Here is a 56,735-nt window from a genome sequence, read left to right on the forward strand (position 1 = left end):
GAATCGTTGCGCGTCTCCAGCGCATTGGTGCCGAGCAGCACGCTGCCGAAGCCGTCCGGGCCTTCGCCGAACGGCGCGCCATAGACGGTGCCGGGGGCGAAGAACGAACCGTCGGCGCGGCGGTTGCCGAGCATGAACGCGAAGCCGTCATGGCTGGCGATGTGCGACAACGTGACCTCGGTGTTCCACTGATTGCCCCACAGATCCACCGCATTGCGCATGCCCAGGCTGAACTGGTCCGAGTACGGGGTCTTGATGTCGTTGTCGATCAGGTAGATCTCGCGGCCGCTGCCGGCGCCACCGCCGGCCACCAGGGCCTGCAACGCGGCCGGATCCAGGTACGCCGGATCCCAGCCCAGGCATGGCTGGCCGCGGCATGGATTGGCTGCCGACTGAAAGTAGTAAGTATAGGAACGGAAGCTGCCGTTGAGCTGCTCCAGCGACAGGTAGTCGAAAATGTTGCGGTCGTAGGCACGGCCAGCGCCGCCGAAGATCACGTGGCGCTGGTCGCCCGCCAGATCGTAGGAAAAGCCCAGCCGCGGCTGCCAGGCATCCTTGAACGCCTTGCGGTTGTTGCCGGTGCTGATGTAGTTGCGGATGTTGTAGTCGGCGTTGTCCAGGTTGCTCCAGTTCAACAGCGCCGAGCTGACGTCGCCCGGGGTCTGGAAGTTCAGGAACGACGGGGTCTTCTCGTAGTCCCAGCGCACGCCCAGATTCAGGGTCAGGTGTTCGTCGACCTCCCAATCGTCCTGCAGGTAGATGCCGTACTGCTTGTTCTTGGAGATGGCGTTGCCGCCGCTGGTGCCGGCGACCGCATCTCCGAACTGCACCTGGTAGGGAACCTCGGTGCTGGTCAGGATGTTGTAGTAGAACTGCGGGTTGTACGGGATCTGCTGCAGCGTGTTGAGTTCCACGTCCTTGTACTTCACGCCCATCTTCAGCGTGTGCGTGCCGTGCCACTGCAGGTCCTGGAGGGTCAGGTCGTCCTGCAGGCCCACGCCCTTCTGGCCCTTGCGCTGGTAGTTGGAGCCGGCGCCGACACTGAGGATGGCGTCCGGATTGCCGTCGGCCGGGTAGTACATCAGGTTGTAGCCGAGTCCGCCGTTGACCGCCTGCGGATTGACGAAGGAATTCTCATAGGTCACGTGCGCATCGTTGATGATGCGACCGTAAGTGAACTGATAGCGCAGATCTGCGCGCTTGTCTTCCTGGTAGGTATCGGTCGCATACGACGCAGCGTCGGTGCCGTCGATGCCGTCGATCGAGCTTTCCTTGCGGTACTTGCCGCTGAGCTCGAAGTAGTGGTTCTCGCCGATGGTCCAGTCGAGCTTGCCGAAGTACAGGTCTTCCTTGAAGGGCTGCGGATAGGTGCCGATTTGCGACCGCAGGTTGGCCGGCAGTTCCTCGACACGGTCGCGATAGATCGAACCGGCCTGGACCACGCCCGGGGTCACGTATTCCTTGGCCTCGTAGGCAACGAAGAAGTGCGCCACGTCCTTGAGGATCGGGCCGCTGAAGGTGGCGCCGTACTGCTCTTCCTTGAACTCGTCGCGCTTGCCGTCGCGTTCTTCCAGCGGGCTGGGCTTGCGCCACTTGTCGTTGGTGTAGTCCCAGAAGAAGCTGCCTTCGAAGGCGTTGCCGCCCGAGCGCGTGGCCGCGACCACCGCGGCGCTGCTGAGCTGGTCGAACTCGGCCTTGTAGTTGGAGGTGATGACCTTGTACTCGCCGATCGCCGACTGCGGGAACGGGTTGCCGCGGCTGGAGTCCTGGCCACTGACGCCGCCGGTCAGCACATAGTTCTTCTGGCTGACTCCGTCGATGAACACGTTGGTGCCGTTGGCCGAGGTGGCGCCGGAGCGCATCGTCGTGTTGCCCTGGCCGTCGCGGCTGAACTGTACGCCCGGCACGGTATCGGCCAGTTCCAGGAAGTTGCGGGTCGCGCGCGGCAGCGACTCGATCAGCTTGTTGGAAATATAGGTGGCATTCTCCGAGGTACGGGTTTCCACCAGCGCCGGCGCGGTGACGTTGACCGCGCCGAGCGTGGTGGCGTCGCCGGCAGTCGCGGTGGCCGCCTCGCCGCCCACCCCCAGGTTCAACGTCGCCACCTGGCCAACCTGCACGGTGACATTCTGCGAGGTGGTCTGGCCATTGGCGGCGACGTCGATACGGTAGGAACCCGGTGGCAAGCCGCCAACGGCGTACACCCCGTTGCTGACCTGCACGCTGCGGGTCAGGCCGGTGGCCAGGTTGGTGGCGGTGACCTGCGCCGCGGTGGCCGGCACGGAATCGACCATGACCTGGCCACGGATGGTCCCACCGGTGCTCTGCGCGAGCGCCGGTGCGGCGCCAAGCAACAGACAACTGGCCAGAGCGCAACTCAACAGCTTGGGCGCGGGCCGCGCGGAACGTCGGGGGTGCTTCATGTGGTGCTTCCCTCCAGGGATGGCATTGTTCGTTATGGGTGATGAGTGGTGCTGGAATACGGACAAAGCGAAACAAGACGGCTGGGAAGCGGACAGCGGCGCCGCTACGAACGGGCCATGCTGGAATCGCGCACGACCAGTTCCGGAACCAGGGTCTGGCGCTGCATGTCGTCGGTGCCGGGGTGGTCGATCAACTGCAGCAGGCGGCGCAGCGCCTGCTCGCCAAGCCCGGCGATGCTGACCCGCATGGTGGTGAGAGAGGGGTGAACGAAGCGCGCCAGCGGGATGTCGTCGAAACCGGCCAGGGCGACGTCGTCGGGCACGCGCACGCCGGCCTGGGCGAAGGCGTACAGGCAGCCGAGCGCGGTCATGTCGTTGGCGGCGAACACCGCGTCGGGCAGCGGGCCGGCCTGCAGCAGCGCCTGCCCCGCGCGATGGCCGGAGGCTTCGTCGAACTGGCCGGGAAATTCCTGGACCTGCGCCTGGCCAGGATGCGCGGCGATCGCGTCGCGGAACCCGCGCAGGCGTTCGCGCGCATCGAAGTTCAGTTCCGGACCGCCGACGAAAGCGATGCGGCGGTGGCCCATCGCAAGCAGGTGCTCAGTCATCGCCACCGCGCCGGCATGGTCATCGATGCTCAGCACCGGATACTCGGCGCCGGGCAAATGGGTATTGATCAGCACCGTCGGCAGCGCCTGCGGCAGGTTGTCGGTGAGGAAGCCGGGGCGTTCGGCATACGGCGACAGCACCAGCAGGCCGTCCACGCGCCCGCGCATCGCGCGCAGCGCACGGCCCTGCTCTTCCGGATCGCCGTGGTAGCTGGACACCAGCAGGTGCTGGCGGCGCGCGCGCGCGGCACCGTCGATGCCGCGGATCAATTCGGAGAAGAACTCGCCGTACAGGTCCGGCAGCACCACGCCCAGGGTCTGGGTGCGGCGGCTGCTGAGGCTGCGCGCGGCCGCGTGCGGGCTGTAGCGCAGGCGCTCGGCCACTTCCAGCACCAGCTTGCGCACCGGCTCGGCGACGTTGTCGTGTCCGTTGAGCGCACGCGACACCGTGGCCACGGATACCTGGGCCTCGCGTGCGACATCTTTGATGGTGATCGCGCTCTTCGCCATCATGCCGCCCTCCGCGGCTGAGACATTGAGAAACTGGCGCGGACTGTAATCGTTTTCAGCACGAGGCAGAAGTGTTTTGTTAGTTTTTCAATAGAAACCTTTCAATTCAAAAACTTGATCGAGCGCAAAATCGCCGGAATCATGACGCGTCGCAGCATAATGACGCTATGGATTCCGCTTTTCCTGGCTGCCGCGGCATTCGCGCGGCACCCCGGGCGGTCGGCCACGCGCGGCCTGCGCGACGAATCAGGCAACCTCGCACGGCGTCTCGGCACGGATCGACAGCGCATGGATGTCGGTCTGCATCATCGCGCCGAGTGCGGCATAGACCGCGCGGTGCCGGGCCAGCGGCGCCATGCCGGCGAACGCCGCGCTGACGATGCGCACATTGAAATGGCCGCGCCCGTCGCGCGCGCCGGCATGGCCGGCATGGCGGTGGCTGTCGTCCTGGACCTCCAGCGCCTGCGGCGCGAATGCGGCCTGCAGCGCGGCACGGATGCGCTCGACCCGGCGCGCGGCGGTCTCGCTCGCGGCAGGCCCGCTCACGGCAAGGTCTTCCGGAACGGCCGCACCTCGACCCGCGCGTAGACACCCGCGGCCACGTACGGATCGGCCTCGGCCCAGGCCCGGGCCTGCGCCAGAGAGTCGAATGCCGCCACCACCAGGCTGCCGCTGTAGCCGGCCGGACCCGGGTCCTCGGCGTCGATCGCCGGGCAAGGACCGGCCAGCAGCAGGCGTCCGGCCTGCTGCAATGCCTCCAGCCGGGCCAGGTGCGCCGGCCGCGCCGCCGCCCGCCGCGGCAGCGCATCGGCGCCGTCGTATCCCTCGATCACATACCACATACCGCCACCGCCCTTCGTTTCGCAGATGAACTCCGCACAATTCTAGCGCCATGGCGCTGGACACCGACCCGGCTGGCGCATTACCCTTGGCTCCATTGCACGCGGCCGGATGCAGCGGCCCGTCGGTGATTGGCTCCCCCAGCACCTTCCGACGACCGATTCGCTGCCCGACACCGCCCGCGCAGACGTCCTCCTCAAGCTGTTCCATCGCCGCGACTCGTGCGGCGTATGCCTTGTGCCCTGTTGAAGTGTGTGTGGCTCGCGTTGCGGGGATGACGCGACATGCAACCGTAGTCCTGCAGGCAAGGCGCCGCGCCGGATCGCCCCTGCCCGGCCCTTCGCTACCGCAATACCTGATGTCCCTGATCTCCAACTGATGACCTCCGAACTCGCGCTCGACGCGAACCCGCCAATCCAGCCGACCGCGCCACAGCAGCAGGAAATGCCGCTGGCGGTGGTGCATGGGCAACCGGTCCTGCAGATCCCGCAGGACCTGTACATCCCGCCGGACGCGCTGGAAGTGATCCTGGATGCGTTCGAAGGCCCGCTCGACCTGCTGCTGTACCTGATCCGCCGGCAGAACCTGGACATTCTGGACATCCCCGTCGCCGAGATCACCCGGCAGTACGTGGACTACATCAACGTGATGCAGGAGCTGCGCTTCGAGCTGGCCGCAGAATACCTGGTGATGGCCGCGATCCTGGCCGAGATCAAGTCGCGGATGCTGCTGCCGCGGCCGCCGGCGCAGGAAGGCGAGGAAGCCGATCCGCGCGCCGAACTGGTCCGCCGCTTGCAGGAGTACGAACGCTTCAAGCAGGCCGCCGAGGACATCGACGCGCTGCCGCGGCAGGACCGCGACACCACGCCGGTGCAGGCGCACGTGCCGGACCGCGCCGCGGTGAAGCTGCCGCCGCCGGTGGAGCTGAAGGAAATGCTGCTGGCGCTGTACGACGTGCTCAAGCGTGCCGAACTGTTCAGCGGCCACGCGATCAAGCGCGAAGCGCTGAGCGTACGGCAGCGGATGGGCGATGTGCTGAGCCGCCTGGACGACGGCCGGTTCTACCGTTTCGAATCGCTGTTCAGCGCCGAGGAAGGCAAGCTGGGCGTGCTGGTCACCTTCCTGGCCTTGCTGGAACTGGCCAAGGAACAGCTGCTGGACATCGTCCAGGAGCCGATGGAGCAGGCCGTTCGCAATGGCGAACGGCTGCCGCTGGCGCCGATCTACGTCAAGTCGCTGGCGCTGGGCAACACCAACGAACCGCTGCAGTTCAACAGCGAGTTCGACGATACCGACGCCGCCAACGACCCTACCTGAGTTTTCGAAGACCCCCTTCCGCATGGATCAAGCGCTGATCAACCGCATCGTCGAGGCTGCCCTGCTCGCCGCCAACCAACCGCTGCCGCTGGCGCAGCTGCACGGCCTGTTCCCCGAGGACGAGCCGGCGCCGCCGGGCAGCATCGAGCGTGCGCTGGAGCAATTGCGCGAGGCCTGCGCCGGGCGCGGCGTGGAACTGGTGGAAGTGGCCTCGGGCTTCCGCTACCAGGTCAACAGCGAGGTGCACCCGTGGGTGGCGCGGCTGTGGACCGAGCGCAAGACCCGCTACACCCGCGCCACGCTGGAAACCCTGGCGCTGATTGCCTACCGGCAGCCGATCACCCGCGGCGAGATCGAACAGGTGCGCGGCGTGGCGGTCAGCAGCAACATCATCCAGGCGCTGGAAGAGCGCGAGTGGATCCGCGTGGTCGGCCACCGCGACGTGCCCGGCAAGCCGGCGCTGTTCGGCACCACCAAGGGCTTCCTGGATTATTTCGGGCTCAAGCGCCTGGACGAACTGCCGCCGCTGTCGGAACTGAAGGACATCGGCGAACTGGAACCGCAACTGCAGCTGGACCGCGCCACCCTGCCGGTCAGCGACAAGGCCCAGGCCCCGGCCGGCCCGGCCGATGCCGATGCCGGCGCGGCCAAGTCGGCAGCGGATGCCGACGCAGCCGACGTGCCGCCCGCCGAAGCGAGCGACGAAGACAACGACACCGCATCAGATCCGGAGACTGCACCCGATCCGGACGCACAGGCCGAAGCCGACAGCGCAGCCGATTCCCACGCTGCGGACGACACCGCCGCCGCGCACCGCGATACCGACACCGAACGCGACACCGATGTAGACGCCGCCACGGCGACTGCCTCGTCTCCCGACACCGCCCCGACGGGCGAACCCGAAGCCGCGCCGGGAGAGCGCGCGGCGGATGCGAACGAAGCCGAAGACAACGCCGTCGCGACGACGACCGTGGCTGTTGACGATGCCGATTCCGAACCACAGGCCGACGCAGCCCGCGCCGGCCGGAGCCAAGTAAATGAGTGACACCTCCCGCAAGCTGTCGTTGAACAAGCTCTCGCTCAAGCGCGATGCCGCCGGCGAGCAGCCAAAACTGGAAGAACGCCTGCACAAGGTCCTGGCCCAGGCCGGGCTGGGATCGCGCCGCGCGCTGGAGCAGCGTATCGCCGACGGCCTGGTCAAGGTCAACGGCGAAGTCGCGCAGACCGGCATGTCGGTCAAGAGCGGCGACCGGATCGAGCTGGACGGCCGCAGCTTCGTCGCCAGCGCGCTGACCGAGCCGGCGCGCGTGCTGCTCTACAACAAGCCCGAAGGCGAAGTGACCACGCGCGAAGACCCGGAAGGCCGCCCGACCATCTTCGAGGCGCTGCCGGCACTGAAGGGCGCGCGCTGGATCGCGATCGGCCGCCTGGACATCAACACCACCGGCCTGCTGCTGCTGACCACCGATGGCGAGATGGCCAACGCGATGATGCATCCGTCCTACGAGATCGAGCGCGAGTACGTGGTGCGCGTGCGCGCCCCGGAAGGCGAGGACAAGGTACCCGACAGCATGGTCGAGCGCCTCTCGCGCGGCGTGCTGCTGGAAGACGGCGGCGCCAAGTTCGACGAGATCGAACGCATCGGCGGCACCGACTCGCACGATTGGTTCCGCGTGGTGGTCAAGGAAGGCCGCAACCGCGAAGTGCGCCGCCTGTGGGAATCGCAGGGCTGCCAGGTCAGCCGCCTCAAGCGCACCCGCTACGGCAAGGTCGGCCTTCCGCGCGAACTGCTGCGCGGGCAGTCGCTGGAACTGGCGCAGGACAAGGTCGAGGCGCTGCGCGCCGAACTGAAGCTGGAAGAAGGCACGCCGTCGGCGCTGACCCTGCAGCCGGTGATCGGCCAGCGCAAGGCGGCTAAGGCCACCGTGCAGGTCGGCCGCGGCGGCAACGCCTATGTCAACGGCCACAACGTCGCCGACGAAGGCCGCGAGCTGCGCCGCTTCGACAACTTCCGCGAGGACCGCGGCCGCGGCCGCGGTGGCAAGAAGCCGCACGGCGGGCTGACCGTCAGTGGCGAAATGGCCGCCCAGCAGGCGCAGAAGCCGTTCAAGCAGCGCAACCCGAAGGGTCCCAAGCCGCTGCCGGACGGCAACCCCGCCGCGTTCCGCACCTGGTACGTGCCAGACGGCGTCAGCACCGGCCCGACCGGCCACCGCAATGCCGGTCCCGCCACCGCCCATGGCTCGGGTCAGGGACAAGGCCAGGGTCGTCCCTACGGCAAGCCGCGCCCCGCCGGCGCAGGCCCAGGCGCAGGCCAGGGCCGTAGCGGCCAGGGTCAGGGACAAGGCCAGCGCAAGGCGCAGCCGTACGGGCATCCGGGCAATGCGCCCAGCTTCCCGTCCGACCATGCCAACCCCGGCTTCAGCCCGTACGGCGCCGCACCGCGCTCGGCGCGGCCTGCCGGCCCGCGTGCCGACGGGCAGAAGCGCGGCCCGGGTGGCCCCGGTGGTCGTCCGGGCGGCAACCGCCCCGGCGGCGGTCGTCCGGGTGGTGGCGGTCGCCCCGGCGGCGGTGGCAACCGCGGCCCGCGCGGCGGCGGCTGAGCCCACACGGCCGGCGCGCAACGTTGGCCAGACTCGAACAGACGGAGGGCGCCGTGGATGCGGCGCCTTTTTCTATTGGGCTGGTGCGTCGGGCGTTGCAGGATTTCGCCAGGCCCATCCCGCAGGGCCGCCGTTGCGCGTGCAGGCGATGGGTCAGCGGGCAGGCATGCACGCGCAGCAGCGGCGCGTGCGGCTCGAGGAGGAGACCCCCCCTAAGGCGAGCCAGGCCGGCATTCCTGGCTGTAAGCCACGGCGTAGGATTTTTCCATGCACCGCGCCAGCCCTTCGACGACGTCCGCATTCGGCGGCCAGCGCATCTTGATCACTTGCCCATCCTGCATCGGCAGTTCGATCACTCCGTCTTTCAACGGCGGCAAGTCCGGGGAAGGCGGCAGCGCGTCCAGCGCCTGCTTCGCCGCTGCCAGGCTCTGCTTGTCATAGGCAAGGTGAACCTGTCCCACTGAAACGGACGCCAGGAAGCGATACTTTCACCGCAACCTGGAGGTTTCCATGCAACGCATTACCCGTCGTCGCTACACGGACGATTTCAAGGCCCAGGCGACCGCCTTGGCAGAGTCGGTTGGTCGCGCCAAGGCGGCCCGTCAGTTGGACATGTCGGTCAAGACGTTGGGCAATTGGGTGGATGCTGCGCGTGCCGGCCGCCCGTGCAGTTCTCCCAGCCGCAAGCCGGTGAGTGAGATGGAGAGCGAGCTGGCTCAGCTACGGGCCGAGAACGCCACGCTCAAAATGGAGCGCGAAATCCTAAAAAAAGCGACGGCGTTCTTCGCCAGGGAGTCCAAGTGAGGTACGCCTTCGTCGCGCGTGAACGGACTCACTATCCGATCCGGATGTTGTGCCGCGTGCTGGCGGTGTCGGTCTCCGGCTTCCATGGGTACCTGCACCGCCGCGATCGCCCGGACCCGGAGGCGGCCCTGCGCGCCGACCTGCGCACGCTCCACGCCGGCAGCCGTGGCACCTACGGACGCCCGCGCATGGTCCGTGCGCTGCGCGCATGCGCGCACGCCGTGGGCCACAAGCGCGTGGCCCGGCTGATGCGGGAGGAGGGGCTGCGTGGCAAGACCAAGGGCCGCTTCACGCCGCGCACGACGGACAGTCGGCATGGCCGGCCGGTGGCCGAGAACCGTCTGGATCGTCAGTTCGCTGTGGATAGCACGGTGCCGGCCTGGGCCGGTGACATCACCTACGTCCCGACCCGCGAGGGCTGGTTGTATCTGGCCACCGTGCTCGATCTGCGGACTCGGCAGGTGCTCGGCTACAGCCTGTCCGAGCGGATGCCCGACGATCTGGTACGGCAAGCGTTCCTCAATGCCTGGTCGGCCTCGCCGGTCGGTGCCGGCGTGCTGTTCCACTCCGACCGCGGCAGCCAGTACGCAAGCGGCGACTTCGGCAAGACGCTGGCCGCGCACGGCTTCGTGCCGAGCATGAGCCGCAAGGGCAACTGCTGGGACAACGCCGTCGCCGAGAGCTTCTTCGCCACGCTCAAGAACGAAGAGGCCACCGGCGTCTACGAGACCCGGGCCGCTGCCCACGCCGCCATCGCCAGCTACATCCATGGCTTCTACAATCCCACGCGCTTGCACTCGGCGCTTGGATACCTGTCCCCCAACGACTATGCCAAGACACTGAAGCAAGCCGCTTAACCCCCTGCTTCTTGGCGTCCGTTCTCAGGGGGCAGGTTCAAGGAAGGCCATCGTCGCATCGACGTAGGGATTCCATCCGGCAGGATCCTGCGGCGCCGGCTTCTTGGACGCCAGCATCAACGCCATCGCGGCGGGATAGTCGCCGGCAAACGCGCGCAGCTGTCCCTCATGCCAATAGAGAAGACTGGGGTCGTCGGGATGCGTCTTTCTGTAGTCGCGGATCAGATCGGCGGCGGCGGTTTCGCAGCCGGGACGCGCCGCAACGGCGCGCCAACCGCCGCCGGCACCGCGCACGTCCTGATCGAACTGTTGTTGATCCAGAGCCAGCAGCCTGGGCCTGTCGATCTCGCAGGCTTGCTTGCCCTGCCCGGCTGCAGACGCCTCGCGCGCCGACAGCAGCGTCATGAACACGATAGCCAGCACGATCCTGCTCATCGATTGCCCCTCCTGCCTGCAGCATGCGCATACGCCGGATGTCCGTGGCGATCTTGCCACGGCAAGCGACCGCCTGCGAACACGCGTGCGACCGGTCTTCGTCCGCGCAGGCCGGCCATGACGCGCATGACGCGAAAGTCCAATGCAGCATCCGCATATGGGCTCAGTGCCGAGGCGCCGATGCACAAAGGCACCGAAGCCGATATCCTGGGTCTGCTGAGCGGCCCATTTCCGCGGCAGCGCCTCTACCGATCGGGAGATTCCATGTCACGGAAGATACTGTTGCCGCTGTTGATCGCTGCCGTGCTGAGCCTGGGCGCGTGCAAGAAGGTGCAGGAAGAAGTGGCCGCCGCGCAGAACCCCTACCCCAAGCGTTCGCCGCTGCACGAACCGTTCGACCGCATGCTGCGCAAGCTGGTCAACGACCCGCGTTATGTGGCGCTGCTCAAGCAGGGCGACAAGGCGCAGGCGCAGCGCGCCGGCTTCGAACTGGCGCAGAAGGGCATCAGCCGGCTGGACCATGCGACGCTGGAACAGCGGCTGGAGATCGTTGCCGCAGTCAGCGAAAAAGTGGACATGCCAAAGTGCGCGCTGCTGGCCCGCGGCGGCAATCCGAACGATGCGCGGGCGATGAGCGCGACGATGCTGCAGGGGCTGGAAACGCTGCCGCCGGCGCAGATCGATCAGTGGTTCGAGATTTCGCTCAAGGCGACCGATGCGCAGTTGAGCAACACCCCGCCGCAGACCGTGGCGCCGGCCGATGTGCAGGCGGCGATGACCAGCCTGATCAACGCTTTGCCCTCCGACCAGCAGCAGCGCCTGGTGAAGGTGCTGCCGCAAATGGCGCAGGCTAGCGACGCCGACGCCTGCTGGGCCGCGCGCACGCTGTACACGCAGGCCCTGGCGGCCAAGGAACCGGTGCGCGGCCAGCTGGCCTGGGTGTTCGCTCAGCAGTGAGCGGACCTGCGAGCGATGCGGCCTCCTTCGGGAAGCGGCATCGCTCTGGCGCCGCTGCGATCGCAGACGGCGCGCGCGGCTCAGCGCCGCTCGATGGTGAAGCCGCCGACCGCCACGCCCAGGTCCCAGCCCTTGCCGGTGCCGGCCAGGGCCAGCGAGATATCGCCCTTGGTCATCACCTGCGCATCGGAGGACTTGACCGCGCCGGCATGCGCCTCGGCCACCGCATAGGTGCCGAACAGGTCGTTGAGGGTGTAAGCGCCGGTGAAGCGGCCGCGGCCGTCGACGATCTTCGACTTGCCCACGCTCAGGCCGCCGCCCTTGGCGCTGATCTTGACCGGAATCGTGGAACCGTTGTCGCAAGTGATGGTGCCGGTGCCGCTGGCGGTCTTGTAGAACACCGACCAGCCGGACAGGTTGAAGCGCAATTGGCAATCGATGTTGCCGGCGGCATGCGCCTGCGGCATGAAGGCGATGCCGGCGAGCAGCGCGGCGGTGGTCAACAGTTTGTTGTACATGGCAACGCTCCAGTGGATGGGGAAACTGGCCCGAGCCTAGCAGCGCACCGCACAAGGCGGCGTGGTGAAAATCGCGTCCGGCACGGCGCCGTTCAGCGATCGGCGTTAGGCGCCCCGAGGCTGAAGGCGTCGGCGTCGAGCATCGCCGGGAAGCGCGCGCGGTGCGCGGCCAGCGCCGCCGCCGAGATCGTGGTGGTGGCGACCTGCTCGCGCTCGCGGATCTCCAGCTGCGGCTGGCCGAGGAAATCGATCACCGCGCTGTCGCCGGCATAGTGCAGGCCGTTGCCGTCCTCGCCCACCCGGTTGACCGCGGCCACGAAGCACAGGTTCTCGATCGCGCGCGCGCGCACCAGGGTGCGCCACGGGTAGGCGCGCGCCGACGGCCAGTTGGCGACGAAGATTTGCAAATCGAAATCCAGCTGGCCGGGGCGCTCGACGTCGTAGCGGTTGCGGCAGAACACCGGGAAGCGCAGGTCGTAGCAGACCTGCGGATTGATCCGCCAGCCCTTCCAGTCCACGCACAGCCGCTCGCGCCCGGCGGCATAGCGCTGGTGCTCGTTGGCGTAGCGGAACAGGTGGCGCTTGTCGTAGTGCTGCAGGCCGCCGTCGGGCGTGGCCCACAGCAGGCGGTTGAACACCTTCGCGGTGCCGTCCTCGCCGGGTACGCGCAACTGCACGCTACCGGTCACCGCCGCCCCTAGCCGCGCCGCCTGCTCGCCGATCCAGGCCACGGTCGGCCCGTCCATGCCCTCGGCCTGGTCCAGCGCCTCGTTGGAGAAACCGATGGTGAAGGTCTCCGGCAGGATCACCAGATCGGTGGCGCCAGCGAGCGGCGCCAGCAACGCGGCGTAATGCGCGCGGTTGCCGGCCGGATCGTGCCAGCGGGTGTCGCCTTGGATCAGGGAGATGCGGAGGTCGGTGGGGGGCATGGCGGGTGTCCGGTTCTAAGGTGGCGGGACTCGGGACTCGTAAAAGCGGCGTCGCCGATTCGCGTTCTTGATTTTACGAGTCCCGAGTCCCGACGCGGCGCGTCAGAGCCGCACCAATCGCTCGATCGCCGCATCCAGCGTCGCTTCATTCTTGGCGAAGCACAGCCGGGCCAGGCGCTGGCCGGGCGGCGGGGTCTGGTAGAACGGCGACAGCGGGATCGCGGCCACGCCCTTCTCGATGGTCAGCCACTTCACGAACTCGGTGTCGGGCAGGTCGCTGATGGCCGAATAGTCGACCAGCTGGAAGTAGCCGCCCGGCACCGGCAATGGCTTGAGCCGGGTGGTCAGCAACTGTTCGCGGAAGCGGTCGCGCTTGGCCTGGTAGAACGCGCCGAGCTGTTCGTCGTGTTCGGGCTCGTCGCGGATCATCGCGGCGAAGGCGTACTGGGCCGGGCCGAAGCTGGTGAAGGTGTTGTACTGGTGGACCTTGCGGAATTCGGCGCTGAGCGCCGGCGGTGCGATCGCGTAGCCGATCTTCCAGCCGGTGCAGTGGTAGGTCTTGCCGAAGCTGGAGATGACGAAGGCGCGTTCGCGCAGTTCCGGCCAGCGCAGCACCGATTCGTGGCGGCGGCCGTCGAATACGATGTGCTCGTAGACTTCGTCGGAGATCAGCAAGATGTCGCTGCCGCGCAGCAGGTCGGCGACCGCCTGCAAGTCGTCGGCGCCGAGCATCGCGCCGGACGGGTTGTGCGGGCTGTTAAGGATCAGCAGCCGCGTGCGCGGGGTGATCGCCGCGCGTACCCGCTCCCAATCCACCGCGAAGGTCTGCGGGTCCAGCGGCACGTGCACCGCGCGCGCGCCGGCCAGGTCGATCGCCGGTTCATAGCTGTCGTAGGCCGGATCCAGCACGATCACTTCCTCGCCCGGCCGCACCACCGCATGGATGGCGTTGAACAGCGCCTCGGTGGCGCCGCTGGTCACGGTGACTTCGGTATCGGGATCGACCTGCGCGCCGTAGCAGCGCAGCGCCTTGCCGGCGATCGCCTGGCGCAGCACCGGCACCCCGGTCATGGGCGGATACTGGTTGTGGCCATCGCGCATCGCCTGGGCGAGCGTGTCGATCAGCCGCGCCGGCGCGGCGAAGTCGGGAAAGCCCTGGCCCAGGTTGACCGCGCCGTGCTCGGCGGCCAGTTGCGACATCACGGTGAAGATGGTGGTGCCCACCTTGGGCAGCTTGGTCTGCGGATGCATGCGTCGGTTATGTGAACGGGAAAGCGTCGAGTGTACGCAAAGCCGCTTGCCGGCAATGCATCGCCGCCGCGCAAAACAGCGTTCTTCACATGGTCCCACTGTGCCGGCGCCGCAGTCGCCGCGGCACCGCCTGCGCCGGGCGGTCGCATGCCGATACAATGCGCGCCTTCCCGCACCCACCGCCTGCCGCTGCGTCCGTCCCGGCGCGGCCCTCCGCCGATGACCGATCCGCTGCATTCCCCGCCGCCGCTGCTGGCCGCGCATGGGCTCACCTTCGCCCGCGACGACGCCGCCGTGTTCGGCCCGCTGGACTTCCATCTGGATGCGGGCGAGGCACTGCTGGTGCAGGGCGACAACGGCGCCGGCAAGACCACCCTGCTGCGGGTGCTGGTGGGGCTGCTGCGCGCCGAGGCCGGACGCATCGAGATCGACGGCCGCCCGGTGCGCCGCGGCGACCGCGCGCGCTACATGGCCTACCTGGGGCATCTGGGCGCCCTGAAGGCGGACCTGAGCACGCTGGAGAACCTGCACTATTTGTGCGGCCTGCAGGGCCGCCGCGCCAAGCAGATGCCGGGCAGCGCACTGGCCATCGTCGGCCTGTCCGGCTACGAGGACACCCTGGTGCGGCAGCTGTCGGCCGGGCAGAAGAAGCGCCTAGCGCTGGCACGGGTCTGGCTATCGCCGGCGCCGCTGTGGCTGCTCGACGAGCCCTACGCCAACCTCGACTTGGACGGCATCACCCTGGTCAACCGGATGATCGCCGCGCACCTGCGCAGCGGCGGCGCGGCGCTGGTCACCACCCATGGTGCCTACGCCGCGCCGCCGGTGCGCACGCGCATGCTGAGCCTGAGCGGAGTGGCCGCATGAGCCTGGCCGCACCGCTGCCCTCGTTGTGGCAGGCCACACGCGCGCTGCTGCTGCGCGACCTGCGCCTGCTGTGGCGGCGCCGCGGCGACGCGCTGCAGCCGGCGTTATTCGCGTTGCTGATCGTGGCCCTGTTCGCACTGGCGCTGGGCAACCAGCCGCGCCTGCTCGGCGAGGTCGCCGGCGCCGCGCTGTGGCTGGCGGCGCTGCTAGCCGGACTGCTGGCGCTGGACAGCCTGTTCCGCGGCGACGCCGAGGACGGCTCGCTGGAGCAGTGGCTGCTGGCGCCGGTGCCGCTGGCCTGGCTGGTGCTGGTGCGGGTGCTGCTGCACTGGCTGACCACCGCGCTGCCGCTGATCGTGGCGACCCCGCTGCTCGGCGAATTGCTGCACCTGCCGCATGACCGCATGCCGGTGCTGCTGGCATCGTTGGCGCTGGGTACGCCGCTGCTGAGCCTGATCGGCGCGGTGGTGGCGGCACTGACGGTGAGCATGAAGCGCGCCGGGATCCTGGTCGCGCTGCTGGCGCTGCCGCTGTACGTGCCGGTGCTGGTGTTCGGCGCCGGCAGCGTGGCGGCCGTGGCGCAGGGCCTGGACCCCGGCGGCGGCCTGCTGCTGCTGGCAGCCGGGCTGGTGCTGGGCCTGGTGCTGGCGCCGCTGGCGGCGGCGGCGGCGATCCGCATCTCGTTGAGCTGAGCGTGTCGGCGCCGCGTGCGCGCGGCGCGCGCCGTACCATCTGGTCTATTGTTGAAGCACTGTCACCGCACCGTCGCAAGCCCTCCGCCCGCTAGAATCGACCGCATGTCCTCCGTCGTCCGCTGGTTCCACCAACTCGGTTCGCCCCCCGCCTTCGACCGCTTCGCCGCGCGCTGGACGCCGTGGTGCTACCTGGCGGCGCTGCTGCTGGGCGGGTTGGGGATCTGGCAGGCGCTGTTCGTGGTGCCGGCCGACCGCCTGCAGGGCGACGCCTTCCGCATCCTCTACATCCACGTGCCCAGCGCGTGGATGAGCCTGTTCGTGTTCGGGCTGATGGCGCTGTACGCGGCGATCGCGCAGGTGTGGCGGATCAAGCTGTGCGAGGTGCTGGCGATGGCCTGCGCGCCGATCGGCGCCGCCTTCACCGTGATCACCCTGCTGACCGGCAGCATCTGGGGCAAGCCGATGTGGGGCGCCTGGTGGGACTGGGACCCGCGCCTGACCACCGAACTGATCCTGCTGTTCCTGTACATCGGGGTGATGGGCCTGTACCTGGCGATCGAGGACCGCCGCAACGCCGCGCGCGCGGCCGGGTTGCTGGCCATCGTCGGCGTGGTGCTGCTGCCGGTGATCCGCTATTCGGTGGTGTGGTGGAACTCGCTGCACCAGGGCCAGACCATCCGCCTGTTCGGCCAGTCGAGCATGGCCCCAAGCATGCTGCCGCCGCTGTGGCTGATGGTGGCGGCGACCAAGTTCTGGTTCGCCGGCGCGCTGCTGGCGCGCGCGCGCGCCGACAACCTGCGCCGCGAGGCCGGCAAGGATTGGGTGGCGAAACTGGCGGAGGCGCGCGCATGAACTACCTGCCCTACGTGATCGGCGCCTATGCGGTGTTCGTCGGCGTGCTGCTGGCCGACTTCGTGCTGGCGCGGCTGCAGCTGCGCGGCGCCCTGCGCGCGGCGCGGCTGCGCGCGCAGCGCAAGCAGCAGCCCAAGCCCGACCCGGCCACGCTGGACCTGAGCCGATGACCCTGCAACGCAAGCGCCGCCTGCTGCTGTTGATGCTGCTGGTGCTGGCCGCCGGCCTGACCACCACACTGGTGGCGATGGCCCTGCAGCGCAATACCGCCTACCTGTACACCCCGGCCGAAGTGCTGGCCGGCCAGACAGGCGAGCACGCGCGCTTCCGCCTCGGCGGCATGGTCGAAAAAGGCTCGTTCCAGCGCGCGCCCGGTTCGTTGCTGGCGCGGTTCCGGGTCACCGACGGCGATGCGCAGCTGACCGTCAGCTACGACCGGATCCTGCCCGACCTGTTCCGCGAGGGCCAGGCGGTGGTGGCCACCGGGCGCATGCGCGACGGCGTGTTCGTGGCCGAGGACGTGCTGGCCAAGCACGACGAGACCTATATGCCCAAGGAACTGGAAGACAAGATGGGTAGTGCGCATCGGAAGCATGCTGTGGCGGAGACGGCGCAGTGACTGGAGCGTTTTGCGGGACTCGGAACTCGAGACTCGGGACTCGTAACAGCCAACGCCCAGGCCGCGCGCGGCCCCGCTTTTCCGGGTCCCGAGTCCCGAGTCCCGAGTCCCGGCCCCATGCTCCCTGAACTCGGCCAAATCCTGCTCATCCTGGCCCTGCTCGCCGCGCTGCTGCAGGCGGCGCTGCCGCTGGCCGGCGCGCAGCGCGGCGACGCGCGCTGGATGGCGGTGGCGCGGCCGGCGGCGTTCGCGCAGCTGGCGCTGGTCGCCGGTGCCTTCGCGGTGCTGACCCATGCGTTCCTGGTGCAGGATTTCTCGGTGGCCTACGTGGCCGAGAATTCCAATTCGCTGCTGCCGCTGATCTACCGCTATTCGGCGGTGTGGGGCGCGCACGAAGGCTCGCTGCTGCTGTGGACGCTGATCCTGGCGCTGTGGACCGGCGCGGTGGCGCTGTGCTCGCGCAGCCTGCCGGCGCCGGTGGTGGCGCGGGTGATCGGCACGCTGGCGCTGGTCAGTCTGGGCTTTTTGGCATTCCTGCTGTTCACCTCCAACCCGTTCGCGCGGCTGCTGCCGGCGCCGCTGGAAGGCCGCGATCTCAATCCGCTGCTGCAGGACCCGGGCCTGGTGATCCACCCGCCGCTGCTGTACGCCGGCTACGTCGGCTTCGCGGTGCCGTTCGCGTTCGCGATCGCCGCGTTGCTCGACGGCCATGTCGATGCGCGCTGGCTGCGCTGGACGCGGCCGTGGACGAATGTCGCGTGGGGTTTCCTGACCATCGGCATCGCGCTGGGCAGCTGGTGGGCGTACTACGAGCTGGGCTGGGGCGGCTGGTGGTTCTGGGACCCGGTGGAGAATGCCAGCTTCATGCCGTGGCTGGCCGGCACGGCGCTGCTGCATTCGCAGGCGGTGACCGAGAAGCGCGGCAGCTTCACCGCGTGGACGCTGCTGTTGGCGATCGCCGCGTTCTCGCTGTCGCTGCTGGGCACGTTCCTGGTGCGTTCTGGCGTACTGACCAGCGTGCACTCCTTCGCCGCCGATCCCGGCCGCGGCTTGTTCATCCTGGTGTTCCTGAGCCTGGTCTGCGGCGGCGCGCTGCTGCTGTACGCGCTGCGCGGCGGACGCATCGGCGCCAGCACCGGCGACGAGCGCCAGCGCTTCGCCGCGTCCTCGCGCGAGACCTTGCTGCTGGCCAACAACCTGCTGCTGACCTGCGCCTGCGCGATGGTGCTGCTGGGCACGCTGTATCCGCTGCTGGCCGACGCGCTCGGGCTGGGCAAGCTGTCGGTCGGCCCGCCCTACTTCGGCACCTTGTTCGTGGTGCTGATGGCACCGCTGGTGGCGTTGCTGCCGTTCGGCCCGCTGACCCGGTGGCAGCGCGAACAGCCGTCGCGGCCCCTGGCGCTGCTGGCGCCCTGGGCCGGGCTGGCGCTGCTGGCCGGCGTGCTCGGCTTCTTCCTGGCGCCGCAGGGCCCGTGGAAGACCGCCGCCGGCGTGGCCGGCGCGGCCTGGGTGCTGCTGGGCAACGCACGCTTCGTGTGGAGCCGCTTCCAGCTCAAGGGCAGCCGCTTCACCGCCGAAATGCTGGGCATGACCCTGGCGCATGCCGGCATCGCCGTGTTCCTGACCGGCGCGCTGCTGGTGGAAGCGCTGGATCAGCAACGCGAAGTGGCGCTGGCGCCGGGGCAGAGCCTGCAGATGGGCCGCTACCGCTTCGCGTTCCAGAGCCTGGACCAGCTCCGCGGCCCCAACTACCTGTCCGAACGCGCGCACGTGCAGGTGCTGCGCAACGACCGCCCGCTGGCGCTGCTGCATCCGGAAAAGCGCGTCTACGCCAGCGGCGGGCAGAGCCTGAGCGAGGCCGGCATCCATCCCGGCCTGTTCGGCGACGTCTATATCGCCCTGGGCGAACCGCTGGGCGGCAACGCCTGGGCGATGCGCCTGCATGTCAAACCGTTCGTTCGCTGGATCTGGCTCGGCGCGGCGCTGATGGCGCTCGGCGGCTTCGTCACCGCCGGCGACCGGCGCTTCCGTCGTTCCCCGGAGAAATCCTGATGTCCGCTCCTGCTCCACGTCGTCTGCCGCTCGCCGCCATCGTGCTCGGCGCCCTGTTCTTCATCGGCCTGCTGGCACTGATGTTCTATGCGGTGCAACGTTCCGGCATGGCCGATCGCGATGCGCTGCCGTCGGCGCTGATCGGCAAGCCGGCGCCGGCGTTCGAACTGCCGGTGCTGCACGATGCGTCGATCCGCGTGCGCAGCGCCGAGCTGCGCGGCGCGCCGTACGTGCTCAACGTCTGGGGCAGCTGGTGCGCCACCTGCCGCGAGGAACACCCGGTGCTGACCCGCTTCGCGCTGACCAAGCGGGTGCGGGTGATCGGCTACGACTGGAAGGACACCCGGCAGGATGCATTGCACTGGCTGGAGCAGTTGGGCAATCCGTTCTTCGTGGTGCTGTTCGATCCGGACGGGCGCACCGCGATCGACTGGGGCGTGGCCGCGGCGCCGGAGACCTTCCTGGTCGATGCGCGCGGCGTGGTGCGCTGGAAGCATTCCGGCGCCTTGACCGACCGGATCGTGCAGGACGAACTGCTGCCGGCGCTGCTGCAGGCCGAACGCGACGCGCCGACCGCCAGGCAGGGCCGGGCCACGCCGTGACGCGCCGCTGGCACGCGCCGCTGGTGCTGCTGGTGCTGCTGGCGTGCGCCGGACACGCCAGCGCGCAGCCGGTGGCCGATCCGACCCCGCTGGCGTATCGCTCGGCGGCCGAGGAAGCGCGCTTCCATGCGCTGACCGCCGAACTGCGCTGCGTGCAGTGCCAGAACCAGTCGCTGGCCGACTCGCATGCGCAGATCGCGCTGGACCTACGCCGCGAAGTGCTGCAACTGATGCAGCAGGGACGTTCGGACGCGGAAATCAAGCGCTTCCTGGTCGATCGCTACGGCGAGTTCGTGCTGTACCGGCCGCAGGTGGAAGCGCGCACCTGGCTGCTGTGGTTCGGGCCGTTGCTGCTGTTCGGCGCCGGTGCGCTGCTGCTGATCTGGGTGGTGCGCCGCCGCGCGCCGGCTGGCGCGGCGCCGCCGGCGCAGGAGGAACAGGAATGGTGAGCCGATGCTGAGCTGGGGCATGCATGCCGCAGCGGCGGTGCTGGCCGCGCTCGTGTTCGGCGCGGTGCTGTGGCCGTTGCGGCGTGGCCACGGCCGTTGCGACGCGGCACTGCTCGGGGTCGCGGTGCTGGCGCTGGGCATGGCCGCCGCCGTGCTGTACGCGCTGGTCGGCACGCCGCGCGCGCTGCGGGCGCAGAACCGCGAAGCGCCGCGCAATCTCGAAGACGGCGTGGCGCAACTGCAGGCGGCGCTGGCCAAGGATCCCAACCGCGCCGAAGGCTGGGCGCTGCTGGCGCGCTCGCAGATGTCGCTGGGCCGCCCCAACGAAGCCGCCACCGCGCTCGCCCGCGCCGTGCAGCTGGCGCCAGACGAAGCGCAATGGCTGGTGCAGGCGGCCGAAGCGCGCGCGTTGGCCACGCCGCAGCGCCAGTTCGATGCGCAAGGCGTGGCCTGGCTGCGGCATGCCTTGCAGGTCGAACCGAACAACGAGCGCGCCGCCTGGTTCCTGGGCATCGCGCAGCGCCAGCGCGGCCAGCATGCCGAGGCCGCGGCGACCTGGGAAGCGCTGCTGCCGCGCGTGGATGCCGCCACCGCCGCCGCGCTGCGCCCGCAGATCGATGCGGCGCGCGCCGATGCCGGGTTGCCGGCGCTGCCGGCTGCTGCGCCAGGCGCCGCGGCACCGGCACAGGCAAGCGCGACCGCAGCGGCGAACGCCGCATCAGCGCCTGCATCCGCCGCCGTTGGGACGCTGACCGTCTCGGTGTCGCTGGACCCGGGATTCGCCGCACGGGTGCGTCTGCGCGGCGACGCCAGCGTGTTCGTGATCGCGCGCGTGCCCGGCGGCCCGCCGATGCCGGTCGCGGTGCAGAAGCATTCGCTGCAATCGCTGCCGCTGCGCGTGACCCTGAGCGACAGCGACAGCCCGATGCCGACGCAGACGCTGTCGCAGCTCAAGCAAGTGCAGGTGCTGGCGCGGCTCTCGAACAGCGGCAACGCGATGCGCCAGGAAGGCGACCTGGAATCGGCAGCGGTGACGGTGACGCTGCCGACGGCGAGGCCGGTGGAGTTGGTGATCGGGAAGCAATAGCTCGGCTTTCCTGTAGAAGCGGCTTCAGCCGCGACACCGGCGCCGGGAACATGTCGGTTGCGGGGAATACCTGTCGCGGCTGAAGCCGCTCCTACAAGGGCGCACCTGACGCCACACGCACGCCGCGTCCGCCGCGGCACGGATAGAATCGGCGCATGACCGAATTCATTCCTCCCGGCAGCCGCTTCCTCGCCCTGCCCTCGCCGTTCCCGATGAAGCGCGGCGGCCAGCTGCGCGAGGCGCGCGTCGCCTACGAGACCTGGGGCACGCTGGCGGCGGACCGCAGCAATGCGCTCCTGATCGTCACCGGCCTGTCGCCGGACGCGCATGCCGCCGCGCATGCCGACGACCCCAGCCCCGGCTGGTGGGAGGCGATGCTCGGCGCCGGCAAGCCGATCGACACGCAGCGCTGGTTCGTGATCTGCGTGAATTCGCTGGGCAGCTGCAAGGGCTCGACCGGCCCGGCCTCGCCGCATCCGGACGACGCGCAACCGTATCGCCTGCGTTTCCCGGAGCTGTCGATCGAAGACGTGGCCGATGCTGCCGCGCACGTGGTGCGCGCGCTGGGCATCGAGCGGCTGGCGTGCGTGATCGGCAACTCGATGGGCGGCATGACCGCGCTGGCGTTGCTGCGCCGGCATCCTGGGCTGGCGCGCAGCCATATCAACATCTCCGGCAGCGCGCAGGCCTTGCCGTTCTCGATCGCGATCCGCTCGCTGCAGCGCGAGGCGATCCGCCTGGATCCGAACTGGAATGGCGGCGATTACGACGAAACCACCTACCCCGAGTCGGGCATGCGCATGGCGCGCAAGCTGGGCGTCATCACCTACCGTTCGGCGCTGGAATGGGATGGCCGCTTCGGCCGTGTGCGGCTGGATTCGGAGCAGGCCGACGAGGATCCGTTCGGCCTGGAATTCCAGGTCGAAAGCTATCTGGAAGGCCATGCGCGGCGCTTCGTGCGCCGCTTCGATCCGAACTGCTACCTGTACCTGAGCCGTTCGATGGACTGGTTCGACCTGGCCGAATACGCCGGTGGCCACGTGCTCGCCGGGCTGGCGACGATCCGCATTGAGCGCGCGCTGGCGATCGGCGCCAACACCGACATCCTGTTCCCGGTGCAGCAACAACAGCAGATCGCCGACGGCCTGCGCGCCGGCGGCGCGCAGGCGCAGTTCCTGGGCCTGGACTCGCCGCAGGGACACGACGCGTTCCTGGTCGATTTCGCGCGTTTCGGGCCGGCGGTGAAGGGGTTTTTGGACGCGCTTTAGCCGATCCTGCAGCAGCGGCTGGCATCGCGCTTCGTTGTCGGGCGGGGATGGGATTGGTTTACCGCTCCGTTCGTCGCGGCTGAAGCCGCTCCTACAGAGAGCTTCTTGCGACCGAGGGCATCTGCTGCTTCATGTAGGAGGGGCTTCAGCCCCGACATGTAGTTCGGTCCTGAGATGTGGTCGCGAACAGATGGCTCGCGACTTCGCTCGTCGCGGCTGATCGTCCGGCCACACGGAACCGCTCGCGCGACAGAACAACGGCATGCTGCTGCCCTTTGTGGGAGGGACTTCAGTCCCGACTGCATCCACCCTCGGCACAGGCGCCGCTCCGATCATCGCGACCGATACGCGCGATGCTACGGCTCGGCCTGCAACCGCCCCTGCTGCATGCGATAGCGCGTATGCACCACGCCATCGGGCAGCGCGTCGTGGCTGATCAGCAGCAGGCTGCGTTGGCCCAGCGCCTGGGTCAGATCGCGCAGCAAGGCCTGTGCGGTGTCCACGTCCAGGCCTTCGGTAGGTTCGTCCAGCACCAGCAGCGGTGCGTTGCGCAGCAGCGCGCGGGCCAGAGCCAGGCGCCGTGCCTGGCCGGCGGACATGGTCGCGCCGTTCTCGCCCAGCCAGGCATCCAGGCCGCCGACTTCGTGCAGCCATGCGTCCAGGCGCACGTCGGCGAGCGCGCGCTGCAAGCTGGCGTCGTCGGCATCGATCGCGCCCAGGCGCAGGTTGTCGCGCACGCTGCCGGCGAACACCGGCGCGCCCTGCGGCAGCCAGGCGATGCGCTGGTGCCATTGCGCCTGGGCCAGCTCGCGCAGGTCCACGCCGGCATAACGCACGCTGCCATGCTGCGGATCCCACAGCCGCAGCAGCAGCGCCGACAACGTGGTCTTGCCGCTGCCGCTGTCGCCGCAGATGGCCACGCGCTCGCCCGGGGCGATACGCAGGTCGATGCCGTCGAGCACGTGCCGGGTCTCGCCGGGCCAGGCGAAGACGACCGCGTCGAACTGGACGTCGCCGGCGGCGGGCAGCGGCTGCGGCTGCGCGGCGTCGGCCACTGGCGCGCGCTGGCCGGCGATGGCCTGCAGCCGCTGCGCGGCGACGCGGCCGGATTGCAGCGCCTGCCAGGCCAGGCCGGCACCGGCCCAGACTTCGAGCAGGGCCACGCTCAGGAACAGCAGCCCGGCCGCCTGTTCGGCACCGATCAGCTCGGCACGCGCCGCGCCCAGCGCCAGCCACAGCATCGCCAGCAAGCCCAGCGCGGCGCACAGCGCGTGCAGCGCGTTGCCGCCGATCAGGCGCTGCCGCTGCTGCCGGTCCTGCGCGCGCAGGTCCTGCGCGCTGGCGTCCACGCGCGCGATCCAGTCGGCCTGCGCGTCCAGCGCGGCCAGGTCGGCGGCGCCTTCAAGGCCTTCGTAGGCCAACGTGCGCAAGGTTTCGCGCTGCTGCGCGCGGCGCTGCTCGCGCACACGGCCGCCGCGCGCGACCACCCAAGGCACGCCGGCGCCGATCGCCAACGCCAGCAGTGCCAGCAGCGCCGCTGCCGGCCAGTAGATCGCCGCCGCCGCGGCCACGCCGGCCACGCCGACGCCCAACAGCGCCGCCAGCGGCGCCAAGGCGCGCACCACCAGGCCATCGACATCGCCGATGTCGGACATCAAGCGCGACAGCAGTTCGCCGGTGCGGCTGGTACCGAGCCTGGCCGGCGCCAGCGGCAGTGCGCGGCGGAAGAACCACACGCGCAGGTCGCGGGCGATGCGCAAGGTGGCGTCGTGGCCGACCAGCTTTTCGCCGTAGCGCGAGGCGATGCGGGCGAAGGTCAGCGCGCGGATGCCGGCCGAGGGCGAGAAGAAATTGAAACCGCTGCCCATGCCGGCCACGCCGGCCAGCGCCGCGGCGGTCAGGAAGCCGCCGGACAGGCCGAGCAGGCCGACCCCGGCCAGCATCGTGCACAACAGCAGCAGCGCGGTCAGCAGCAGGCGGCCGAGGTGGCGGCCGAACACGCGGCGCAGGTCGTCGCGCACCGGCCCGCTCATGATGCGGCTCCGGTCGCGTCGTCCGCCGCGCCACGTGCCGGCAGCCGCAGCACGCTATCGGCCCAGCGCATCGCCGCTTCGCTGTGGGTGGCGACGATCACGCTGCGGCCGTGGCTGAATGTCGCCAGCGTGCGCAGCAGTTCGGCCTCGGTGTCCGGATCGAGGAAGGCGGTGGGTTCGTCGAGCAGCAACAGCTGCGGATCGCGCAGCAGCAGCCGCGCCAGGCCGATGCGCCGCGCTTCGCCGCCGGACAGGCCGAAGCCACGTTCGCCGATCACGGTGTCCAGGCCCCGCGGCAAGCGCGCGGCGAAGCGCATGACCTGCGCCGCATCGGCCGCGGCGTGCAACTGCGCGGCGCTGGCCTGCGGCGCGGCCAGGCGCAGGTTGTCGGCGATGCTGCCGTGGAACAGATACGGGCGCTGCCCGGCGTAACCGACGCGCAGTCCGGGCCGCAGGTGCAGGCTGCCGGCGCGTGGCGGCAGCCAGCCGGCCAGTGCTTCGAGCAGGGTGCTCTTGCCGCTGCCGCTGGGTCCGACCAGGGCCAGGCGCTGGCCGGGCTGCAGGGTGAAGGACAGCTCGTGCAGCGCGTCGCAGCGCGCGCCTTGCGGGCGCAGGGTCAGTCCCTCGGCGCGCAGTAGCGGCTGTGCGGTCGCTGCCGGCATCGCCAGCGCCATGGGCACTGCGGGAACTGAAGGCTTTTCAGGCACTGCGAGCGTTGCAAGCACCGCAGGCGTTGGCAGTGCTGCAGGCGATGGCACTGCGGATTCATCAGGCGCCGTCGGCATTGCGGGCGCAGCAGGTGGCACAGACAACGGCGGCGCAAGCGATGCGAGCGCCGGCGCGGCAACCGCCGGCGACGACACAGACGGCGCCAGCGCCACCGCCGAATCCGGCAACGCACCAAGCAGGCGCTCCACCTCGGCCGCCGCGGCCAGCGCGTTGGCGCGGTCGTGGTAGTGCGCGGCCAGGCGCCGCAGCGGCGCGTAGAACTCCGGCGCCAGCAGCAGGCAGAACACGCCCACGCCCAGGGTCGGCACCGCCGCGTGCAGCGCGATCATGCCCAGGTAGCTCAGGCCCAGGTACATCGCCACCATCGCCACGCTGACCGAGGCGAAGAACTCGAGCACGGTCGAGGACAGGAAGGCAATGCGCAGCACGTTCAAGGTGCGTTCGCGCACGCCCTCGGCGGCGGCGGCGATGCCGCGCAGTTCGTCCTCGCCGCGGCCGTACAGGCGCAGCAGGCCCAGGCCCTTGAGCCGGTCGGCGAAATGCCCGCCCATCCGCGCCAGCTCGCGCAGCTGGCGGCGACCGGCGGCTTCGGCGCCCCAGCCCACCAGCATCATGAAGATCGGCACCAGCGGCGCGGTGCACAGCAGCAGCAGGCCCACCACCCAGTCGCTCCAGCCGACCGCGAGCAGGATCAGCAGCGGCACCACGCTCACTTCCAGCCGCGCCGGCTGGTAGCCGGCGTAGTAGCCGTCCAGCGCGTCGCCGTGGGCCAGCAGCAGTTCGCCCAGTTCGCCGTTGCGCTGGCCGCGCAGCCACAGCGGGCCGCGCTGCAGCAGGCGCCGGTACACGCGCCGGCGCAGTTCGAACTTCGCCGCATCGGCGACATCGCCGGCGGCGCGCTGCGCGCAGGCGCCGAGCAGCGCGCGCACAGCCAGCACCAGCGCCAGCACCGCAAAAGCGGGCAGCGCCTGCGGCAACGCGCCACGCTCCACCAGCAAGGCCTGCAGCAACCAGGCGATGGCGCCGGCCTGCACGATCAGCAGCGCCCCGGACAGGCCGATCGCGGCCGCGGCCAGCCGTTGCCGCCCGCGCGCCGCCGCCGCCAGCGACGCCAACCAGCGCACGCGTTGCTGCCGCAGGTGCGGCGACTCGGCAGGCGGTGCGGCGGAGGACTCGGCGGGATCGGTCAAAACGGACTCGGCGCGGCAAACGGGCCGCCATTGTAAGTCGGCATCCCGGCCGGGAGCGCCGCGTGCCGTCATGGTGCCGATCGCGGCCGGAACCCGCATTGATCTGGATCAAGGCCGCGCGCGCGGCGGAAGCGGAACATCGGCTTCAACCTACCGCCACCCGGCCACCCAGATGCATATTTTCCACGAGGTAGCACAGCCATGATCGACACCACTGTCGTCGAGCTGTCGCGGCTGCAATTCGCCATGACCGCGATGTACCACTTCCTGTTCGTGCCGCTCACGCTCGGCCTGTCGTTCATGATCGCGATCATGGAAAGCGTGTTCGTCATGACCCGCAAGGAGGTCTGGCGGCGCATGGCGCTGTTCTGGGGCATGCTGTTCGGCATCAACTTCGCAATGGGCGTGGCCACCGGCATCGTCATGGAATTCCAGTTCGGCATGAACTGGTCGTACTACAGCCACTACGTCGGCGACATCTTCGGCGCGCCGCTGGCGATCGAAGGGTTGATGGCGTTCTTCCTGGAAGCCACCTTCATCGGCCTGTTCTTCTTCGGCTGGAACACGCTGCCGCCGGTCAAGCACCTGATGGTGACCTGGCTGATGGCGCTGGGCACCAACCTGTCGGCGGTGTGGATCCTGATCGCCAACGGCTGGATGCAGAACCCGACCGGCGCGGTGTTCAATCCGGACACGATGCGCATGGAAGTGGCCGATTTCATGGCGGTGGTGTTCAACCCGGTGGCGCAGGCCAAGTTCGTGCACACGGTCAGCGCCGGCTACGTGACCGGCGCGGTGTTCGTGATGTCGATCAGCGCGCTGTTCCTGCTGCGCGGCACGCACCGCGACATCGCGCGGCGCTCGTTCGCGGTGGCGGCCGCGTTCGGCCTGGCGTCCTCGCTGTCGGTGGTGGTGCTCGGCGACGAGAGCGGGTATGCCGCCAACGAACACCAGAAGATGAAGCTGGCCGCGATCGAGGCGATGTGGGAGACCGAGCAGGCCCCGGCCGACTTCACTGCGTTCGGCATCCCCAACCAGGCCACACGCAAGAACGACTACGCGATCAAGGTGCCGTACCTGATGGGGCTGGTCGCCACGCGCTCGCTGGACACGCCGATTCCCGGCATCCTGGAGCTGGTCGGCCGCGCCGAGCACCGCATCCGCGGCGGGCAGATCGCCTACGGCGCGCTGGAGCGGCTCAAGGCCGACCGCAACGACGTGCAAGCGCGCGAGGTGTTCGATCGTCATTGGCAGGACCTGGGCCACGGCCTGCTGCTCAAGCGCTACCGCGACGACATCCTCAACGCCACCCCGGAAGAAATCTCCAAGGCCGCGCTGGACACCGTGCCGCGCGTGCTGCCGCTGTTCTGGACGTTCCGGGTCATGGCCGGCCTGGGCTTTTACCTGATCGCCTTCTTCATCGCCGCGATGTGGTTCTCGTGCAAGCACACCTTCGAGGACAAGCGCTGGTTCCTGAAGCTGGCGCTGTGGTCCCTGCCGGCGCCGTGGATCGCGATCGAATGCGGCTGGTTCGTCGCCGAATACGGCCGCCAGCCGTGGGCGGTGGAAGGCGTGCTGCCCACCTTCTACGCCGCCTCCGGCCTGGCCCTGCACGAGATCGTGATCACCCTGGCCGGCTTCGTGGCGATCTACAGCGTGCTGCTGGTCATCGAGATCAAGCTGATGCTCAAGGCGATCCGCAAGGGCCCGGACCATCTTTCCGCGCTACTGCAGCCGACCCCGCGCCCCGCCGCGCCCCTTGCCGCACCTGCGGCCGCCGCTCAACGCTGATCCCGGCAGGAGAATGACGATGGACTTCATTGCATTGGACTACACCACGCTGCGCCTGATCTGGTGGCTGCTGCTCGGCATCCTGCTGATCGGTTTCGCGGTGATGGACGGCTTCGACCTGGGCGTCGGCGCGCTGCTGCCGTTCGTGGCCCGGAACGACGCCGAACGCCGGCTGGTGGTCAACACCATCGGCCCGGTCTGGGAAGGCAACCAGGTCTGGCTGGTGCTCGGCGGCGGCGCGATCTTCGCCGCCTGGCCGCCGCTGTACGCAGTCAGCTTCTCCGGCTTCTACCTGGCCATGTTCGTGATCCTCTTCGCGCTGATCCTGCGCCCGGTCGGGTTCAAGTTCCGCGGCAAGCTGCCCAGCCAGCGCTGGCGCAACGGCTGGGATTGGGCGCTGTTCGTCGGCGGCTTCATTCCGGCGCTGATCATGGGCGTGGCGGTGGGCAACGTGATGCTGGGCGTGCCGTTCCACTTCGACGACACCCTGCGGGTGTTCTACACCGGCAGCTTCTTCGGCCTGCTGATGCCGTTCGCGCTGCTCGCCGGCCTGCTCAGCGTGAGCATGCTGGTGGCGCACGGCGCGGCGATGCTGGTGCTGAAGACCGACGGCCCGGTGGCCGAGCGCGCAGCCAGCTACGGCAGCGTGGCGGCGCTGGTGGCGTGCGCGCTGTTCGCCGCCGCCGGCGTGTGGGTGGCGCTGGGCCTGCCCGGCTACGCGGTGACCTCACCGGTGGTCACCGACGGCGCCACCAACCCGCTGCTGAAGACCGCGGTGCTCGGCGAGGTCGGCGGCTGGATGCGCAACTACCAGGCGATGCCGCTGACCGGGCTGGCGCCGCTGGCCGGCCTGCTCGGGCTGCTGCTCAGCGCGGTGCTGCTGCACAAGCGCCGCGGCGGGCTGGCGTTCATCGCCTCGGGCGCGGCCATCGCCGGCATCATCCTCACTGTCGGCTTTGCGATCTTTCCGTTCCTGCTGCCCTCCTCCAGCCAGCCCGGCTCCAGCCTGACCGTATGGGACGCCTCCAGCAGCCGCCTGACCCTGTGGATCATGCTGCTGGCCACCGCGCTATTCCTGCCGATCATCATCGGCTACACCAGCTGGGTATACCGGGTGCTGAAGGGCAAGGTCAGCGCCGCATCGCTGGACGACAACCCCAACGCGTACTGAGTGCGTTCAACCCGCTCGCATAGGAGACTGCAGCATGTGGTATTTCGCCTGGATTCTCGGTGTCGGCCTGGCCTCCACCGCCGCCATCCTCAACGGCATGTGGTTCGAGGCCCGCGAGGGCGCCGCCCCGGACGCCGCCGACTGAAATTTTTTCGCAAAGGATCTTGCCGAATGCGGGCGACCCCCGTATCATGTGCGGCTCCTTCGGGGTGTAGCTCAGTCTGGTAGAGCGCTACGTTCGGGACGTAGAGGTCGCAGGTTCGAATCCTGTCTCCCCGACCAGTTTCACGGTCACAAAAAGCCTGGAAAACGTCAGTTTTCCGGGTTTTTTTGTGCCCACAGAGCGCAGCCCGGTGGAGCCGCCTCGCACAAGCGGGCCTGCCGCCGCGTGCGGCGGGTCCGCACTCTTGCCGCCACCAACCGCGCAGCGGCAGCGCGGTCGCGCACGCCGCGAACCGCCCACACCCGCCTGCTGCACCGCCACCACATCCTTGGCCCGCGCGCTGCAGCAGGCTGCGGCCGCGCGACCATGCCGTTTGCGGAAACGAGTCGATATCCAGCAGCACGCGCGAACCGGCGCGCGGCGATGTAACAGACCGCGCGCATGCGTGCTCTGCGAGGAACACGCGACGATGCGCGCCGATCATGAACGTGACTGGCTTCGTTCGGCCATTGCGCGCGCTGGTTAGCTGAGCAGACAAATCCGGCGCCGAATTCGCATAGGGCAGCGTCGCTTCGGAATCGCGCCATTGCATTCCAGACCCGCTACTAAGATGCGCATCGCGTTTATCCAAACGCTCCAAATACTTTCTATGGATACTAAAAAATCATGCATCCGTCCCCATCGATAAACTCATCCTTGCTCACTCCGCTGATCACGCCGGCGCAGCATCCGCACACCGATGCGAACGCATCGCAGCCCGACCTGGAACAGGGCAACATCCATACTGACCTGCCCGTCGCAGTGCTAAGCAGGCCGCCGCGTCGCGGCTTGAAGGGCCAGCAAGCCACGAACGCCACAACCTCGGCGAACACGGCCAGCGGCCGCGCCGCCTCGGCCGAAGCACAGCAATCGCTGCAGCCAGTATCCGCTGATGCGGTTGCGGGCAAAACCTTGCATGCCGGCGCGGTGCGTTTGGAGAATCGAAGGCTGGTTTCCGACGATCCGGTCATCCATGCATTGCTGTCGTTCGCGCAAGCCAACGAGCCGCTGCAAGCGCGGATCGCAAGTAATCCCGATGCCCCCACGACATTGGAAATATGCGCTCACCCTGACCTCGAGGACGCGCTGGAAGCGTTCAAGGACGCCTTCATGGTCAAGCACGCGAATCTGCTTTCCCCCACGGATCCGTCGGGTGCGCGCGTTTACGATGATGTCAAGGGAGACATTCATATTGCCGTGTTGCAAAAAGCCATCGAAAAAGGCGCAAACGCGTTTGGGGAAAATGCACAGATCTCCCACGACGGCGAAGCGTTGACTGCAGCACAGTTCCTGGCCTTGCATGCCCCCAGCATCCACTGCAACGACGACGTTCTGGAGGTGAACGTCAACCAACGCGTCCGCTGCGACCGCGATCTGCTGGTGCGCCTGGGCGCGCAGTCGCTGCTGCACGCCGCCACCAAGAAAGAGACGGATCCAATCGGGCTGTTGGGCAGCCTTGCCGCGAGCAGCGGACTCGGCTCGCTGTGGGAATTGAAAGCGGCGCAGGCGCTGAAGGACACCGTCTTCGGCGCCCACTATTCGCCGAGCAAGCATGCGCTGCAATTGGCAGGCATCGATTCGGTCCCGCCCATGCTGATCGAGACATTGGACACGATGTGCGTGCTGTCCATCATGCAGCGCATGAAAGGCGAGAGCGAACCGCTGAGCGCTTTGCTGCGCAAGGCCACCACGGCCGGCGCGATTTCCTCGGTACTTTCCTTTCCCAACAACCTGTTGCAATACGCCGGCTTCAAGTCACGGCCGGCGGACCTTGCCGCCAACGTGCTGACGACCGAAGCGGCCATCTTCGGCTCAGCCTCGGGGATTCCGCCCGAAGTGAAGGAAAACGAGGAACACCTGCGCGCTGGCCTGTTCCAGAGCATGAGAGCGGGCATGCTCGCGGCGCCTGCCGACGCAGCCTCGGCGCGGCAAACGGTCGAGCAGATGACCAAGCATGCGCTGGAGATCGGGCCAGGCGAAAGCACGGCGGTGAAATCCATGGGCGTGGCCGCGATGGTCGGCCTGATCCCGTTGATCGCCGGCGACAAGGCGACCGGACTGCTGTCGGAACGGGTCTTGCGCATCTTCCGCAGCACCGTGTTCAATCCGATCGAGGCAATCGCGCTCAACGCGCTTGCCCTGAGCAGCCGCGTCACTATCCCCAAGGTCTTCGATTCCCACGATACCAAGCACGCACGTGTCGCGCAGGCCATTCTCATGCGTGCCAGCCAACAGATGGATGCCGGAGAACGCACGATCAGCCCAGAAGAGTTACACGAGAAGCTCGGCCAGCAGCGTAATTTCCTACACCGACTCGGCACAGTTATCGTCGATGGCATGAACGCGATGTTCGAATCGGTTCCGAGCGTGGTGCGCAAACTCGGCTATGGCGAGCCGCCCTTGGATGAGCGCATTCCGTATCAGGATCTGCATGTGCCGTTGCCGCCACCGCCGGCATCGCAGACATCGCAGGCATCGCAGGCGCCTCCGGCAACGCACGCAGCGCCGATACCGCCAGTGTAGCCCTGCCCGAGACGGCAGCGAGCGCGCTGCGACGGTCACCGGCGGTTCGCCACCGGTGACCCTGCGCGGTGTGCCACGGCATGCCGGCCAAGCGAGCGGCCGCCGCCACGCCGGTCTGGCGGCCGCGTGCAGTGCGGCCGCCAGACTGCCGCGCCGGCGCCGCCATCGACGGCTGTGCGCCTGGCGCCCGCCCGCTCAGCGCACCGGCAGACCGATGTAGCTCACCTGCTGCGGCGTGTGCCAGATGCGCTGCGTGGCCTTCTGGTAATCGCCGGGCTGGACCGGCCAGCCTTTCGTAGACATCCAGTTGCCATAATTGATGGCAATGACCGAGGTGTTTATGGGCAACAGCAAGCAGTACACGGATGAGTTCCGTGCCGAGGCGGAGAGGCAGGTGATCGAGCGTGGCTTCACGGTGGTTGACGTCGCCTCCCGCATAGGGATTCCCAAGCACACGTTGTATGGCTGGGTGCAGGCGGCCAAGAAGACGGTACCGGCCCCTGGAGCCCCGGCCGCGCCGAGCGACTCGGCCGAGATCCGCCGGCTCAAGGCTGAGCTGCGGCGGGTAACCGAGGAGCGCGACATCCTAAAAAAAGCCGCCGCGTACTTTGCCAAGGGGTAAGGGCGAAGTACGCGTTCATGCGCGCGCACGTCCGGGAGTTCCGTCTGGTGGCGATGTGCCGGGTGCTGGACGTGCAACGCAGTGGCTACTACGCCTGGCTGCGCCATGGCGCCAGTGCTCGCGAGCGCGAAGATCAGCGTCTGCTGGGGCTGATCAAGCACCACTGGCTGGCCAGCGGCACGGTGTATGGCTATCGCAAGATCACCCTGGACCTGCGCGAGGCCGGCGAGCGCTGCAGCCGGCACCGCGTCCTGCGGTTGATGAAAGCAGAAGGCCTGCGTGCCCAAGTCGGCTACGGCCGCAAGCCACGTCATCACGGTGGTCCCGTGGGCGTGGTGACCAATGTGCTCAACCGGGAATTCGCGCCACAGGCGCCGAACAAGGTCTGGGTCACGGACATCACCTACATCAGGACCTACGAGGGCTGGCTGTTCCTGGCGACGGTGATGGATCTGTACTCGCGGCAGATCGTCGGCTGGGCGACGGCGTCGACGATGACCAGCGATCTGGTACTGCAGGCGCTGGTGGCGGCAGCTTGGCGGCGCAAGCCGGGCCCAGGTGTGCTGGTGCATTCGGATCAGGGCTGTCAGTTCACCAGCAGCGACTGGCAGTCGTTCCTGAAAGCGCACCGGATGGTGCCGAGCATGAGCCGACGCGGGAACTGCCACGACAACGCCGTGGCCGAGAGCTTCTTCAGCGTCTTGAAGAAGGAGCCGATCAAGCGGCGGATCTACCCGACACGCGCCGTGGCAGCATCGGACGTGTTCGACTACATCGAGATGTTCTACAACCCGATCCGCCGGCATGGTTCCGCTGCCGGGCTGTCACCTGTAGAGTTTGAAAGGCGCTACGCGCAGAGCCGCAACTGAGTGTCTACGGAACTCTGGCCAGTCCACCCACGCTTCCATCATCTTCCGCCACTTCTCCAGCATCTTGCCGCGCTTGTATGCGGCTTTGGCCTTATCCGTTATCTCATGCGCAATCGCCGCCTCTGACCGGTCATCGGGGAAGTCGGTGATCTGGCTCGCCCAGTCCTTAAGCGGGGCGCGGCGAAGCCGCGGGGGACAGGCTGCGTGGCCCGCGGCGGCGCCAACCGTTTGCGCCGCAAACGGTTGGGTCAAGCTCCGTGTGACGTCACACGCCGTGCGCCGCCAGCTGCCCGAGACGCTGCACCGCCACCGACACCGTCGGGTAGTCAAGCGCCTTCTGCGCCGACAGTTCCTGCAGCATGTTCAAGGTGAAGCGCAGGCTGCTGTCGTCGCGCTGCAACCACTGCTGCACCTTGGCCTCGGCATTGCCGCCCGGCAACGCCAACGCCTGTCCGGCCAGCGCGCTGTGGTGCTTGGCCAGTTCGTCGCGCAACACGCCACGGGCTACCGCATGCCAGCGGCCGTTGACCTCAAGCGCGTCGATCTGCTCGAAGATCCACGGCAGCTGCAAGGCCTCGCCCAGGCGGAAGTGCACCTTCGACACCTCCACCGGCTTGAGCTTGCGGGTGCGCGCCATCTCGATGATGTCGAACGCCGGCTCCAGGAAGCGCAGTTCCGACAGCTGCTGCGCCAGCGCCGGCGGCAGGCCCTTGTCCTGCCATTCCTGCACCAGCGCCTCGTACAGCGGGCGCTGCGAGTCCGACAGCACGCCGGAGGCGACGCGGATGTCGTTGAACGGCTCGTGGTAGCGCTCCACCGCCGCGGTGATGCCGGGCATCGGGCCGGGCCGGAACAGCAGCCAGCGCACGAACGCGCGCTGCAGCTTCCAGATCACTTCCAGCGCATCGATCTGCACCGACTCGGGCACCTGCCCGTCCAGCGCGTCGATCTGCGTCCACAGCGCGCGCGCGTCCAGCGTCTCGCGGCTGATCGTGTACGCCTTGGCGACCTCGCCGATGCTGCGCCCGGTGTCTTCCTGCATGCGCATCAGGAAGGTCGCGCCCATGCGGTTGATGGTGGTGTTGGTGACCGCGGTGGCGATGATCTCGCGCTTCAGCCGGTGCCGCTCCATCGCATCGGCGTACTTCTTCTGCAGCGGCTGCGGGAAGTAGCGCTGCAGCTCCTTGGACAGGTACGGATCCTCGGGGATGTCCGATTCCAGCAGCTGCTGGAACGCGACCAGCTTGGAATACGACAGCAACACCGCCAGCTCCGGCCGGGTCAGGCCCTGGCCGCGCGCCTTGCGTGCGGAGATCTCCGCATCCGAGGGCAGGTATTCGATCTGCCGGTCGAGCAGGCCCTGCGCTTCCAGGGTGCGGATGAAGTGCTGCTTGGAGCCCAGGCGCTTGACGCTCATCCGCTCCATCAGGCTCAGCGCCTGGTTCTGGCGGATGTTGTCCCACAGCACCAGCTCGGCGACCTCGCCGGTCATCGACGCCAGCAGCGTGTTGCGCGCCGCCACGCTCAGCTTCCTGGCCTGCACCACGTCGTTGAGCAGGATCTTGATGTTGACTTCGTGGTCGGAGGTGTCCACGCCGGCCGAGTTGTCGATGAAGTCGGTGTTGAGCAGCACTCCGACCTGCGCGGCCTCGATGCGGCCGAGCTGGGTCAGGCCCAGGTTGCCGCCCTCGCCCACCACCTTGCAGCGCAACTGACCGCCGTTGACGCGCAGGCCGTTGTTGGCGCGGTCGCCGACGTCGCCATGGTTCTCGCTGGCGGCCTTGACGTAGGTGCCGATGCCGCCGTTCCAGAACAGGTCCACCGGCGCCTTGAGGATGGCGTTCATCAGCTCGTTGGGCGAGAGCTGCTTGACCCCCGCCTCCAGGCCCAGCGCCTCGCGCACCGGCGCGCTGATCTCGATCGACTTCAGCGTGCGCGGATAGAGGCCGCCGCCGACGCTGATCAGCGTGGCGTCGTAGTCGGCCCAGCTGGAGCGCGGCAGCTTGAACAGGCGCTCGCGCTCGGCGAACGAGGCGGCCGGGTCAGGCGTGGGATCCAGGAAGATGTGGCGGTGGTCGAACGCGGCCAGCAGGCGGATATGTTTGGACAGCAGCATGCCGTTGCCGAACACGTCGCCGGACATGTCGCCGATGCCGACCACGCTGAAGTCCTGGCTCTGGCAATCGCGGCCCAGCGCGCGGAAGTGGCGCTTGACCGACTCCCAGGCGCCGCGCGCGGTGATGCCCATGCCCTTGTGGTCGTAGCCGACCGAGCCGCCGGAGGCGAACGCGTCGCCGAGCCAGAAGCCGTGGTCGATCGCCAGCCCGTTGGCGATGTCGGAGAACGTGGCGGTGCCCTTGTCGGCGGCGACCACCAGGTACGGATCGTCCTGGTCGTGGCGCACCACCTGCGGCGGCGGCACGATCTTGCCGCCGACGATGTTGTCGGTGATGTCGAGCAGGCCCTGGATGAACAGCTTGTAGCAGGCGATGCCTTCGGCCAGCACCGCGTCGCGGTCGCCGCCGACCGGCGAGCGCTTGCAGAAGAAGCCGCCCTTGGCGCCGACCGGCACGATCACCGTGTTCTTGACCATCTGCGCCTTGACCAGGCCCAGCACCTCGGTGCGGAAATCCTCGCGCCGGTCCGACCAGCGCAGGCCGCCGCGCGCCACCGCGCCGAAGCGCAGGTGCACGCCTTCCACGCGCGGGCCGTACACGAAGATCTCGCGGTACGGGCGCGGCTTGGGCAGCTCCGGCACCTTGGCCGAATCGAGCTTGAAGCTGATGCAGTGGCCCAGGCCGCCGTCCTTGCCGGTCTGGTAGTAGCTGGTGCGCAGGGTCGCTTCGATCACGCCCTTGAAGCTGCGCAGGATGCGGTCCTCGTCGAGGCTGGCGACCTGGTCGAACAGCTTCAGCAGCGCGGCATTGGCCGCCTCCAGCTGCGCATCGCGGTCGCCGCGGCGCGCGTCGATCACCGGTTGCAGCGCCTTCAGCGCGCCTTCGTCGCCGGCCGCCAGCAGGTGCAGCTGCGCCGTCAGCGCGGCCTGGCCGTCGGCGATCTGCGCCTTGCTCTCGTTGCCGGTGGCCGGATCGAAACGCGCTTCGAACAGTTCCACCAGCAGCCGTGCCAGCAGCGGATAGCGCGTGCAGGTCTCTTCGACGTAGGCCTGCGAGAACGGCACCCCGGTCTGCAGCAGGTATTTGCAGTAGCCGCGCAGGATCGCCACCTGGCGCCAGCCCAGGCCGGCGCCGACGATCAGGCGGTTGAAGCCGTCGTTCTCGGCATCGCCGCGCCAGATGCGCACGAACGCCTCGCACAGCGGCGCGTCGGCGCGTTCGACGTCGATGCTGCCGGCCAGCGGCTCCACTTCGAAGTCCTGGATGTACAGCAGCGTGCCGTCCACGGTCAGCCGGTACGGGCGCTCGGAGATCACCCGCAGGCCCAGGTTCTCCATCATCGGCAGCACGTCCGACAGCGGCAGGTCGTCGCGCTGGCGGTACAGCTTCAGGCGCAGGCTGTCGGCGCCGTCGCGGCGCAGCGACTGCAGGCTCAGGTGCAGGTCGTCGGGACCGCGCAGCGCGGCCAGGCGCTCGACGTCGCGCGCGGCGATCTGCGCGGTCGATTCCTCGATGTAGCCGGCCGGCAGCGCGCGGCCGTAGTTGGCCGCCAGGCGCAGGCCGTCGCGCTCGCCGCGGCTGGCGACCAGCGCCTCGCGCAGGTCGTCCTGCCAGTTGCGCAGCAGATGCGCCAGGCGCGCTTCCAGTTCGGTGGTGTCGAATTCCAGCGCCTCGCCCGGCTTGGGCCGCACGATCAGGTGCAGCTGCGCCAGCAGCGATTCGCCCAGCACCACGCTGGAGTCGATGTATTCGCCGTGCAGCGCGTCCTTCAGCAAGGCCTCGATGCGCAGGCGCACGTCGGTGTTGAAGCGCTCGCGCGGGAGGTAGACCAGCGCGGAAATGAAGCGGCCATACTTGTCGCGGCGCAGGAACAGGCGGCTGCGCACCCGCTCCTGCAGGCCGAGGATGCCCATCGCGGTGCGGTACAGCTCTTCCTCGTTGGACTGGAACAGCTCCTCGCGCGGCAGCGTCTCCAGGATGTGACGCAGCGCCTTGCCGCTGTGGCTGCTCGGGGTCAGCCCGGAACTGCGCATCACGTAGTCGTAGCGCTCGCGCACCAACGGGATCTCCCACGGCCGGCGGTTGTAAGCGCTGGAGGTGAACAGGCCGAGGAAGCGCTGCTCGGCAACGATGCGGCCCCTGGCGTCGAATTCCAGCACGCCGATGTAGTCCATGTAGCCGCTGCGGTGCACCCGCGAGCGCGCATTGGTCTTGGTCAGGATCAGCGCTTCCTTGATCCCCGATTCGCTCAGGCCGTGCGCGGCCAGCGTGCGCACCGGCCGCGACGGCGACTTGTCGTGGCCGCGCAGCAGGCCCAGGCCGCTGTCCTCCAGCGGCGCCAGCACGTCTTCGCCGCCCTGCTTCTCGACCCGGTACTCGCGGTAGCCGAAGAAGGTGAAGTGGTCGGCCGCGGCCCATCGCAAGAACTCCTGCGCCTCGCGCCGGCCCTTGTCGTCCACCGGCAAGCGCCGCGTGGTCAGGTCGTCGGCCAGGGTCAGCATCTTTTCGCGCATGCCGCTCCAGTCGCGCACGATGTTGCGCACCTCGCCGAGGATGCGCCGGATCGCCGCGTCCACCCGCGGCATGTCCTCCGGCGGCTGCCGGTCGATCTCCAGCAACATCAGCGATTCCGGCTTGCCCTCGCCGACCGTGTCCAGCGTGCCGGCCTTGTCGCGGCTCATGCGCAGCACCGGGTGGCCGAGCACGTGTACGCCGATGCCCAGCTCCGACAGCGCCATGCTCACCGAATCGACCAGGAACGGCATGTCGTCGTTGACGATCTGCAGCACCGTGCGCGAGGACTCCCAGCCGTCCTGCTTCAGGCTCGGATTGAACACCCGCACATTGACCGTGCCCGGCTTGCGCTTGCGCGCGAACTCCAGCATCGACGCCGCCAGCGCCGCCCACTCCTGCGCGCTGTGGTGGGGGAACTCGTCCTCCTCCATGCGCTTGTAGAACTCCTCGGCGAACAGCTGTGCCTCGGCCTGGCGGCCGCTCGGATAGCGCTGGCGCAGCGCCGCATACACCGGCTCCAGGCTGAAGCCGCCAGCGGCCGCGGCCGGCACTGCAGCGCTGGCCCGCGCCGTGGCGGCCGCACGCGGCGCGGTGCGCTTGGCGGCAACCGGGGCGGCCTTGGCCGCCTTGGCGGACTTGGACGAGGGGAGAGCGGGCTTGGACGCGGACTTGCTGGAGGATCCGGCCGAGGACGTGCTGGAACGGGAGGCGTCTGATTTGGGTTTCATGACGGGGAGCAACAACGATGCTCATTGGGAAAGCCAGAATTGTACCGGTGACGTGTGCAACTCCCTTGCTGCATGGCGCAAACCGGGATGGGCAGCGACACCACACGCCACATCCGGCAACCGCGCGCGGGCGCCGCCGTCACGCCGCCATCACCGGTTGCGGCAGAGCGTCGCCCATGTCGCGACCTGCTGCGATCGGCGCGCTGCTGTCAAGGCTGTTCTAATTCTAAACTGGACGGTATAGTCCAAATTCAATGACCGCCTCCCCAGCCCCGCTCCGCCAGTCCCAGGCGCGCGATCAGCGCGTGTATGCCGCTGTACGCGAACTGTTGGCCGAAGCCGGCATGCGCCTGAGCATGGAGGCGGTGGCCGCCCGCGCCGGCTGCTCCAAGCAGACCCTTTACAGCCGCTACCGCAGCAAGCAGGACTTGCTGCAGCGGGTGATCCAGGACCATACCGAACTGAGTGCCACCCACCTGGGTCCGGCGAAGGGCGAACTGCGCAGCAGCCTGCTGCGTTTCGCCCGCGAGCACCTGGAACAACTGTCCGAGCCGCGCGTGCTGCAGAGTTGCCAGCTGATCGCGGCCGAAGCGCGGCATTTCCCCGAGCAGGTGCGCGCGCTGTTCCGCGACAGCGCGCAGGCGCTGATGCAGCGCCTGAGCGAACGCCTGCAACTGGCGGTGGCCGCCGGCCAGCTGCGCCATGACGATCCGCACTGCATGGCCGAACTGCTGTTGAGCATGATCGTCGGCATGGATTTCGAGCGCCAACGCTTCCATACCGCCCATCGCAGCGACGCCGCCGCGCAGCGCGCCTGGGCCGAATTCGCCGTCGATGGTTTCCTGCGCGCGTTCGCCGCGCCCACCCCCGCCTCCCTTTCGTTTTCAACACCAGACCGGAGTACCACCCGATGACCTCCCCGTTGCGTTCCCTCGCCCTGGCCTGCGCCGTCGTGGTGGTGTTGGCGTCCTGCAAGAAACAAGAGGAACCGCAGGCCATGCCGCCGCCGGAAGTGGGCGTGCTGGAAGCCAGGCCGCAGACGCTGCCGCTGCAGCGCGACATGGTCGGGCGCCTGTCCGCGTACCGCAGCGCCGACGTGCGCGCCCGCGTGGCCGGGGTACTGGAGAAGCGCCTGTACACCGAAGGCACCGACGTGAAGGAAGGCCAGCCGCTGTTCCAGATCGACCCAGCGCCGCTGCGCGCCTCGCTCGCCTCGGCGCAGGGCCAGCTGGCCGCGGCCGAAGCGACCTACGCCAACGCCAAGGTCGCCGCAGGCCGTGCGCGCAGCCTGGCGCCGCAGGCCTACGTGTCCAAGTCCGACCTGGACAGCGCCGAAGCCACCGAGCGCACCTCAGCCGCCTCGGTGCAGCAGGCGCGCGCGGCGGTGGAAAGCGCACGTATCAACCTGGGCTACGCCACCGTCACCGCGCCGATCGCCGGCCGCGCCGGCAAGCAGCAGGTCACCGAAGGCGCGCTGGTCGGCCAGGGCGACACCACCCTGCTGACCACGATCGACCAGCTCGACCCGCTGTACGTGAACTTCTCGATGAGTTCGGACGAACTGGCGCAGCTGCGCCAGGCGCAGACCCAGGGCAACGTGGCACTGAACGACGCGGGCAAATCGACCGTGCAGGTCAAGCTCGGCGACGGCAGCATCTATGCGCAATCCGGCACGCTGGACTTCTCCGACACCGCGGTGGATCCGAGCACCGGCTCGGTGACCCTGCGCGCCCTGTTGCCCAATCCGGACCGGGTGCTGCTGCCCGGCGCGTTCGTCAGCTTCGCCGCCAACCTGGGACAGCGCAATAACGCCTACCTGATCCCGCAGCAGGCGATCCAGCGCGATGCCAAGGGCGCCTACGCGCTGGTGGTCGGCAAGGACGGCAAGGTGCTGCGCAAGGATGTGGTCACGGTCGGCCAGCAGGAAGGCAAGTGGATCGTCGGCTCCGGCCTGGCCGGCGGCGACCAGATCATCGTCTCCGGCCTGCAGAAGGCGAAGGAAGGCGCGCCGGCCAAGACCACGCCGTGGACCCCGGACGCAGCGGGCCAGGCGCCGGGCGGCGCCGCGCCGCAGGGCCAAGCGCCCGCTGCCGCCGCGTCGCAGGACAAGGCCGCCGGCCAACCGCAGGGCGCAGCGAGCGGCGACACGCCGGCCGCCGCGGCCGATTCCAAGCCCGAGCAGCAGTAACGGACCCCCGCCATGCCTAAGTTCTTCATCGAACACCCGGTCTTCGCCTGGGTGGTGGCGATCCTGATCTCGCTCAGCGGCGTGATCGCCATCCTCAACCTCGGCGTCGAATCCTATCCCTCGATCGCGCCGCCGCAGGTCACCGTCACCGCGACCTACCCCGGCGCCAGCGCCGACACCACCGAACGCTCGGTCACCCAGGTGATCGAGCAGCAGCTGACCGGTATCGATCACCTGCTGTACTTCAGCTCCTCGTCCTCCTCCAGCGGCACCGCCACCGTCACCCTGACCTTCGAGACCGGCACCAATGCCGACATCGCCCAGGTGCAGGTGCAGAACAAGGTGTCGCTGGCGACGCCGCGCCTGCCCTCGGAAGTGACCGCGCAGGGCGTGGTGGTGGCCAAGGCCAACGCCGGCTTCCTCAGCGTGATCGCGCTGCGTTTGGACAACCCGTCGATCGACCGCAGCGCGCTCAACGACATCGTCGGCTCGCGCGTGCTGGAGCAGATCTCGCGCGTGCCCGGCGTCGGCAGCACCCAGCAGTTCGGCGCCGAATACGCGATGGACATCTGGCTGAACCCGGAAAAGCTGCAGGGTTATCACCTGTCCCCGAGCCAGGTGTACAACGCGATCAGCGCGCAGAACGTGCAGTTCGCCGCCGGCTCGATCGGCTCCGATCCGGCCCCGTCCGGGCAGTCGTTCACCGCCACGGTCACCGCCGAAGGCCGCTTCAGCTCGCCCGAGCAGTTCGAGAACATCATCCTGCGCGCGGACGGCAACGGCAGCGTGGTGCGGCTGAAGGACGTGGCGCGGGTTGCGTTCGGCCCGACCAGCTTCGGCTTCGACACCCAGTACAACGGCAAGCCGACCGGCGCGTTCGCGATCCAGCTGCTGCCCGGCGCCAATGCGCTGAGCGTGTCCGAGGCGGTCAAGGCCAAGATGGACGAGCTGCAGCCGAGCTTCCCGCAGGGGGTGAGCTGGTTTACCCCGTACGAAAGCACCACCTTCGTGCGGATCTCGATCGAGGAAGTGCTCAAGACCCTGGCCGAGGCGATCGTGCTGGTGTTCCTGGTGATGCTGGTGTTCCTGCAGAACTTCCGCGCCACCATCATCCCCACCCTTGTGATCCCGGTGGCGCTGCTGGGTACCTTCCTGGGCATGTGGGTGATCGGCTTCACCATCAACCAGCTGACCCTGTTCGCGATGGTGCTGGCGATCGGCATCGTGGTCGACGACGCGATCGTGGTGATCGAGAACGTCGAACGCATCATGTCCGAAGAACACCTGGCGCCGAAGGCGGCCACGCAGAAGGCGATGACCCAGATCACCGGCGCGGTGGTGGCGATCACCGTGGTGCTGGCGGCGGTGTTCATCCCCTCGGCGATGCAGCCCGGCGCAGCCGGCGCGATCTACAAGCAGTTCGCGATCACCATCGCCATGGCGATGGGGTTCTCGGCGTTCCTGGCGCTGAGCTTCACCCCGGCGCTGTGCGCGGCGTTCCTGAAGGCCACCCACAATGAGAACCCGAACTGGGTGTACCGCACCTTCAACAAGTACTACGACAAGCTGGCGCACCGCTACGTCGGCGCGGTCGGCAGCACCATCGGCCGCGCGCCGCGCTGGATGGCGGTGTTCGCGCTGCTGGTGGTGCTGTGCGGCTTCCTGTTCACGCGCATGCCCGGCAGCTTCCTGCCCGAGGAAGACCAGGGCTTCGCGCTGGCGATCGTGCAGCTGCCACCGGGCGCGACCAAGGCCCGCACCAACGACGTGTTCACGCAGATGCGCGGCGTGCTGCAGCAGCAGAAGGCCGTGGAAGGCATGCTGCAGGTGGCCGGCTTCAGTTTCCTGGGCCGCGGCGAGAACGTCGGCATGGGCTTCATCCGGCTCAAGCCGTGGGCCGACCGCGACGTCACCGCCACCGACCTGATCGGGCAGTTGAACGGCATGTTCTACGGCATCAAGGGCGCGCAGATCTTCGTGGTCAACCTGCCCACGGTGAACGGTCTGGGCCAGTTCGGCGGCTTCGACATGTGGCTGCAGGACCGCACCGGCGCTGGCGAGGAGGCGCTGATGCAGGCGCGCAACATCCTGCTCGGCAAGGCCGCCGCGCGCCAGGATGCGCTGGCCGGGGTCCGCCCCAACGGCCTGGAGAACGCGCCGCAGCTGCAGCTGAGCGTGGACCGGGTGCAGGCGCAGTCGATGGGCCTTTCGGTCAGCGATATCTACCAGTCGATCCAGATGATGCTGGCGCCGGTGTACGTCAACGACTTCTTCTACGAAGGCCGCATCAAGCGCGTCAACATGCAGGCCGACGCGCCGTTCCGCACCGGTCCGGAGTCGCTGCGCAACTTCTACGTGCCCAGCAGCAGCGCCACCGACAGCGACGGCCTGCCGCAGATGATCCCGCTGAGCACTGTGGTGAAGTCGAACTGGATCTACAGCTCGCCGTCGCTGAGCCGCTACAACGGCTATTCGGCGGTCAACGTGGTTGGCAACCCGGCCCCGGGCGGCAGTTCCGGCCAGGCGATGAGCGCGATGGAGGAGATCGTCAACAACGACCTGCCGCCGGGCTTCGGCTTCGATTGGAGCGGTATGTCGTACCAGGAGATCATCGCCGGCAACAGCGCTACGCTGTTGCTGGTGCTGTCGATCGTGGTGGTGTTCCTGTGCCTGGCGGCGCTGTACGAGAGCTGGTCGATCCCGGTGTCGGTACTGCTGGTGGTGCCGATCGGCGTGCTCGGCGCGATCACCTTCTCGCTACTGCGCGGCCTGCCGAACGACATCTACTTCAAGATCGGCATGATCACAGTGATCGGCCTGGCGGCGAAGAACGCGATCCTGATCGTGGAATTCGCGGTGGAACAACGTGCGGCGGGCAAGACCCTGCGCGAGGCGGCCACCGAGGCGGCGCACCTGCGCTTCCGTCCGATCCTGATGACCTCGTTCGCGTTCATCCTCGGCGTGCTGCCGATGGCGATCTCCAGCGGCGCCGGCGCCAACGCGCGCCACTCGATCGGCACCGGCGTGATCGGCGGCATGGTGTTCGCCACCCTGCTCGGCGTGCTGTTCATCCCGCTATTCTTCGTGGTGGTGCGGCGCATGCTCGGCGACAAGCTGGACGAACCGTCGAAGGAATACGTGGCGATCCAGCAGGAAGGGCAGAACCGGCATCAGCCGGATCGGTGAGGCTGTTGTCGGGACTCGGGACTCGAGTCAGAGCGCTGAATTTTTAAGAGAGGTTGAACTGCACGCAACAAAAAAGCGGCCGGATCGGCCGCTTTTTTGTTTTGAGCCCTTAGGGAAGCGAGCCACGCCAACGACCGTACAGGCCCGGCGCTCGCTCCAGCCATGCTGCTCGATGAGCCAGGCAAGAAGCGGGCGTTTGTGCGCCGGGTCTACAGCTTTTTTGCGATGACATCCTTGAGTGCATGGTTTTCCATGGCGAGCTCGGCGTACATGCGTTTGAGCTTGCTGTGCTCGGTCTCCAGGTCGCGAAGGCGCTGCACGTCAGCAGCCTCCATGCCGCCGTACTTGGACTTCCAGACGGAGTACGTCGCGTCGGAAATACCAGCTCACGGCACACATCCTTGACATGGCGGCCGCCCTCAACCTGCTTCAGCGTGGCGACGATCTGGCTCTCGGTGAATTTGCTCTTGCGCATCGTTGGTCTCCTCGGTGGCTAGTGTGCCCGGAGACCTCTAGTTATGGATGGATCAATTTTACGGGGAGTCGACACTACCAGCGCATTACCAAGGATTGTTGATCCTGTTGAATCATGCTGTCAAGGCGAGCTTGGAGCAGCCGCGCGTTGGGACAAATCCGGGACAGCGGCTCTGCAAAACCAGTTCAACACGCTTGTATTCATCGTCGTTGAAGGATTTTTCTGGAGACACAAAAAAGCCCGGAAAATCCGGGCTTTTCAAGGCTTTACATTGTGCCCAACCCCTTAGGAGTTGGTGGGCGGTACAGGGTTCGAACCTGTGACCCCTACCATGTCAAGGTAGTGCTCTACCGCTGAGCTAACCGCCCATCGCTGCTGCGGCCATACCGCTGCAGGGGCGCGAATTTTAGCCCACCTTGCAGCCAAGAACAATAGCCGCCGGCAGGACGCCGCCAGCCTCGTGCCTAGCTGACCAGGCTGGCGTCGCGCAGCTTCTTGATCTGGTCGCGCACCCGCGCAGCGTCCTCGAACTCCAGGTCGCGGGCGTGCTGGTACATCTTCTGCTCCAGCGCCTTGAGCCGCGACGCCACCTCGGCCGGCTCCAGCATGCGGTAGTCGGCCGGCTCCTCCGCCACCCGGCGTCCCTTGCCCTTGCCGGACTTGGTCTCGACCGCGCCATCGGCGCGCGCGCCCTCCAGGATATCGACGATCGGCCGCGCCACCGACTTCGGGGTGATGCCGTGCTCGAGGTTGTACTCCACCTGTTTTTCGCGGCGACGCCCGGTCTCGTCGATCGCCGCCTGCATCGAACGGGTCATCCGGTCCGCGTACAGGATCGCCTTGCCGCGCAGGTTGCGCGCGGCGCGGCCGATGGTCTGGATCAGCGAACCAGTCGAACGCAGGAAGCCCTCCTTGTCCGCGTCCAGGATCGCCACCAGCGACACCTCGGGCATGTCCAGGCCCTCGCGCAGCAGGTTGATCCCGACCAGCACGTCGAACTTGCCCAGGCGCAGGTCGCGGATGATCTCCACGCGCTCGACCGTGTCGATGTCCGAGTGCAGGTAGCGCACCTTGACTCCGTGTTCGCTCAGGTACTCGGTGAGGTTCTCGGACATGCGCTTGGTCAGCGTGGTGACCAGCACGCGATCGCCCAACGCCACGCGCAGCCCGATCTCGGACAGCAGGTCGTCGACCTGGGTGCCGACTGGGCGGATTTCCACCTCCGGATCGATCAGCCCGGTCGGGCGCACTACCAGCTCGGTGATCTCGCCGGCCGATTCGCGCAGCTCGTACGGACCTGGCGTGGCCGACACGTAGATGCTGCGCGGCGAACGCGCCTCCCATTCTTCGAAACGCAGCGGCCGATTGTCAAGCGCGGACGGCAGGCGGAAACCGAACTCGACCAGCGTCTCCTTGCGCGAGCGGTCGCCCTTGTACATCGCGCCGATCTGCGGGACAGTGACGTGCGACTCGTCCACGACCAGCAGCGCGTCGGCCGGCAGGTAGTCGAACAGGGTCGGCGGCGGCTCGCCTGCGGCCTTGCCGGTGAGATGCCGCGAGTAGTTCTCGATGCCGTTGCAGTAGCCGACCTCGGCCATCATCTCCAGGTCGAACTGGGTGCGCTGCGCCAGCCGTTGCGCCTCGACCAGCTTGTTCTGCGCGTACAGATGCTCCAGCCGCTCCTTCAACTCGATCTTGATCGTGTCCACCGCGCTGAGCGTGCGTTCGCGGGTGGTGGCGTAGTGGGTCTTCGGGTAGACGGTGTAGCGCTGCAGCTTGCGCAAGGTCTCGCCGGTCAGCGGATCGAACAGGGTCAGCTGCTCGACATCGCCATCGAACAGTTCGATGCGCAGCGCCTCGCTGTCCGACTCGGCGGGAAACACATCGATGACTTCGCCGCGCACGCGGAATGTGCCGCGGTGCAGTTCGTATTCGTTGCGGGTGTACTGCAGGTCGGTCAGGTGCTTGATCAGCTGGCGCTGCTCGATGTGCTCGCCGATCGACAGGATCAGGCGCAACGACAGGTAGTCCTCCGGCGCGCCCAGGCCGTAGATCGCGGACACCGTCGCCACCACTAGCGCATCGCGGCGCGACAGCAGCGTCTTGGTCGCGGCCAGGCGCATCTGCTCGATGTGCTCGTTGATCGAACTGTCCTTCTCGATGAAGGTGTCCGAGGACGGCACGTAGGCCTCGGGCTGGTAGTAGTCGTAATAGCTGACGAAGTACTCGACCGCGTTGTTCGGGAAGAACGCCTTGAACTCGCCGTACAGCTGCGCGGCCAGGGTCTTGTTCGGCGCCATCACCAGGGTCGGCTTCTGGATCGCCTCGACCACGTTGGCGATGGTGTAGGTCTTGCCCGAACCGGTGACCCCGAGCAGGGTCTGCTTGGCCAGACCGGCCTCGAAGCCGGCCACCAGCTTCTCGATCGCCCGCGGCTGGTCGCCGGCCGGCGAGTACGGCGATACGAGTTGGAAACGGTCGGACATGAACGGGCCTCGGGATGAATGTGAGTACAGGAGCCTCGGCTGACGCACTGCCGGGAGGATTCCTTACATGGGAACGGTGAACCCTCTCATTCAAGCCCCTGCGCAAGGGGACCGAGACTGGTAGCCCCCATCGAAGGGTGACTCCCATGTGGAAATCCAGTGTTCGAGGCTACACATTGCTGCAGTTGGCAATCGTGATGGCGATGATCTGCGTGCTGACCGCGATCGGCATACCGGCCTTCCAGGACCTTCTGATGCGCCAACGCCTGGCAGTCACCAGCTATCGGCTCAGTTCGCAGCTTGCCCTGGCGCGCAGCAGCGCCATCAGCTACGGCACGCCGGTCAGCGTGTGTCCATCGGGTGGCGACGGGAAATGCCGCGCCGACAACGACTGGAGCCACGGATGGATGGTCTACCGCGACCTGGAACGACAAGCGCAACCGACCGACCCAAGCAGGATTTTGGGCCTGGAAACCGCACCGGCGGCGGCCTCCATCACTGTCATCTCGAACAGCGGCAGGCAGGCCGTGCGCTTTCTGCCGGACGGCCGCAGCGCCGGCAGCAACCTCAGCATCAGGATCTGCGGAAAGGGGCGCCTGCTGGCTGAGGTGGTCGTGAACAACGCCGGCCGGACCCGCTTGGCCAGGGCGGCGGCAAGTCAGGCATGCCAAGCGAAAAACTGAATTCCCGGAGCAACGAAAAAGGGCTTGCGGATGACTTGCAAGCCCTTGATATTTTTGGCGCCCGAAGTTGGACTCGAACCAACGACCCCCTGATTAACAGTTAGGGCTACGAAGCTTTTAGATCAATAGGTTACATCGGTTATTTTTCCCAGAGACGGCTCCGCGAGCCGTTGCAGTGCTTGGCTTCAACAGCGAATTCTCCCGGTACGCCATCGAGCGGGATGGTGCGCTGCGTAGACGATAACAGCCGACCGGTAGCTGGCAGGGGCCTGCTTGTGGCAGCTTTGCCCACTGGATGATTCGCGGCAGGCAAAGGAAGGGCCAATGGCTCGAATGTGGATCGTGGTCGGCGATCCGACCAGCAGCGGCGGCCGTGTCGTCACCGGTTCGCCTTACACGGATATCGAGGGCGCACCCGTCGCTCGGGTGGGCGATAAGGCCGTCTGCCCGCTGCACAAAGGCGCGTTTCCGATTGTGGATGGCGACCCCACGATCGTCATCGACGGCCAGCCGGTCGCGCTGGATGGCTCCAGGCTCGCGTGCGGCTGCAGCGCCACCACCCAGCGGCAATCGCGCACTTCTGTGGACCAGGGCAGCGGCGCGGCCGCGGAATCGCCTGCGACAGCTTCAGTCCCGCTGTTGGCACCGCTGCTAGCCAACAAGCCCCGGGTCTGCCTTGAATGCCTACTGTCCGGCGCGGCGACCGGCGCGCCGCTCCTGGGCCGCGCATGACCACCTGGTATCAGTTCGCGCTGATCGACTGCGCCGGCGGCCCGGACAGGATGGCCACGCTGCAATACCACGCCGCGAAGGACGGGCTGCAGCATCGATCGCTCTTCGATCGTCAGCCAGAGGCCGAGCATGCCGCGGCTGCGCCCTGGCTGCTGGCACTGCCGCACGGCGCGGTCAGGCCGACGCTAGATCCCTGGCTGGCGCAGTTGGGACGAAGTAATACCGGGCTGACGCGCCTGGCTTCGGAGGTACCCTTCGACGCCTTGTTCGACCATCTGGAGGCGCAGCTCGACATCGCGCTGCCTGACGGCACCCTCGCCCTGATGCGGTTCTTCGACCCACGCGCCTGGCTGCGGTACGCCGGCGTGCTCACCGTCGACCAGCAACTGCAGTTGCTCGGTCCGGCGCTTGAATGGCAGATCACGCTGCAGGGCCAGGAATGGACCCTGGCACGCGCGGACCTGCGGCGCCTACAGGAGGGAGCCGAGCGTGCTGCAGCTGACGCCTGAGCAGTACGCAAAGCTGTGCCTGCCTGATCCGGGTGCCTTCCTGCCGCGCCTGGCCGCCGAGGTCCGACGCGACTACCCAAAGCAGGTGGCCAAGCACGATGACGTGGCGCTGCTCGCCCTGGTGCGGAGCAGCTACGACCACGCCGTCCACGTGCTGCACATCACCCACCTTCCGACGCTTGTTCGCTGGGTGAAAGCCGACGTCGCATGGGCGCCGGGCCTGCGCAACCAGGCGATCACCGGCGTATGGTTTGCGGAAACGGACAACCCCAACGTGACGGCTGCCGACTTGCTGTGCATGCTCTCTTCCGATCTTGGACAATGAAGGAAAACACAAATGGTTGCTGTACCCGTTCCGATTCCGCCGCCACCCGTTGTCCGGCCAGCGTGGGATCCAACCCAGGCGGACCCTTACGGCGGCCCTACGGTCGGCCAGGTCTGGAATAAGGTGAAAGAAGCGGCCGGCGTCAACACCGACAGCAAGGCGGAGCCGCGCGTGCGGGCGCAAGACACGGACTGCTCGCATACCATAAACCAGAACGAATGCAATCAGTGCAAGCTGGCGCAGGGCATGCCGACGCCGGCGAACTACACCATCCCGGCCAAGCAGTACGGCGACTTCGATTACCAACTCCGCATCGCGAACATGCGTGCGGCGCCGGAGCATTTCGACTACACCTATGGCGGCACGAATCTGGATCGCGCCCGGGCAAAATTGTTGGGTGGCAAGAATGAGATCACGGTGATCGAGTGGCTTCACGGCCCAATTCGTTTTGACGGCTTCTGGCGTCCCTCCTGCACTGCGGTCGAGGCGAAGGCGCACTACAAGCAGTTCATCGACGCGGGAACAGGGGAGTTGCGGCCCTGGGCGATGGTCAAAGCACCCAGCATCTTTGACTCCTGGCTAAGGCAGGTCGTGAACCAAAAAGCCTACGTCGATACACTCGGCAGTCCTGCGAATCTCGAATGGCACTTCCTCGAATTCGTTAGTTTTCGCGCTGCGCGTACACTTTTCGGCCCCCTCGGCAGCGTCTGCCGCCACACACCGTGAGCCAAATGAGCGACATGATTCGCGCTTTCATCGACGCATCGATACCAGCTGGCACGCCCGATGTCGAAGCCGCCTACGATCAACTGGCCATGCTGGTTGCGCAGCTCGCCCTGGTGCATCCCGCTCTCGCCGGATGGGTCGAGCACCCACGTGCGGGTGACGCAGGCCCAATGCCATTCTCTGACCGGGCCGGGTACATCGAGCGTGTCAGCCGATACGCTGCCCAGGACAAAGTGCAATATCCGCACACGCCGAACGCGGGCGCGATCGAGGCCAACTTAACTACCGCGGTGACCGAAAGCGATTGGCTAACGCCAGGGAGAGCGTCGATCAAGTACATGCCTGCGCTTGGGCGCATGACGCTGCAGATCTACGAACCCACCAAGGCTTTCGCCGCCGGCGACACGCCACGCATCGTCCGGCAGTGCGTTGCAGCGCTGGGTGCGGCACTGCCAGCGACATTTATCGCCACCGACGCGCACGCGCGGATGCAGAACGGCGAGGAAGGTTTCGAGACCTATGCGTTCGACCATCAGCTGTTCCCGCATCGCCGCTGGCTCGGTTGGATGGGCTACGTACCGCACCTTGTCGAATCGCGGCACATACCAGAGGCGGCCGCACTGATTCCGGTCGGCCGCAAGGGAACTGTCATCGTCGCCGTGGATGAGTGCTTCGATTTACATAACCCTGCCCACATGAAGCGCGCACACGAAGTCGAGGCACGCATGGCGCATCTCGGCCTGCTCGAGGTCACCGATACTTCCTTGCTCGGCTAGCTCCATCACCGTTTCTTCCAGCCGCCCCGGTAGATTCGCGCCATAGCGCTTCCTGACGGCTATGCGTGGCGAGAATGGACCGACGACGACCTGGCACTCACGCTGGGCGGCCGCAACATCGGCCTGTTCGTCCAACTCGCAAACAGCCACTGCCGGGTCCACGCAACGTCAGCACCACGCACACGGCAACTGCCTTCCTGCCAGACCAGGTCCGCTCGATCGCATTTCTGGAGGCGTGGGCAACTCGCTGGGACGAGCGGATCCGCGAGCAGTACAGCCGCCTCAATCTTCACCTCGACACGCCGCCGGCACCTGTGCCGCACGATTCATACCCGGACGTGCCCGTTCCAAAGCGCCGCCGGCGACGGTAGCGCGTCCTCTCTCATCCCACCCCGACTCTGGCCAAGGCGACCAGCTGCGCGCGCGTGCGCCAATGACACGTCGACGTCGACGCCATGCGCCGGAAGTCAGCCTGCAGCAGCGGCTGACAATTGGCAGAGTCTTTGCAACCGTATAGCCCACTCTCAAAGGCTTGGGCTGCAAGATGCGAGCGAAGGTATTGCAACCCACTGGCAAAGTTGGTGACACTAGCTTCGAATTCGATCCAAGTGACGCCACTGGGTTCCCAAGACGCTTGCCGCCCGCTCGAAAAATTGGCCTAGGCCGCAGTGCACTTACCGGTCTCATCCCTAGTCAGAAGCTGTCCGAAGGGGCGTCAGCACGCTTCGAATCCTCGTTGCGGCTCGTTGGGGGAGAAAAGGTGAGAGGGGCGGACGCTCACCGAAGAACTGTAGCTGGCTCATGATTGTTAGCGGTCTCGCTCCTTCTCTGCGACATGGCGGTGATATGAGCAGATTGATTCGCCATACTCATCTAGGCCCAGAGGCACGGAGCAAACCAGACACTTTTTTTCTTCATACTCGAAGCCGCAGGCGAGGCACATTTCTTCCTCATGAACATATGCCTCTTCGTCACATTCGGGGCAGGTATCCAGAGGATCAGGTCCACCATCTTTCGCCGCTAAGAAGCTTGCGCCAGCAAAGTGGCTGGGAAGTATGCGAACGAGCCACTCCTGATTAGAGCTAGTGTAACCGCAAGCTCTGCACGCCCACTGAGCCTCAAATGGATTTGTGTTTTGTGGCTGGGTCTGCCTGATAAGCTGGGAGCTACATTCAGGGCATCCCTCGCGCTCAATAGCATCCGTTAGCAGGCCAGGGCCATCGATTTGCGCATAAGAAGCCCTGCACTTCGCTCTGAGGCGATCTTCGACCTCCTTTTCTTTCACAAGTAAGGCCCATGCGCTCTCGTCGATCTCCTCCTGAGGATCGACCCCCAAATGCTTTGGCATGAACTGAGAGAGAAAAAGAAGGCCATCAGCGAAAGCGCCCCGGATCTGACTAACATCATCAACGTGGTGATGCTCAACGCGGTTCCGGATTTCCGTGATCCTCTGTAAAAGGTTGGCGTCCACTTCAATGTCGCAGGATTTAAAGCGTGCAATGATCTCAGATACGTCAACTGTCGTTCTACCTGACTTCTCGAAGATTACGTTCCCATCATCATCCAAGGAAGGCGTGATTTGTTTCCAAATCAGAATCTCGTCTGTAGAAGATAAGCGCCGAAGCTTCTCCTTACAAAGAAGCAAGATGCCGGCTGTCAGGTTTCGGACTGCTGACGAGAGGCGAGGTGGGGAGCCATCATTGAAATCCTCCACGCCAACCTGTATTGCGTTGAGCGCGTTAAGGTATATCGGATGCTTCGGCATGACCTGTCCCCCTCTCAGTTTCTTCAAGAATAGAACTTTCCGGGGTCGGATAGGGACTCCCAAACTGCCATTTTCTGACAGATTCAGCGTGTTGCTAGCACGCCGAGGCGGCGGACCCACCACCTGCCGCGCCGGCGTCGACGCCGACCTGGTCAGCTTGCAGCGACCGCGGCGGCCGGGCTGCGCACGGCGCCCTGCAGGCGCTGCCGCCCGCCGACCAGCAGTTTCAGGTCGTCGCGGTGTTGTGAGAGTTGCATCCTCTTTGCCTAGTTGCGCTGACTTTGCCAATTCACAGCGGCCAACCACCGACGTGGCCAAGCGCCAGTGAGAACGAGCGCGGGAGAGAACAGGCCCAATGCCCCATCTAATGCCGATTTTTCGGATAACCATCGGAGACAGGTAATTTAGGTAATCTGCCCATACGAAGGGAACTTTCTATAGTAATTTCAAATACATACAATAATTCATTAAAGGTAATTTCGGGGTAATATGGAGGTAACGGGATTACTTTTGCAGAGGTAATCTGATCATGTAAAAAATTCCTTGTAAATCAATGACATCACCTTCTCCGACTCGGCGGATTACCTGAAATTACCACAGGAGGTAACTTAGTAATTTCGATTTATAATCAATGACTTGATGCAACATCCGCCCCCGGAATTACCTGGGTTACCTCATTCCGATGGTCATCTGGAAATTCTGGCTATCGGGCCGGCAGCCGCCATGGCCCCGTGGGAGGCGTTACAGAGGGGCCACCCGCGCAGGGATCCGCAGGGGCCGGGAACCCAAGAAAACCGTCCTGAGAGACAGCAGCGGCGCGCCCGCTCAAGGCTGCAGGGGCGCAGAAAAACCGGCGCATGAAGACCGCAGGCGTGGCGGGGCGACGACTGCGCGCGCCAGGAGCTGACGCCTGCCAATAGTGATCTATCCGCGACCGGGGCGTCGACGCCCCTTGGCGCGCCGACTGCGCGCGCATTCGGGGCGTGCGGGGCCAGCCGCCCGCCAGGCGCCCACGAAAAAGCCGCCCCGTAGGGCGGCTTCTTTGCGGCCTGGTGATGGGTTGGCCGATTACTTGATCGGGTCCACTTCGCGCCCTCGCTGAAAGCGCTACTTCGGCGCGGCCTGGGCGGGGCGTGCCTTGGGCGCTGCGCCAAGGGGGGCCAAGCGCCGCAGCAAGATGCTCGGGGCTCGTCTGGAGCGCCTTCGAGACTTACGCGCCAGGAGGAGGATTACCAGCACACGACTTCGTGCGGTACGAGTGGTAATCGGTGACCGCCCAGCCCCCACCGGCACTGTTCGACACCCACATGTATGTCCACGACTGGCTCACGCCGCCGCCGCAGGATCCCACGGAGAAGGTAGCACCTGGTTGGCCAGAGATAGGAAGCTGCACAGGCGGCAGCGGAGCATTCATGTCTGCCAGTGTCGCATTGGTAGGGATCACTTCGGTGTACTTAACCGTAACCGTTCCGAGGTTCTGGGGATCGCCCGCCATTCTGCCTGTGGGATCGGAGTGCAGCAGCAACCACTGCTGGATTTGCTTAACTTCCTTCGACCCGGGCAGATAGGTCGTTTCGACAACCCTGCTCGTCGTCGTCTTCGTCGTGCTTTGCTCGGCCTGCACAGTGACAGCCATGCTCCCTGCAGCCACAGCAAGTGCGAGCACGGTACCCTTCAAGTAGCGTTGAAATTCCATCTTTTATTGTCCTTTGGCATAGTGTCGGGATGTCTATCCAGACATGAGCATCTTAGACCTGCAGGCACCCGCGGGACGGAGCACTTCGTAGACAACTGGAATCATCCATGTAAGGCCCGAGACGCTTGCTGCAAATTCTCCACTGGTCCTGTCGGCCGAGCCGCGCAACGGCTCGACCCTGGATTCACTCAGTTCTCGCCAAGTATCCGCACCCTCGACACCGTGGCGTAATGCTCTGTCATCTCGACGCCAGTACAGTGGTATCCCTCCAACGCCGCCGCCACCAGCGTCGTGCCGCTGCCGGCGAAGGGATCGAGGATCCGTCCACCGCGCTCGCAGATCCGCACCAGCTGCCGCACGAGTGCCGTGGGCTTGCCAGTGAGGTGGTGCTTGTCGGCCTTGCGCACTGGCTCGCGGATCACGCCGGGCAGCACGGGTGCGCGGCGCTGCAGCGGCATGTGGCCCTTGCTGCCCCATACGATGTATTCGGCCTGGTTGCGGAAGCGACCGAGCTGCGGCCGCACGCCTTCGGTCTTGTCCCACACCGTAATGCCGCGCCAAGTGAATCCGGCAACCTGCAGCGCGTCGGTGGTCAGCGGCAGCTGCCGCCAGTCGGTGAACAGCAGCACGGGCGCGCCGTCCTTCAACAGCCGCGCGCAGTCCGATAGCCACAGGTGCATCCAGCGCAGGTGTGCGCGCTGGTCGCGCTCGTCGCCAACGAAGTCCGCGTGCCCGGCATCGCGGCAGTATTTCTTGGAGGGCGACTGGGCGCGCGCCGCAGCGGTGATTCCGCCGCTGGCATACGGCGGGTCAGTGATCAGCGCGTCGAACGATTCCGCGTCGAGCGTGGGAAGTGGACTGGCCAGAGTTCCGTAGACACTCAGTTGCGGCTCTGCGCGTAGCGCCTTTCAAACTCTACAGGTGACAGCCCGGCAGCGGAACCATGCCGGCGGATCGGGTTGTAGAACATCTCGATGTAGTCGAACACGTCCGATGCTGCCACGGCGCGTGTCGGGTAGATCCGCCGCTTGATCCGCTCCTTCTTCAAGACGCTGAAGAAGCTCTCGGCCACGGCGTTGTCGTGGCAGTTCCCGCGTCGGCTCATGCTCGGCACCATCCGGTGCGCTTTCAGGAACGACTGCCAGTCGCTGCTGGTGAACTGACAGCCCTGATCCGAATGCACCAGCACACCTGGGCCCGGCTTGCGCCGCCAAGCTGCCGCCACCAGCGCCTGCAGTACCAGATCGCTGGTCATCGTCGACGCCGTCGCCCAGCCGACGATCTGCCGCGAGTACAGATCCATCACCGTCGCCAGGAACAGCCAGCCCTCGTAGGTCCTGATGTAGGTGATATCCGTGACCCAGACCTTGTTCGGCGCCTGTGGCGCGAATTCCCGGTTGAGCACATTGGTCACCACGCCCACGGGACCACCGTGATGATGTGGCTTGCGGCCGTAACCGACTTGGGCACGCAGGCCTTCTGCTTTCATCAACCGCAGGACGCGGTGCCGGCTGCAGCGCTCGCCGGCCTCGCGCAGGTCCAGGGTGATCTTGCGATAGCCATACACCGTGCCGCTGGCCAGCCAGTGGTGCTTGATCAGCCCCAGCAGACGCTGATCTTCGCGCTCGCGAGTACTGGCGCCATGGCGCAGCCAGGCGTAGTAGCCACTGCGTTGCACGTCCAGCACCCGGCACATCGCCACCAGACGGAACTCCCGGACGTGCGCGCGCATGAACGCGTACTTCGCCCTTACCCCTTGGCAAAGTACGCGGCGGCTTTTTTTAGGATGTCGCGCTCCTCGGTTACCCGCCGCAGCTCAGCCTTGAGCCGGCGGATCTCGGCCGAGTCGCTCGGCGCGGCCGGGGCTCCAGGGGCCGGTACCGTCTTCTTGGCCGCCTGCACCCAGCCATACAACGTGTGCTTGGGAATCCCTATGCGGGAGGCGACGTCAACCACCGTGAAGCCACGCTCGATCACCTGCCTCTCCGCCTCGGCACGGAACTCATCCATGTACTGCTTACTGTTGCCCATAAACACCTCGGTCATTGCCATCAATTATGGCAACTGGATGTCTACGAAAGGCTGGCCAGTCCAGTTTCCTGTTCCACTGCGCCTCAAACCCGCTAGTCGAGGGTTGCCAGGATTATCGGAAGTTG

47 protein-coding genes, 2 tRNA genes and 1 pseudogene (1 of these 50 only partly in view) are annotated in these 56,735 nt (G+C 67.1%); 31 read left to right on the forward strand and 19 right to left on the reverse strand.

From position 1 onward, the window contains the following. The 4 genes from ISN38_RS01275 to ISN38_RS01290 all read right to left on the reverse strand — a co-directional run. On the reverse strand, positions 1-2,423 hold the 5' portion of the coding sequence (locus ISN38_RS01275; RefSeq protein WP_058361611.1) for a TonB-dependent receptor. Its footprint begins 553 nt before the window's first position; 2,423 of the gene's 2,976 nt are visible here — the first part of the coding sequence; the start codon lies at positions 2,421-2,423; its stop codon lies off the left edge, out of view. Between the two features lie 104 nt (positions 2,424-2,527). After that, positions 2,528-3,541: a LacI family DNA-binding transcriptional regulator gene (locus ISN38_RS01280; protein WP_047325595.1), complete on the reverse strand. Its 1,014-nt coding sequence runs from the start codon at positions 3,539-3,541 to the stop codon at positions 2,528-2,530. A 246-nt stretch (positions 3,542-3,787) separates the two neighbouring features. Next, complete coding sequence (locus ISN38_RS01285; RefSeq protein ID WP_003471762.1) at positions 3,788-4,087, reverse strand: BolA family protein; 300 nt, start codon at positions 4,085-4,087, stop codon at positions 3,788-3,790. Continuing rightward, positions 4,084-4,383 carry a YciI family protein gene (locus tag ISN38_RS01290; protein ID WP_003471764.1) on the reverse strand — a complete coding sequence of 100 codons (300 nt, stop codon included), beginning with the start codon at positions 4,381-4,383 and terminating at the stop codon, positions 4,084-4,086. The genes ISN38_RS01285 and ISN38_RS01290 overlap by 4 nt, the downstream gene beginning before the upstream one ends. A 376-nt stretch (positions 4,384-4,759) precedes the next feature. On the opposite strand from ISN38_RS01290, the gene ISN38_RS01295 reads away from it, so the two are divergent. The 3 genes from ISN38_RS01295 to ISN38_RS01305 are packed head-to-tail and all read left to right on the forward strand — an operon-like array spanning position 4,760 to position 8,301. After that, positions 4,760-5,698, forward strand: a complete 939-nt coding sequence (locus ISN38_RS01295) for a segregation and condensation protein A (protein WP_003471766.1) — start codon at positions 4,760-4,762, stop codon at positions 5,696-5,698. Between the two features lie 22 nt (positions 5,699-5,720). Then, complete coding sequence (gene scpB, locus ISN38_RS01300; protein WP_003471768.1) at positions 5,721-6,743, forward strand: SMC-Scp complex subunit ScpB; 1,023 nt, start codon at positions 5,721-5,723, stop codon at positions 6,741-6,743. Further along, complete coding sequence (locus ISN38_RS01305) at positions 6,736-8,301, forward strand: pseudouridine synthase (protein WP_003471770.1); 1,566 nt, start codon at positions 6,736-6,738, stop codon at positions 8,299-8,301. Before scpB ends, ISN38_RS01305 begins: the two co-directional genes overlap by 8 nt. A gap of 212 nt (positions 8,302-8,513) precedes the next feature. Here ISN38_RS01305 and ISN38_RS01310 read toward each other — a convergent pair whose 3' ends face one another. Continuing rightward, on the reverse strand, positions 8,514-8,762 hold the full coding sequence (locus tag ISN38_RS01310; RefSeq protein WP_241753975.1) for a hypothetical protein: 249 nt from the start codon (positions 8,760-8,762) through the stop codon (positions 8,514-8,516). Between the two features lie 49 nt (positions 8,763-8,811). On the opposite strand from ISN38_RS01310, the gene ISN38_RS01315 reads away from it, so the two are divergent. Further along, complete coding sequence (locus ISN38_RS01315) at positions 8,812-9,105, forward strand: transposase (protein ID WP_038237253.1); 294 nt, start codon at positions 8,812-8,814, stop codon at positions 9,103-9,105. Next, a complete protein-coding gene (locus ISN38_RS01320) occupies positions 9,102-9,962 on the forward strand; it encodes an IS3 family transposase (RefSeq protein WP_060748765.1) in 861 nt (286 codons plus the stop codon). Before ISN38_RS01315 ends, ISN38_RS01320 begins: the two co-directional genes overlap by 4 nt. 24 nt (positions 9,963-9,986) lie before the next feature. Here the strand turns inward: ISN38_RS01320 and ISN38_RS01325 are convergent, their stop codons facing one another. Next, positions 9,987-10,397 (reverse strand): hypothetical protein, encoded by a 411-nt coding sequence (locus tag ISN38_RS01325; RefSeq protein ID WP_241753976.1) that lies wholly within the window; start codon positions 10,395-10,397, stop codon positions 9,987-9,989. A gap of 264 nt (positions 10,398-10,661) precedes the next feature. Between ISN38_RS01325 and ISN38_RS01330 the strand changes: the two genes are divergently transcribed. Then, the gene (locus ISN38_RS01330; protein ID WP_038239409.1) at positions 10,662-11,354 is read left to right on the forward strand and encodes a hypothetical protein; all 693 of its coding nucleotides are present in this window, start codon (positions 10,662-10,664) and stop codon (positions 11,352-11,354) included. A gap of 80 nt (positions 11,355-11,434) precedes the next feature. Here ISN38_RS01330 and ISN38_RS01335 read toward each other — a convergent pair whose 3' ends face one another. The 3 genes from ISN38_RS01335 to ISN38_RS01345 all read right to left on the reverse strand — a co-directional run bounded on the left by ISN38_RS01335 (position 11,435) and on the right by ISN38_RS01345 (position 14,052). After that, complete coding sequence (locus tag ISN38_RS01335; RefSeq protein ID WP_003471776.1) at positions 11,435-11,872, reverse strand: hypothetical protein; 438 nt, start codon at positions 11,870-11,872, stop codon at positions 11,435-11,437. 92 nt (positions 11,873-11,964) lie between these two features. Further along, complete coding sequence (locus ISN38_RS01340; protein ID WP_058359080.1) at positions 11,965-12,801, reverse strand: amidohydrolase; 837 nt, start codon at positions 12,799-12,801, stop codon at positions 11,965-11,967. A 102-nt stretch (positions 12,802-12,903) separates the two neighbouring features. Then, complete coding sequence (locus tag ISN38_RS01345; RefSeq protein WP_047324869.1) at positions 12,904-14,052, reverse strand: pyridoxal phosphate-dependent aminotransferase; 1,149 nt, start codon at positions 14,050-14,052, stop codon at positions 12,904-12,906. A gap of 219 nt (positions 14,053-14,271) precedes the next feature. On the opposite strand from ISN38_RS01345, the gene ccmA reads away from it, so the two are divergent. The 10 genes from ccmA (at position 14,272) to metX (ending at position 22,543) form a co-directional block, all read left to right on the forward strand. After that, positions 14,272-14,919, forward strand: a complete 648-nt coding sequence (gene ccmA / locus ISN38_RS01350) for a heme ABC exporter ATP-binding protein CcmA (protein ID WP_058359079.1) — start codon at positions 14,272-14,274, stop codon at positions 14,917-14,919. After that, the gene (gene ccmB / locus ISN38_RS01355) at positions 14,916-15,611 is read left to right on the forward strand and encodes a heme exporter protein CcmB (RefSeq protein ID WP_108084911.1); all 696 of its coding nucleotides are present in this window, start codon (positions 14,916-14,918) and stop codon (positions 15,609-15,611) included. The genes ccmA and ccmB overlap by 4 nt, the downstream gene beginning before the upstream one ends. A 105-nt stretch (positions 15,612-15,716) precedes the next feature. Further along, on the forward strand, positions 15,717-16,466 hold the full coding sequence (gene ccmC, locus ISN38_RS01360; protein ID WP_108084910.1) for a heme ABC transporter permease CcmC: 750 nt from the start codon (positions 15,717-15,719) through the stop codon (positions 16,464-16,466). Beyond that, a complete protein-coding gene (locus ISN38_RS01365; RefSeq protein WP_003474125.1) occupies positions 16,463-16,636 on the forward strand; it encodes a heme exporter protein CcmD in 174 nt (57 codons plus the stop codon). The genes ccmC and ISN38_RS01365 overlap by 4 nt, the downstream gene beginning before the upstream one ends. After that, complete coding sequence (gene ccmE / locus ISN38_RS01370) at positions 16,633-17,085, forward strand: cytochrome c maturation protein CcmE (RefSeq protein WP_047324866.1); 453 nt, start codon at positions 16,633-16,635, stop codon at positions 17,083-17,085. Before ISN38_RS01365 ends, ccmE begins: the two co-directional genes overlap by 4 nt. A 117-nt stretch (positions 17,086-17,202) precedes the next feature. Further along, positions 17,203-19,137 carry a heme lyase CcmF/NrfE family subunit gene (locus tag ISN38_RS01375; RefSeq protein ID WP_003473238.1) on the forward strand — a complete coding sequence of 645 codons (1,935 nt, stop codon included), beginning with the start codon at positions 17,203-17,205 and terminating at the stop codon, positions 19,135-19,137. Further along, on the forward strand, positions 19,137-19,739 hold the full coding sequence (locus ISN38_RS01380; protein ID WP_003473237.1) for a DsbE family thiol:disulfide interchange protein: 603 nt from the start codon (positions 19,137-19,139) through the stop codon (positions 19,737-19,739). Before ISN38_RS01375 ends, ISN38_RS01380 begins: the two co-directional genes overlap by 1 nt. After that, positions 19,736-20,188, forward strand: coding sequence for a cytochrome c-type biogenesis protein (locus tag ISN38_RS01385; RefSeq protein ID WP_003473236.1), 453 nt, complete (start codon positions 19,736-19,738; stop codon positions 20,186-20,188). Before ISN38_RS01380 ends, ISN38_RS01385 begins: the two co-directional genes overlap by 4 nt. Before the next feature lie 4 nt (positions 20,189-20,192). Then, entirely contained in the window at positions 20,193-21,275 is a 1,083-nt protein-coding gene (locus tag ISN38_RS01390; RefSeq protein ID WP_206712021.1) for a tetratricopeptide repeat protein, read from the forward strand. A 155-nt stretch (positions 21,276-21,430) separates the two neighbouring features. Further along, positions 21,431-22,543 (forward strand): homoserine O-acetyltransferase MetX, encoded by a 1,113-nt coding sequence (gene metX, locus ISN38_RS01395; protein WP_003473450.1) that lies wholly within the window; start codon positions 21,431-21,433, stop codon positions 22,541-22,543. 356 nt (positions 22,544-22,899) lie between these two features. Here the strand turns inward: metX and cydC are convergent, their stop codons facing one another. Both cydC and ISN38_RS01405 read right to left on the reverse strand, forming a co-directional pair. Then, a complete protein-coding gene (gene cydC, locus ISN38_RS01400; protein WP_058195698.1) occupies positions 22,900-24,576 on the reverse strand; it encodes a thiol reductant ABC exporter subunit CydC in 1,677 nt (558 codons plus the stop codon). Next, positions 24,573-26,495 carry an ABC transporter ATP-binding protein/permease gene (locus ISN38_RS01405; protein ID WP_058195699.1) on the reverse strand — a complete coding sequence of 641 codons (1,923 nt, stop codon included), beginning with the start codon at positions 26,493-26,495 and terminating at the stop codon, positions 24,573-24,575. Before ISN38_RS01405 ends, cydC begins: the two co-directional genes overlap by 4 nt. A gap of 201 nt (positions 26,496-26,696) precedes the next feature. Here ISN38_RS01405 and ISN38_RS01410 point away from each other — a divergent pair, with 201 nt between their 5' ends. The 6 genes from ISN38_RS01410 (at position 26,697) to ISN38_RS01435 (ending at position 33,673) form a co-directional block, all read left to right on the forward strand. Beyond that, the gene (locus ISN38_RS01410) at positions 26,697-28,286 is read left to right on the forward strand and encodes a cytochrome ubiquinol oxidase subunit I (RefSeq protein WP_058363353.1); all 1,590 of its coding nucleotides are present in this window, start codon (positions 26,697-26,699) and stop codon (positions 28,284-28,286) included. Positions 28,287-28,305: 19 nt separating this feature from the next. Beyond that, a complete protein-coding gene (gene cydB / locus ISN38_RS01415; protein WP_003470311.1) occupies positions 28,306-29,457 on the forward strand; it encodes a cytochrome d ubiquinol oxidase subunit II in 1,152 nt (383 codons plus the stop codon). 34 nt (positions 29,458-29,491) lie between these two features. Next, positions 29,492-29,602, forward strand: coding sequence for a cytochrome bd-I oxidase subunit CydX (cydX, locus tag ISN38_RS01420; protein ID WP_003470310.1), 111 nt, complete (start codon positions 29,492-29,494; stop codon positions 29,600-29,602). A 60-nt stretch (positions 29,603-29,662) separates the two neighbouring features. After that, a tRNA-Pro gene (locus tag ISN38_RS01425) sits at positions 29,663-29,739 on the forward strand. Positions 29,740-30,286: 547 nt separating this feature from the next. After that, a complete protein-coding gene (xopB, locus tag ISN38_RS01430; protein ID WP_206712022.1) occupies positions 30,287-32,182 on the forward strand; it encodes a XopB/HopD1 family type III secretion system effector in 1,896 nt (631 codons plus the stop codon). A 340-nt stretch (positions 32,183-32,522) separates the two neighbouring features. Further along, positions 32,523-33,673 (forward strand): IS3 family transposase gene (locus ISN38_RS01435; RefSeq protein WP_199222607.1). Its coding sequence is split into 2 segments (ribosomal slippage): positions 32,523-32,778 and positions 32,778-33,673, totalling 1,152 coding nucleotides; the frame shifts between segments, so codons are not numbered across the junction. A 265-nt stretch (positions 33,674-33,938) separates the two neighbouring features. On the opposite strand, the gene ISN38_RS01440 is transcribed toward ISN38_RS01435, so the two are convergent. Then, entirely contained in the window at positions 33,939-38,855 is a 4,917-nt protein-coding gene (locus ISN38_RS01440) for an NAD-glutamate dehydrogenase (protein WP_425509986.1), read from the reverse strand. A gap of 431 nt (positions 38,856-39,286) precedes the next feature. Between ISN38_RS01440 and ISN38_RS01445 the strand changes: the two genes are divergently transcribed. From ISN38_RS01445 to ISN38_RS01455, 3 genes are read left to right on the forward strand one after another with little or no spacing between them, the layout of a single operon-like run. Further along, the gene (locus ISN38_RS01445; protein ID WP_003468262.1) at positions 39,287-39,946 is read left to right on the forward strand and encodes a TetR/AcrR family transcriptional regulator; all 660 of its coding nucleotides are present in this window, start codon (positions 39,287-39,289) and stop codon (positions 39,944-39,946) included. Beyond that, positions 39,943-41,220 carry an efflux RND transporter periplasmic adaptor subunit gene (locus tag ISN38_RS01450; RefSeq protein WP_003468257.1) on the forward strand — a complete coding sequence of 426 codons (1,278 nt, stop codon included), beginning with the start codon at positions 39,943-39,945 and terminating at the stop codon, positions 41,218-41,220. Before ISN38_RS01445 ends, ISN38_RS01450 begins: the two co-directional genes overlap by 4 nt. Positions 41,221-41,232: 12 nt before the next feature. Then, positions 41,233-44,406, forward strand: coding sequence for a multidrug efflux RND transporter permease subunit (locus ISN38_RS01455; RefSeq protein ID WP_206712024.1), 3,174 nt, complete (start codon positions 41,233-41,235; stop codon positions 44,404-44,406). A gap of 117 nt (positions 44,407-44,523) precedes the next feature. On the opposite strand, the pseudogene ISN38_RS01460 reads toward ISN38_RS01455, so the two are convergent. From ISN38_RS01460 to uvrB, 3 genes and pseudogenes are all read right to left on the reverse strand, one after another. Further along, a pseudogene (locus tag ISN38_RS01460) lies at positions 44,524-44,881 on the reverse strand (transposase); the annotation flags it as partial. Between the two features lie 293 nt (positions 44,882-45,174). After that, a tRNA-Val gene (locus tag ISN38_RS01465) sits at positions 45,175-45,249 on the reverse strand. A 96-nt stretch (positions 45,250-45,345) separates the two neighbouring features. Next, the gene (gene uvrB, locus ISN38_RS01470; RefSeq protein WP_003468255.1) at positions 45,346-47,367 is read right to left on the reverse strand and encodes an excinuclease ABC subunit UvrB; all 2,022 of its coding nucleotides are present in this window, start codon (positions 47,365-47,367) and stop codon (positions 45,346-45,348) included. A 146-nt stretch (positions 47,368-47,513) separates the two neighbouring features. Between uvrB and ISN38_RS01475 the strand changes: the two genes are divergently transcribed. The 6 genes from ISN38_RS01475 (at position 47,514) to ISN38_RS01500 (ending at position 51,118) form a co-directional block, all read left to right on the forward strand. Further along, a complete protein-coding gene (locus ISN38_RS01475; protein WP_038237525.1) occupies positions 47,514-48,050 on the forward strand; it encodes a GspH/FimT family pseudopilin in 537 nt (178 codons plus the stop codon). Between the two features lie 324 nt (positions 48,051-48,374). Next, positions 48,375-48,782, forward strand: coding sequence for a PAAR domain-containing protein (locus ISN38_RS01480; RefSeq protein WP_196479431.1), 408 nt, complete (start codon positions 48,375-48,377; stop codon positions 48,780-48,782). Beyond that, the gene (locus ISN38_RS01485) at positions 48,779-49,291 is read left to right on the forward strand and encodes a DUF4123 domain-containing protein (protein WP_206712025.1); all 513 of its coding nucleotides are present in this window, start codon (positions 48,779-48,781) and stop codon (positions 49,289-49,291) included. Before ISN38_RS01480 ends, ISN38_RS01485 begins: the two co-directional genes overlap by 4 nt. Continuing rightward, the gene (locus tag ISN38_RS01490) at positions 49,272-49,616 is read left to right on the forward strand and encodes a hypothetical protein (RefSeq protein WP_058359484.1); all 345 of its coding nucleotides are present in this window, start codon (positions 49,272-49,274) and stop codon (positions 49,614-49,616) included. The genes ISN38_RS01485 and ISN38_RS01490 overlap by 20 nt, the downstream gene beginning before the upstream one ends. 12 nt (positions 49,617-49,628) lie before the next feature. Next, entirely contained in the window at positions 49,629-50,342 is a 714-nt protein-coding gene (locus ISN38_RS01495; protein WP_206712026.1) for a Tox-REase-5 domain-containing protein, read from the forward strand. Between the two features lie 5 nt (positions 50,343-50,347). Then, positions 50,348-51,118: an Imm52 family immunity protein gene (locus ISN38_RS01500; RefSeq protein ID WP_206712027.1), complete on the forward strand. Its 771-nt coding sequence runs from the start codon at positions 50,348-50,350 to the stop codon at positions 51,116-51,118. Positions 51,119-51,926: 808 nt separating this feature from the next. Here ISN38_RS01500 and ISN38_RS01505 read toward each other — a convergent pair. From ISN38_RS01505 to ISN38_RS01520, 4 genes are all read right to left on the reverse strand, one after another. Continuing rightward, positions 51,927-52,910: a hypothetical protein gene (locus ISN38_RS01505; RefSeq protein ID WP_206712028.1), complete on the reverse strand. Its 984-nt coding sequence runs from the start codon at positions 52,908-52,910 to the stop codon at positions 51,927-51,929. Between the two features lie 1,183 nt (positions 52,911-54,093). Then, the gene (locus ISN38_RS01510; RefSeq protein WP_139116146.1) at positions 54,094-54,579 is read right to left on the reverse strand and encodes a hypothetical protein; all 486 of its coding nucleotides are present in this window, start codon (positions 54,577-54,579) and stop codon (positions 54,094-54,096) included. Positions 54,580-54,767: 188 nt separating this feature from the next. Continuing rightward, positions 54,768-55,463 carry a DNA-methyltransferase gene (locus ISN38_RS01515; protein ID WP_058362005.1) on the reverse strand — a complete coding sequence of 232 codons (696 nt, stop codon included), beginning with the start codon at positions 55,461-55,463 and terminating at the stop codon, positions 54,768-54,770. Next, a protein-coding gene (locus tag ISN38_RS01520) for an IS3 family transposase (protein WP_206712192.1) occupies positions 55,460-56,610 on the reverse strand; the annotation gives its coding sequence in 2 pieces (ribosomal slippage) (positions 55,460-56,355 and positions 56,355-56,610; 1,152 coding nt in all). Before ISN38_RS01520 ends, ISN38_RS01515 begins: the two co-directional genes overlap by 4 nt. Positions 56,611-56,735: the final 125 nt, after the last annotated feature.

Origin of the sequence: Xanthomonas translucens pv. undulosa, from assembly GCF_017301775.1 — a bacterium.
Lineage (GTDB): Bacteria > Pseudomonadota > Gammaproteobacteria > Xanthomonadales > Xanthomonadaceae > Xanthomonas_A > Xanthomonas_A translucens.

What these genes read in the sequence shown, in the direction of transcription:
- ccmC (WP_108084910.1), top strand. Translation starts at nt 15,717, where the DNA reads ATGTCCTCCGTCGTCCGCTGGTTCCACCAACTCGGTTCGCCCCCCGCC.
- ISN38_RS01480 (WP_196479431.1), top strand. Translation starts at nt 48,375, where the DNA reads ATGGCTCGAATGTGGATCGTGGTCGGCGATCCGACCAGCAGCGGCGGC.
- ISN38_RS01485 (WP_206712025.1), top strand. Translation starts at nt 48,779, where the DNA reads ATGACCACCTGGTATCAGTTCGCGCTGATCGACTGCGCCGGCGGCCCG.
- ISN38_RS01380 (WP_003473237.1), top strand. Translation starts at nt 19,137, where the DNA reads ATGTCCGCTCCTGCTCCACGTCGTCTGCCGCTCGCCGCCATCGTGCTC.
- ISN38_RS01475 (WP_038237525.1), top strand. Translation starts at nt 47,514, where the DNA reads ATGTGGAAATCCAGTGTTCGAGGCTACACATTGCTGCAGTTGGCAATC.
- ISN38_RS01375 (WP_003473238.1), top strand. Translation starts at nt 17,203, where the DNA reads ATGCTCCCTGAACTCGGCCAAATCCTGCTCATCCTGGCCCTGCTCGCC.
- ISN38_RS01335 (WP_003471776.1), bottom strand. Translation starts at nt 11,872, where the DNA reads ATGTACAACAAACTGTTGACCACCGCCGCGCTGCTCGCCGGCATCGCC.
- ISN38_RS01455 (WP_206712024.1), top strand. Translation starts at nt 41,233, where the DNA reads ATGCCTAAGTTCTTCATCGAACACCCGGTCTTCGCCTGGGTGGTGGCG.
- ISN38_RS01295 (WP_003471766.1), top strand. Translation starts at nt 4,760, where the DNA reads ATGACCTCCGAACTCGCGCTCGACGCGAACCCGCCAATCCAGCCGACC.
- ISN38_RS01390 (WP_206712021.1), top strand. Translation starts at nt 20,193, where the DNA reads ATGCTGAGCTGGGGCATGCATGCCGCAGCGGCGGTGCTGGCCGCGCTC.
- metX (WP_003473450.1), top strand. Translation starts at nt 21,431, where the DNA reads ATGACCGAATTCATTCCTCCCGGCAGCCGCTTCCTCGCCCTGCCCTCG.
- cydX (WP_003470310.1), top strand. Translation starts at nt 29,492, where the DNA reads ATGTGGTATTTCGCCTGGATTCTCGGTGTCGGCCTGGCCTCCACCGCC.
- ISN38_RS01305 (WP_003471770.1), top strand. Translation starts at nt 6,736, where the DNA reads ATGAGTGACACCTCCCGCAAGCTGTCGTTGAACAAGCTCTCGCTCAAG.
- xopB (WP_206712022.1), top strand. Translation starts at nt 30,287, where the DNA reads ATGCATCCGTCCCCATCGATAAACTCATCCTTGCTCACTCCGCTGATC.
- ISN38_RS01325 (WP_241753976.1), bottom strand. Translation starts at nt 10,397, where the DNA reads ATGAGCAGGATCGTGCTGGCTATCGTGTTCATGACGCTGCTGTCGGCG.
- ccmA (WP_058359079.1), top strand. Translation starts at nt 14,272, where the DNA reads ATGACCGATCCGCTGCATTCCCCGCCGCCGCTGCTGGCCGCGCATGGG.
- ISN38_RS01500 (WP_206712027.1), top strand. Translation starts at nt 50,348, where the DNA reads ATGAGCGACATGATTCGCGCTTTCATCGACGCATCGATACCAGCTGGC.
- cydC (WP_058195698.1), bottom strand. Translation starts at nt 24,576, where the DNA reads ATGAGCGGGCCGGTGCGCGACGACCTGCGCCGCGTGTTCGGCCGCCAC.
- ccmE (WP_047324866.1), top strand. Translation starts at nt 16,633, where the DNA reads ATGACCCTGCAACGCAAGCGCCGCCTGCTGCTGTTGATGCTGCTGGTG.
- ccmB (WP_108084911.1), top strand. Translation starts at nt 14,916, where the DNA reads ATGAGCCTGGCCGCACCGCTGCCCTCGTTGTGGCAGGCCACACGCGCG.
- ISN38_RS01450 (WP_003468257.1), top strand. Translation starts at nt 39,943, where the DNA reads ATGACCTCCCCGTTGCGTTCCCTCGCCCTGGCCTGCGCCGTCGTGGTG.
- ISN38_RS01280 (WP_047325595.1), bottom strand. Translation starts at nt 3,541, where the DNA reads ATGGCGAAGAGCGCGATCACCATCAAAGATGTCGCACGCGAGGCCCAG.
- ISN38_RS01330 (WP_038239409.1), top strand. Translation starts at nt 10,662, where the DNA reads ATGTCACGGAAGATACTGTTGCCGCTGTTGATCGCTGCCGTGCTGAGC.
- uvrB (WP_003468255.1), bottom strand. Translation starts at nt 47,367, where the DNA reads ATGTCCGACCGTTTCCAACTCGTATCGCCGTACTCGCCGGCCGGCGAC.
- ISN38_RS01340 (WP_058359080.1), bottom strand. Translation starts at nt 12,801, where the DNA reads ATGCCCCCCACCGACCTCCGCATCTCCCTGATCCAAGGCGACACCCGC.
- ISN38_RS01290 (WP_003471764.1), bottom strand. Translation starts at nt 4,383, where the DNA reads ATGTGGTATGTGATCGAGGGATACGACGGCGCCGATGCGCTGCCGCGG.
- ISN38_RS01345 (WP_047324869.1), bottom strand. Translation starts at nt 14,052, where the DNA reads ATGCATCCGCAGACCAAGCTGCCCAAGGTGGGCACCACCATCTTCACC.
- ISN38_RS01495 (WP_206712026.1), top strand. Translation starts at nt 49,629, where the DNA reads ATGGTTGCTGTACCCGTTCCGATTCCGCCGCCACCCGTTGTCCGGCCA.
- ISN38_RS01315 (WP_038237253.1), top strand. Translation starts at nt 8,812, where the DNA reads ATGCAACGCATTACCCGTCGTCGCTACACGGACGATTTCAAGGCCCAG.
- scpB (WP_003471768.1), top strand. Translation starts at nt 5,721, where the DNA reads ATGGATCAAGCGCTGATCAACCGCATCGTCGAGGCTGCCCTGCTCGCC.
- ISN38_RS01365 (WP_003474125.1), top strand. Translation starts at nt 16,463, where the DNA reads ATGAACTACCTGCCCTACGTGATCGGCGCCTATGCGGTGTTCGTCGGC.
- ISN38_RS01510 (WP_139116146.1), bottom strand. Translation starts at nt 54,579, where the DNA reads ATGGAATTTCAACGCTACTTGAAGGGTACCGTGCTCGCACTTGCTGTG.
- ISN38_RS01410 (WP_058363353.1), top strand. Translation starts at nt 26,697, where the DNA reads ATGATCGACACCACTGTCGTCGAGCTGTCGCGGCTGCAATTCGCCATG.
- ISN38_RS01445 (WP_003468262.1), top strand. Translation starts at nt 39,287, where the DNA reads ATGACCGCCTCCCCAGCCCCGCTCCGCCAGTCCCAGGCGCGCGATCAG.
- cydB (WP_003470311.1), top strand. Translation starts at nt 28,306, where the DNA reads ATGGACTTCATTGCATTGGACTACACCACGCTGCGCCTGATCTGGTGG.